The following is a 57671-nucleotide window of genomic DNA, read 5'->3' on the forward strand; positions in this document are numbered from 1 at the left end:
CTCTTCGTGTCGAGGACTCTGCAAATTCATGGCCGGAATTTACGGGGCTGGGTCACCCTCATTCGACCAGAAGTAATTCCGCCATGCCATCGAGCCGTGACTTTACATGTCGCCAGTTCGGAAGGTTCTTATCAAGCAGGTTGTAAAATCGTTTGCTGTGGTTGTGCTGCCTTAAATGACAAAGCTCGTGCAGCAGCACGTAGTCAATACAGTCGCGAGGGGCTCGGATTAGTCGAGGATTTATACAGATTAGGCCTGCTGGAGAACAGCTTCCCCACTGAGTTCGCATGACGCGGAGCTTTAAGCCTGGGGGACTATCGACCCATCCAAGGTTTGCCGAAATCTCACGAAGTCGCTTCTTGAAGTAGTCATCAGCTCGTAGCCGATACCATCGGGTCAACGTTTTTTTTATTTCACCAACCGTATTATTCTTAGTTGTCACTTGAAGTTGTCCGCCTTTGAGCTTGACGGCGCTCGGACAGGCGTCTTGTTGCAATGCTTTGAGGACGTAGCGCCTACCAAGATAAAAGTGGGTTTCTCCCGACCTGTATTCGCGCGGCAGCGCATGTAGCCTACCCTCCCTTTGGAGCTGCAGCTGCTTAGAGACCCAACGAACCCGCTTCCGCATCGCCGCAAAAATTTCTTCACCCGGCGTGTTCAAGGGCGTCTCAACTTTTACGCTTCCATAGGGGTACACATGAATACGCACCTTGCCGGAGATCTTTGGATTTTCGACGACGGAAAAAGAGATGCGCTCTCCGCCATATGTGATAGTTGATCCGGTCACAGTGTACCTCTTGCCAATCCTAACCGGGTCACAGCGATAACTTTTTCAAGAACGCTTTTCGCCGCTTCCAATCCGATCTGTTTAAACAGTTCTGGCAACACGCTCTTGCGGATCGCAGCTTCAATATTCTGCGGATTGAGTGAATGCTCCGCAACCGCGCTCATAACGTGGTGGTCAATCTTCAGACTTAGCTCGACCATATCTGTTGGCATGGCGCCATTTGATTGCGCCTGTTTCAAAATGCCAAAGTATGCGGAGGCGTGAGGATTGCTCGCTATCGTGCTCGGAATGTCGAGGCTGGTACGGTTTTCTAAGTCGTCTTCAACTTCCTTAAACAAAGCATATTGCTTGTAAGGGTGGTCGAAGAGAGCTTCGGCTTCACCGAGTGCTTGGCGTAGAAGTTCAGAAAAGTGGGCTTGGGCATAGGGGTCAACTGCCAGATCCTGCTCGATCGTCTTCTTCAATCGCGAGCGAATTATGTCGGTTTCGTTGCGAACCTTCTCTTCGTTCCAATCTTCTGGATTGAAGTTTGCGCCAAGTTCATTGACCAAATATGCACCATCGGATTCTGCTATATCCTCTCCAACTACGTGCTTATCTACAAGTCGTCTGATTTGTCCTTCATAGGCGCTGAAATCTACGGTTTCCTGAGCATCCTCTTTAGCCGTTCGGCGTATCTCGCTGAAGAACTTCAAGTCTTGTTTGTAGGTTTGCACCTGCCTTTCCGTCACTGAGGCATCGTCAAAAAATGATCGAGACCCAAGCGCTACTTTCAGACACATGCCGAAAGCAGTTAGTGCCTCATAAAAATCCTCACGTACTTTCTGTCGAACGTCGACCATTTCGCCCGATTCATCAGGCTCGAAATGAGGGATGAGCACCTGACGATACTGTTCACGATCGGCGCTGTTCTTCACGCTTGAAAAAATTCCGAGCAGCTCATCATGAAGCTTGGGCAGTCTTTTGTACTCAGTCGAAATGTCGGAATAGAGACCCTCGATGTCCTCGATTTCGAATCCACCTTGAGTGCGCTCTGCCAGATCTCTGTAGTCGGTGAGTGCCGTATCGAGTTCCTTGAGAATGCCTCGATAGTCGATGAGCAAGCCGTACCGCTTATGCTCGTGCAGGCGGTTCACACGAGCAATGGCTTGGATCAAGTTGTGCTGTTTCAGCGGTTTGTCGATATACAGGACGGAATTACGCGGTTCGTCAAACCCTGTGAGCAACTTGTCGGAGACAATAAGAATGTCTGGGTCGCCAGGCTCCGAAAAATCCTCAAGAATTTGACGTTCGTATTCGTCTTCATCGCCTTTGACGGTGTCGTTCCACCATTGCTGGAGTTCAGGCAGTTCATACTCGTCAACGGCTTCGTGGTCCTGCCGCGTATCGGGAGGGGAGATTACTACAGCACTTGTAACCAACCCGGTTGCGTCCAGCGCTCGCTTGTATCGAATGGCCGCAAGTCGTCCGTCGGCCGCGAGCTGACCCTTGAGGTCGCGCCCCAACGATTTGAAGTTGTCCTGAAAATGGGTAGCTATGTCCCAAGCGATCAATTCGATTCGATTTAGCGAACCGTATACTTGCCCCTTCTTGCCGTATTTCTTCTTTAAATCGGCGCGCTGATCATCTGTAAGGGCGGCGGTAATGCGCTCGAACCACTTATCGATCGCTGTTTCGTTGATATCGAGAACCGGCCTCCGCTCCTCATACAAGAGTGGCGTGACCGTCCCGTCCTCGACCGCTCGCTGCATGGTGTACGCATGCACAATCGGTCCGAACTTATTTTCGGTTTTATCATCTTTCAGCAGAGGCGTGCCCGTGAACGCAATAAAGGAAGCATTCGGCAAAGCTTTGCGCATGCGCTCATGGCTTTCACCGCCCTGGCTACGATGCCCCTCATCCACAAGCACGATCAAATCGGGACTGTCGTTGAAGCATTCGTGCGATCGAACGGCGCTTGCAAAGCGTTGGATCGTTGAGAAGAGAATTCTTTCCTGGCCCTTGCCTATGCGATTGGCGAGCTCTCTTCCGCTGCTGGCTGTTGCCTCGTCAGCTTTGGCCTTTCGCCCGATGGCTCCGCCAGATGCAAAAGTTCGCGACAATTGCTTTTCGAGGTCGACCCGATCTGTCACGACAACTATGCGCGCGTTGCTCAAATTCCGATGCAGCAACAGCGCCTTGCACAAAAGCACCATCGTAAAGCTTTTGCCTGAGCCGGTTGTGTGCCAAATGACGCCGCCTTCCCGGCTGCCATCAGGACGAAACTTCGAGATCTGTTCAATTAGCGCCTTTATCCCGAAGACCTGCTGATAGCGCGCCGCAATTTTTCCCGCTTTTCTGTCGAAAAAAGTAAAGAAACGGACGAACTCCAGAAGCCGTTCATGCGACAGGAGGCTAACCAATAGTCGGTCCTGGTCCGTGATCGCTTGTGGCCCCGCAAAGTACGTGGTCATCTGTTCCCGTACGCCTCGGTTCCGATCTTTAAGCAGATTTTGCGTATTGGCTGGCTGCGACCGATTTTTCAGATTGGAAAAGTGATCGTCAGTCAGCTCTTCTTCACGCCACCGTGCCCAAAATTTCTTCGCGGTTTTTGTCGTTGCGTAGCGTCCATCAGTACCACTTATCGACATTAGCAACTGACTGTATGCGAAGAGGTGCGGGATTTCTTCGTTCTTTTGATTGCGGATGGTTTGACTGATGCCCTCATCGATCATCGACTTGTTGGGATTACCGCTATCGGGGCGTTTTGCCTCGATCACCGCAAGCGGAAGCCCGTTTACAAAGCAGACAATGTCCGGACGCCGTGTGCTTGTGCCGTCGGTCCGCAGAACTTCAAACTCTTCAGTGACGGTGAACGTATTTTTCTCGGGATTGTCCCAATCAACAATCGCGATTGTGGGTGAATGAGACTTGCCATTGACGAACTCAGTTACCGTCACTCCGAAGAGGAGCTTATTGTAGATCGCCTCGCTTGCCGTCTGCAGCCCCTCCTGCATTTGTGGTGCAGAGAGGTCGCGAACGATCTGGTCGATTGCATTCGTTGAAAGCGGATAGGTTTCGCCTTTGTATTCGAACGTACGCGTTCGCAACACGTCGATGAGGATTTCTTTGAGAATAACGGCGTTGTTTCCGTCGCGCATTGCAAGGCAGTCGCCAGGGGATAGGTACTCCCAGCCCATCGCGGTCAGCACTCTCAAAGCAGGAATTTGTGCGGAGTAGATTTCAGCGGTGTTTGGGCGCGTCATGCGGGATCCGGTTCCGCCCCGTCTACCCGCTGAACTATTTCGTCTATCCAGCTCGTCTGCTGCTCGAACTGCCGCGTATCGCGATGAACCTGAATAATATGCACGCGGTCACGCGCAGACGTCGGAAGCCGCATTTTTTCTTCGAGTTCCTTTTTAAGCTGGTTTTCAGTTTGCCTCGACTTCGGCTTGATCCAAACAAATGTGCGGCCTTCATCTTCGATCAGCTGGCGAAACAGACCGTTGATGTGATTATCGTCGACGTTGAAGTTGTAACCGATGGCCACGACAACATCGGCCTGTTTCAACTTATCGAATAGCTCCACGTATCGTCTGGACATGCTTATGGAAGTAAGTGGCTTTACGCCGCTCTGAGTGAGCATGAAGGGGACATGAATTTGGTCTGTCGGCGGCACACCGTCAGCACAGGTGATTACGGTGTTCTTGTACGGATTATAGAAATCACGGACGCCACCGTTCAGATGATACACAAGTTCATCTGGAATACGGTCACCAGCGATGCGCTGAATCAGATTGTTGTAGTTGGCCGTACCAATTCCCGAAATTTCATGGCCCGCATCGAGTAGAGCCAGGAGATCATGATAATACCCGTCGGCTTCCGGCGCGAAGTTCGCATCGAGTTGTGACTGAATGTAACTGCGGGTGGTATTGAGAAAAATCACCATTTTGGTGAACTTCGCCCAGTCCTCTTTGGGCGAATATAGATACCGCCAATAATTATCTATCAGTGCCTGGTAGTCGAGAATCTCAGTGAATAGGAGCTCGAGGATTTCTCGCAATACCGCGAGGAAAATGTCGTGGACCGTTGCGTCATCTTCGAGTTCGCAAGCGGCGCCGGATTTCAGTAGCAGTTCTAGCGCTGTATTTCCGATCTTATCAAATTCGAGGCGGAACATGCCGCTGATGTCGTCAAAAATCGTGAGATCGTCTGGCGCTTCCGTAAAAATCTCCTGGTTCACTTTCTGAACCAGCTCCTGTCCATAAGCTCCGATCAGAAGTTGCAGGATTGAAGTCGCGTACTTTTCTATTTGAGCCGTGTCGCCCTCGCCTCTAACGAGATCGAGAACCGCCGAATAAAATTCTGACTCAAATAGTTTGAGATTGTTCGTCAGTGTTGGGTTGATCTTGATCGTCTGACTGTATGTGTGTTCGCCGAAAGTCCGGTTCGTGTGCTCCGCGAAAGCCTCGCTAACCCGCTCAACGGTAATGCCGCATTTTTCCACTGCTCGTTCGAACAAGTCGTCGAGGGCGTTCAGCCGCTCAGAGATTATGTGTCGTCTGTACTCAATAGAAGACTCAATCAGTGCGCGAAACTCAGTCTTTCCAAAGGCATGAATACGTTTTCTGAAAAAGCCTTCGGGCAACCAATTCGTCGCGTAGGGCGAAGTTCGATCAATATCGTCTTCTAAAATTGAGCGCAGAGCTTCCTTCTCTGCCGAATTGTCCTGGCGAAAGAGGTCAATTGCAAACTTGCCACCAAGGGGGAGCCCGTAAGAGACTTCAGCTCCTGCCCCGAAAAAAAATCCGAACTTCATGGGCGATACCCCTCTTCTCTCGCAATGCGCCCGAGAACGCCTTTCAGCAAAATGTCCATGTGGTGGTTTTCGGTGTAGTCGGCTGGCGCAACGAAATTCACGCGGCCGTCCGAGATCAGGCGATGGATCTTGTCCAAGGATCGTGCGTCACATTTCGGGTCATAGGCAGCGATCGAATGCCCCCCGTAGTGAGTCGTCATCTTCATCGCGGGAATGTCGGTATCGCCATCGCCGATGAAGATCATGCGGGAGAAGGGAATAGGGCGTTCGGCTTCGGGCATAAACCGATTGATCGCCTCATTGTCCCAGACATTGTCGATGCCTTTGTTGATGCGAAACAGGAACTGCGTCTTCGTTGTGTAATTGATCGCGAGGCTCGGCCACTCGGCCTGCCCGACTTCATTATAGATGTATCGCGAAGCCATGATCGCCTTGAAGTCTTTGGCGATGAGACTGCCTTCGATCATTTCCTGGGTGCCCGAGGAAATGATGTAGTGCTCCAGCTCCAGACCACGCTCCCGAGAAAATTTGTTCAACCGGTTGAACCAGGAATGATCGGCGAGGCCGTCGAAGAGTTGAGATGACGCGCCGTGTTTGGCGAGCTCGTCGCGCGTAACTTCCACGCCTTTCTCTTTGGCTTTGCGCAGCATAAGCTGCATGTAGACGAGGATTTCGTCTGCATCATACTGTTTGGTGAGGCGCTTTACTTCCTTCCAGAAATCGCCGCGCTCCATGTCGATGGCGGGCAGGAAGCTGTTTTCCTGAATATTGCCGCGCGCGAGCGTTCCGTCATAGTCGTAGATGAGCGCTGTTCGTTTCAGATCGGTCATGCCGCCATCTCCTTTGTGTTGACGCGCCGCTTTCCGGTGAGGAGTTGCTGCATCAGGGCGGCTTTTTCGGTTCTCAGGGTTTCGAGTTTTGCTCGTAGGAAATCTGTCTCGTGCGCTGCGCAGTCCAGAACCTGCGCAATCGCAGACTGCTCGCGAATGTCAGGTGTTTTGATGAGGATGCTTTGCAGTGTTGTCCGGGAAAGGCTTGGGACGCCAGACGCCTCGCTGAAGCGAGCCAGACTCATGGAGTTCAGTGCATGAAAGAGCCAGACGATGTCTGCGTGCTCGCTGGGCAAGACGAAAAAGGTTGTGTCTATTGCCCAAAATGGACCTCGTACAAATTGAGGCTTATCAATTGAGCCCTTCCGTCCAATGACGACGCTATCTTGCTTGCAAGTGAACTGATTGGTCCGGCCAACTTCCCCGCCCGTACCAATAATCGGATAGTAGCCGCCTTCGACAGCAATCCCTTTGGGTGACGTTCCATAGGTGATTTCGCCTAACTCCCCCAGCCGCACTTCGCGCCAATCCCCGTCAAACCCCGGCAGGCGTTTCTGGCCGGTGAGGAGTTGTTGCATGAGGGCTTTTTTCTGAGCTTCGCTGGCGGCGATGAGCTTTTCGGTTGTTTCGATTGCGTGGTCCCAGGTGCCAAGGATCTCCGCAATACGACGCTGTTCCTCGATCGGCGGAACCGGAATTTCCAGCTCCAAGAACTCCGATTGTCCAAGCGTCTTATTTCGACCAGCGCCGCCTGGCGATGCTAGGCCGAGAAGATGTTTGCCGAAGCTCGTGTTGAAAAAGTACACTAGGTAGTTGAGGTCAGCTTTTTCGGGCAGCGGTCGATACATTGGAAATCGGTGGGAGGCGATCTTTCCTACGTCGGCTTCAGTGGTGCGTCCAATCGCTTGCTCCCAAGCGAAGACGATGTTGACGATGAAACAATCTGGTTCGATCCAGAAGACTCGCTTGTTTCCAAGCGAAGTGCCAGTGACAGCTTCCTTGTCGAACAGCCCTCGACCATGAGAACGCACACCAATTTGGCGATAGAGAGTTTCCGGTTCGACAGAAACCGGGCGCGACACCTTTTCAACTAGTCTGGCAATCGCGATCCGAGGGAACTTGTAGAGTTTGATCATGAATATCCCAGCTCCTTGAGATATCCGTCCATCCGCTTTTCGAGTTCAGCCAATTCGGCCTTGAGCGTCTCGCGTTCGGCGCGCACGGCCATCAGATCAATCTCTGGCTCGGCTTCGAAGGTGTCGACGTAGCGCGGGATATTGAGATTGTAGTCGTTCGCCGCCATCTGTTCCTTCGAGACGAGAGCCGCGTACTTTTCAACGCCGTCCAGATCTCTCGCCTCGTAGGCGGCCATGATGGCCTTGAGATTATCTTCGCTGAGCTGGTTCTGGTTCTTGCCGGAGACGAAATCTCGGCTGGCATCGATGAAGAGCGTCGCCTCGTCGGATTTGCGCTTTCTGAGAACGAGGATCGCCGCCGGAATACCCGTGCCGTAGAAAAGCTTCTCGGGCAGGCCGATCACCGCATCGATCAGGTTCTCATCAACCAGCTTCTTGCGGATCTTGCCTTCGGCTGCGCCGCGAAAGAGGACGCCATGAGGAACGACCACGGCCATCCGCCCGGTCTTCGGTTTGAGCGTTTCGACCATATGAAGGATGAAGGCGTAGTCGCCTTTCGTGCGGGGCGGAATCCCTCGCCGGAAGCGACCAAATTTGTCATCTTCTGCCGTTCCGTGTCCCCATTTATCGAGGCTGAAGGGCGGATTGGCGACGACAATGTCGAAGTGCTTCAGCTTGTCGTCACCGTCCAGCAGTTTGGGATTACGGATTGTGTCTCCCCATTCGACTTTATGATTGTCCTCGCCGTGCAGAAACATGTTCATCTTGGCGAGCGCCCAGGTGGAGCCAATCGCCTCCTGACCGTACAGAGCATACTTCTTAGAGCCGTACCGCTTACTGATCAGCCGCCCACATTTCATGAGCAGCGAACCCGACCCGCAGGCCGGATCACATATTTCGTCGCCCTCCTTGGGATCTACCAACATCGCCATGAGCTGCGATACTTCAGGCGGCGTGTAGAACTCCCCAGCAGTCTTGCCGGCGCCGGCAGCGAATTGCTTGATCAGGAACTCGTACGCGTTGCCGATAATGTCGAGTTTGCCGATACGGCTGGGGCGGAGATTGAGCGCTGGCTTGTGGAAGTCTTCAAGCAGTTCACGCAGCAGCTCATTTTTCTGGGCTTCTTCGCCGAGCTTGTTCGAGTTGAAGCTGATGTCCTGGAATACGTCGCGCAGCTTGGAGATGTTGGCTTCTTCGATCGCGTGAAGGGCTTTGTCGATCCGCTCACCATTGCCGGGCTCATGCCGTCTTCGATGCAGCGTGTAGAAGTCCGCTCCTTCCGGAAGGGTGAAGCGCTCTGCTTTCATCATTTCGGTGATCAGCTCGGGCTCATCACCATACTGCTTCTGGTAGCTATCGTAGTGGTCCTGCCAGACATCGCTGATGTATTTGTGAAACAGCATTGTCAGGACGTAGTCTTTGTAGATCGAGGAATCGACGACGCCCCTAAAGGTATCGCAGGCGCCCCAGACGGCGGCGTTGATGTCGTCTTGTTTCACCTGATCGTTCATATCTTTTGCCTCTCTGCGACCTGGAGAAGGCCGAAAGCCAATGCATCCAGTTGTTGTTTTCGGTTTTCAATGAGTCGGCTCAAAAGCGCCCGCTCGTTGCGAGATAATCGCCATAGGTCCACTAGGGTCCGCTGTGCTTCGATGGGCGGAATTGCAAGGGGCATTTCTTCAAGGGCTTGCCGCCGGACATTGGGAATCGTTGTTCCAGTGGCTCGTTGAGCGAGATATTCTTGGCAGGGGCGTTGATTGATCTGCCATGCCAGATATTCGGGGAGCACTTTCTCCGGCTGCTTGGGGCTCACAACAAAGAATTGTGGCGCGCAGACTGCAGGGCCTGGCACGTTCGGCAGCGGATAGGCCAGCGTCCGTGTGCCGCGCGCAGAAAAGATGAGGTCGTTGCTTGTGAGCCAATGCGGCTCTCTTTTGGAGGGGAGAGACACTCTCGGCACCGCGGACCAATCGATGTCCGCATCGGTGTCGACGTGCTGAAGCTGCACAAAATGCACGCCACCATCGGGCAAAGTGCTGGCCGAGCCGCGGAGAGGGTACCCCGCCGAAACACGCGCAACTTGCCCCAACTGAAGAACTTTTGCATCATCCATGATGAAGCAAATAAGTGCTCAGCGCTGCGCTGTCAATAATAAAATTCGCATCATGATAAATGATGCAAAAACATGAATCTCTGTCACGCCTATCCCAAGAAAACGTGGGGCCGCCGATACTCACCAAGCGTAACATGCTTGCATAAGGGCCATTATGCGCAACCTTTCTCCAGACCGGCTTCCAACTCAGCCACGATGCGCTTCAAGCGATTATTGAGGTCTTCTCCATTCTCGCCGAAGTGTATTTCGCGATGAGCGGTAGGACTAATAGCAGCCACCCACCGCGGATGGTCCAGGCCACCATCAGATAATCTTTGGAGATGATGTACCTCCAAATAGGGCTGACCTCCTTTAGAACGAAACGGAGCTGGCTCCCCAGTCAGCTCGCAGCGTCCACCAGCTCTAGCCAGCACATATGACCGAATCTTTTCACTTCGTTTGCGAAGAAGCTGTCGTCCGAGCTTTGGGTCCGAGACGCCTTGCGCATCCACAGCTCGGTAGGCGGCCTGGCGCAACTCCCCGATCGGCAGCTTATTCAAGTCATTAGATTTCAGCTCTTGGGTGCTCTCGATAATGTCCGTGCGAACTAGAAAGAACTGGATCGCATTTCTCAGCATACCATCCGAGTCGGCGGTGCGGATTGTACGCCAACCCGCGCAAGCGAACTCGCCCATGAACTGAATGGGCTGTCGCTTGCCAAGCGCTCTAAAAAGCAAAATGGCTTTACCCTCGGCCGCGTGATCCCGGACGGCTTTGTTGCCCTTCACGAACTCCATGTCGCCGCGCTGACCTTCTCCCGTATACAGAAAAGTTTCATCATCTGGCATCCAACCGTCTTGGTAGCCGTGGTCTTCTCCCTCTTCGCCCGTAAAAAGGAAGATGAACGGAGCGTTCGCCGGCGTTGATATCCCACCCTGAGACTGGCCTCCGAAGACCGCATGTATTTCGGACCGCCGACTGTAGTTCTTATTCAACAAGAACGAATGACTCTCGACACGACGTGAAGGCGCCTCAATTTCAAACGGCACCGTTTCGCGGCTCCGCCGCTGTACGATTTCGAAGCCCAAATCGGACAGACGCTTGGCAACACTGCGCCCTCCAACAAAAGACCCGATTTCGGTTCCAGTTTGATGGAAATAAGCGCCAGCTAGAATTGCTTTTGAGGGGAGATCCTGGCCCTTATACCTCAGGAAGTAGTCTTTGGCGGGGCCTCGCTTGTACTTTCGCAAAAAGCGTTGTGGCGACGCTTGGTACTCGGCTATTGCGGCTATCACCGCACTCGGATCTGTTAACTGAGAAATGGTCATAGTTCTCGCAGTTGATGCAGAGGGCAGATTGCGAGCTAAGCTATCTGCTCTCGCCTGAAGCCAGGTGAAGTTGTTCTGAGGAATTCAACTGAACTGGGACGCCCCTATAAGTGGTCTCGCAGCGGCTGGGATTCCCTGTCACCATTCTATTGGCATCGAGCTGAGGCTCTTACGTGCTGCCCCTAATGACCACCACGAACGCGATTGCATAATCTGTGAGTGAGACGCGCATTCTCCGGGACCGTTCGACCGCCCCGCCAATAATGCTCGATGTGATCGATTTCGGCATCATCAACCGCGTGAATCTGCTGGGCGCAAATCGCGCAGGCTGAGTTCGCCTCAAATAACCTGTACTTCAGGTCTCGCGAGAAACTCCGACTCTCATTGCTGGGCGTCGTAATCAGCGGCTCGATGCGCTTTCGCCACGTTTCAGCCCGGTATCGAATGCGGTCTGTCTTGTCAGTTGTTCTGCCAATGTAATCCACGAACGTCTGATCGTTCGTCATCACGTCCAGGAACTCTTCGCGCACTGCATCGGCCACGGGCAGCACTTGGCGGCGCTCGAAGAAGGTGAAAACGTAGAGCACCGTATCCCACAGCGCGACATTGAATCGTCCACGGTTATCCCATCGACCGCGATCGCCAGCTTCCGCGGGCGGCGTGTATCTGCGGAACGCATTCTCACCAAAGACGTCCCACGCGATCTGAATCGCATTGCTGAACACCCGCCGCATCTCGTCAATTTGCTCTGGAGAGGCATGACGATACACCTGCATTTCATGGTTCATGAATTGCTTCATGGGCGAGCGAAAATGCAGATGTGTTTTCCGCCACATCGCAAAGAAGCGAAGCAAGAGCTGTCGATCCCACATCCTTTTGTCGGGTAACTCTTCGCCTCGGATCTTCAAAAGGACTGGGTGCTTCGAGAGCTCCTCGAGAAGGTCGTTATAGCTACCACGATAAATGCAGTTGCGGAGCTCCATGTCATTGAGGCGTTCTGCGCCGGAATTTAGCCGCTCGAACACCTCGAACTTGATGTCCTCGTGAGCCTCCTTCTGAATTTTGATGAGGCGCAAAGTGTAATCTTCGATTTGAATCTGATCGGCCGTGGACAGCTCTTGAAAGCTCTTGCCGCGCAAATCGTGTCGAACCTTCAGCTTTGACAGCTTGAATTTGTTCCCATCGGGGAACACGCCGTCGATAAACGACTTGATCGCAGTAAGCCGTTGTTGGCCATCAACCACTTCCCATGTGCCATCGGCCAATTCCGATACATATACGACTGGAAGAGGAATCCCCATCAAAATGGATTCTATCAGCAAGCTGGCTTTGCTGCGCGACCACACAAAATCCCGCTGGAAGTCAGGCTGAAGAACGAGCCGGCCCTTTCGCACTCTGGCGACCAATCCTTCGAGGCGTTCATCGAGCGTTTGAGTCAGAATCTTACGATCAGCGCTACCAAGATCGAGTTCATCATCATCGTCAGAATCCTCCAAGTTTGCATCGTACGCGTCAGATGGCAGTTCTTTGTCCGTATATTCAGTGTCCATTCTTCCCTCTTTATGCTGGCAGCTCATTCAGCCTCAACGACTCCACAATGGGTTGAGCGTCGACGCTCGCTCCTTTGACAGTTTCGGCTGCCGAATCCCCTCACACTGTAATATTTAATCCGATCACACGCACTGAGACCATCTTCAAGACGTCTCGCCCAATAGCTGAATGTGCTGGAGTGATAGCGTGAGAACTTTCACGGCCGAAGAAATCCGACCTGCAGCGCCGGCAAGCGATAAGCTAGCCGGCGCCTGGCGCCATGCAGTGTCAGAAGCTAAGGAACGGCGCCGAAATCATTCAAGCTCAGCGCATCGCCAAGTCGTCGAGAATTGAACGAGCTTGCTCGAGCGTGTCAGGTCTCAGAACAAGGAGCTCTGTACCCACAAACGCATCCATCGCATTCAAATTGCTGTTCCGGCCGTCAGGACCCGGGCCTTTGCGCCGAATGGTCCGATCTGCAAACTTTGTTTCGTTCTTGGAAGACGCTACGACATAGATGAGAGGGCGGTCAGGCCGCTTCTCCACCGCTACCTCCTGCCCGTTTGAGCATTTGTAGCGCAACATCTTTTTTGTGTGCCCTACCCTGTGCGCGGCGACTTTCGGATGCTTTTCCACAATGCGCAGAAACTGCTCGCAAAGCCCGGCGGGTTTATCCCCTGCGCCTTCGAAACGAGCTGGTTGCTCGTTTGCTATCATTCCATCAATGACGGCCTTTTCGAATACCCTCCAGTTCTTGGAGAGCGGAAGGTACTGGGGCAAATGAGGTGTGCTCACTCTCGCCGACGGATTTGCCCTCAGAAGGGAGAGCGCCTCCCAGTAGTCGATGATCGTCAGCTCACGATCGGCAAGCTGAATGTGATAACCATCTTCGTGGCGCTGTTCCGGAAGATAAGGCTCAGCGACGATATTCTTCGCTTCCGCGATCACTGGGACGAAGACGGGCTCCTCGATCGTTTCGGAAACCGCCGCAGCAATCGGCGCGGCAAAAACCCGGGACGGATAGAGAATATCGTATGGCCACTGCTTTCTCATCCATTCGTGCGCGGACTTATGCGCAAGCTTCCGATCGCCGACCCGCTCCAATGTCTTTGCTGAAATCAAGTTCTGGATTGTCTTGTAGGGTAGCTCCAGAAGGTCATTCGTCAGCGGCTCACTGTGGGGATGGCGAGCAAGGCTTGCCAGCGCCGCAAACTCATCGATCAATGGGTTACGGCCCATATCGAGATCCAGGCGGGCCGAAGCGGCCTTAGCAAAGAAACACATGAAAGGTTCGGTCTCTTCGCGCGCGACTGTGGCAACGAGAGCATTGGCCCAGCTGACGACCTCCTCAACAAAAGCCTGAATCTCTTCTGGCTCCCCCGAACCAATATCGACCACGCCGAGCATCGCGTACATTTTCAGGTTATAAGATTTGTACTGCAGCGGCACGCCATTGACCGACAGGACACCCAAGCGCGCAATGGCGCTAGCAGCCTCCCGATAAGATCCCTGCAAGCAAAATTCTTCTTCGAGATCGTCCGACGAACCAAAGTGCTTGGATCCATGAACTTGCTCGGCAGCTTTCTGCAGCATCGACCGAACTGGCGCCTCCCCCAGAAGCGCTTCTGTGCTTGCACAAATCCGGGCGAGCACTGAAGCGCATTCCTCTTCCAGGAGATCGTCGAAATGCTGATCGTGAAAATCATCAAAAATAATATCGTCATCAAAATTGTATGGCATGGAATATCCTTCGAAAATACTTGTTTAAAAATTACGGGATCCCTCTCCCGTGTTTTTGATGATTGCAAACTATGAGTATTTTGTCAACAGGATCCCGCTTAATTTATATTGGTAATTTTTCTCTGGCGGCCCTATCACTCGCTGACGCTCGTGCCTCCATCTTCCACAGCAATTCACTTGCTCAAGATTGTTCTTTATATGTTCCGGTGGTAGTTGAGCCCAATGGAAGAACTGCGAATGAGCCTTTACATCGCAATCCGCACAGCCCCCTTGAGAGTGCGGCGTCGACTGTCTCACAATCTACCAGTAGAGGGAGACATGGCGGCCGAAGAGCTCGTCAACATCATAACGGACGCTCTTAAATACTACCGCATCGAACGTGTTGAAGATGCAAAGCCGAGTTGGCCAACAATCCCCCGTGGCCATGGCAGTGGTCCCACGTGAACGCAGCTATGCGGCTCGCAGAGCAGCCCCAAAAGAGGTCAGGCGGCAATCGATATCACGTGGCATTCCTTTGTCTTGAGAACATCCAGGACGCGTTTGAGCGCAATCCGAGTTTGATGCCAACCCTGGCGCCCCGCCGGCTATTGCGGCAACTTTAGACAGATGACCGTACCCTCAAAGCAAATTCAAAAGCACATCTCTAGAGCGTACCCAGCCATCCCTCAGCATGACAAAGAGGTGATCGTTGCTGAAGCGGAGAACAGTTTTCGAGAGGGCCGCAAAGTGAGCTTACATGTCCGCAAGCTAGTTGAGCGTCATATTCTGGAACTGAGGACCAGCTTTCGGAAAGATCTAAAATCTGGCTTGCTCTGGGAGGAGGCTCGCCAACATCTCCAGCCACAAGTCGACGAGATTCTTTGCCGCTGGACGGGCAAATCCAGTCGACGGATATCGGGCCGCTCAGACCAAGAAATCCGGAACATACTCCTCGATCGCTACCCTCGCTGCCCGACCGAGCACATTCCCCACCTATTGAACCGTATGCGCTTGTCTGAAAAGGCGCCTAAGGCGCTTCATCTACGCATCGATGTGGCGGTGGAAAACTTCATCCGGCATATGTTTACCAGCTATGACATCTATCTTCGCACATACGGGGTCGAGCGAGATCTCGCACGCGAAATGGTTGATCATGAGGTTAGGGTAATTCTTGGAGATTGGGCTACCTCAGCGCTTGCCTCACCGGAGGAACCAGAACTTTCGATAGATGACTTCCTGCGAGACGTCGAAAGCCCGCATGGCAACAGTCTAGATTGAGGCAGCATTTCCAACTTCAGTCGTTGAACCTATCGGCGAAGCAAGGTGTAACCCGCACGTGCTCCAGACTTCCTATTACGATGCGCCAATCGGCAAGTTTCTCTCAACGCCAAGCGACGAGCTCCTCGGCGTCCTGTCTCGCGGCCACAGCTTTGACCTGAATGACCTTCAACGCGACGCGTGGCTGAGTCAGATTGACGTATTGAGGCGCGAGTTGAACGACCTGCAAACTGGCCATCTGTGGTTCGAATTCGCCATTCCGCGAATGGGCAAGCGAGCCGATGTCGTCCTCCTCTATCGGAACATCATCTTCGTCATTGAATTCAAAGTCGGCGCGGCGGAGTTTGACCGAAGCTCGATCGACCAGGTTCATGACTATGCGCTCGACCTCAAGAACTTCCACCAAGGGTCACACGAGGCTCTGATCGTGCCGGTGCTGATTGCAACTCGCGCTCGGCCTAGGTCTTCCCATTTCATCAACTACGCCAGGGACCGCGTCGCAGAGCCGGTCTGTCACAACGGAAGTGACCTACGGCGCTTCTTGGACGAGACTGCTGACGAGCTGGAAGGCTTGCCGGTAGACCCGGCTTCGTGGGCCGGCGCCGGCTATCTGCCGACGCCCACCATCGTCGAAGCCGCACAAGCCCTCTACCAGGACCATGCGGTCGAAGAGATTGCACGGTCCGATGCCGGGGCTCAAAACCTCAATACGACGACAAACTGCGTCCGCTCGATAATCCAAGAGGCTAAGGCGAAGCGGCAGAAAGCCATCTGCTTTGTCACGGGGGTGCCAGGCTCCGGCAAGACCCTGGCCGGGCTCAACATCGCGACAGAGAGCGCGCATCGGGAGGCTGACGAGCATGCCGTGTTCCTGTCCGGCAATGGACCGCTCGTCACGGTCCTCCGCGAGGCCCTAGCACGCGACCAGCGAGCCCGAACGGGGTGCAAGAAGCAGACAGCCGCTCGCGAAGTCGCAAGCTTCGTCCAGAACATTCATCACTTCCGCGATGACGCGCTCCGGTCCGAAAAGGCACCGGCAGAGCGCATTGTGATTTTCGACGAGGCGCAGCGCGCCTGGACACTGGATCAGGCCTCGAAGTTCATGCGGCAGAAGCGAGGACAATCGAACTTCGATCAGTCGGAGCCGGATTTCTTGATCGGCGTGATGGATAGGCACGAGGACTGGTGCGTCATCATTTGCCTGGTCGGTGGGGGACAAGAAATCAATACTGGCGAGGCCGGCCTGTCGGAGTGGATCAGCGCTCTGGAGAGCCACTATCCGGACTGGAAGGTCTACCTTTCCGACCGGCTCGCCGATCCGGACTATGGGATCGGCACGATCGCGGATGAATTGAGATCGGATGATCGCATCACCTGGCTGCACGACCTGCACCTTGCCGTGTCGATGCGCTCGTTCCGAGCCGAATCCTTGTCCACGTTCGTTTCGCACGTGCTGGAGAACCGGCCTGAGGAGGCGAGGAGAGCCTTCCAGGCGATCCGGGACAGGTATCCGATGGCAATCACCCGTCAGCTCGAGAACGCGCGTGCGTGGCTTCGAGAACGCGCCAGAGGCAGCGAGCGGTTCGGCTTCATGGCCTCCTCGGGCGCCTACCGCCTGCGGCCTACGGGCCTCAACGTGCGCGCCAAGGTCGATCCGGCGAACTGGTTCTTGAACGGCCCGCAAGATGTGCGGTCAGCCTACTACCTCGAAGAGGTCGCCACCGAATTCGACGTACAAGGTCTGGAGGTCGACTGGGCCGGTGTCTGCTGGGATGGCGACCTGCGCCGCGACAATGGCGCCTGGGCCTCCTTCGCCTTCAAGGGCACGGCCTGGCAGAACGTGAACGCGGCCGACCGCCAGCTCTACCTCAAAAACGCGTACCGCGTGATCCTCACCCGCGCTCGCCAGGGCATGATCATCTACGTACCGAAAGGCGACCCGGCAGACCCGACCCGCGATCCGGTCATGTACAACGAGATCGCCAGCTACCTGATGGATTGCGGCATTCCGCAGCTCAAGGAAGCTCGGTCGTTCATTGGTCCTTGCGGGCTCTAGTCACTAGGCCCAGGGCAAGATTTCCTCAGGTCCCACAATTCCACCGGTATCACGCTCTCCGGTCCAGAGGAGTAGCTGCACGAGCGCGTCGACTTGATCAAGATACGACCCGTTGGGGAATCCAGCGACCTCCTGTAAGAACTCATCCATCCAGGGGGCTCGCTCCGGCAGAAACACGTCGCCGGCTTCCATCCGATAACTCGCAGCCGTCGCCCTCTCGACTTTTCCAGACGTTGCCTTGATGGCAATCGGAGAGGGCACGCCCATCACCCAATTTTCTCTGAGCTGCGCCAGCGCAGCTTCGCCATTGGCGGCTTTCTCAACCAGGATGTCTTTAGCGTCGTACTGCCTCGCCTGTGAGACGATGCTCCGGACCTGATCGGGGAACAACATTTTCTTTCGAAACACATCTAACACCCAAACGCTCGGACCATCGACGAGTGCGGTCACGCAGGCGCAGTAATCGCCGTCAGCTCCGAAAGCGAGATCCCATGATTGCACGATGCGGGCTCGGGGTCCCGGCTTAGGCGCCTTCGCATAGCGCTGAAACCAGCTTGGCTTTAGCAGGTTGCCCGTCTCGAGCACGGGCTGCTGCTGATACTGGGCTTCGAAATCCCATGCTCCCATTTGCCGGCGCTGCTCTGCCAGCACATCCTCCGATAGCCGGTCTGGATGTAGCAGTTCCCCCTCGCTCCAGGTGCGTGTCTGGCCAAAGCCGACGGAAATTTCCTGCGTTTGCGTGGCGCGTGCCGGGAAGCAGAGATGCCGCCACCCGCCGGACTGGAGCAGGTGCCCTGATAAGTCGTCCTGGTGCAGACGCTGCTGCACGAGTACGATTGCGCCGGTCTGGGGATCGTTCAGCCGCGTACTGAGCGTGCTCGCGTACCAACTCTTCGTTGCCTCCCGCTTGTTAGCAGACTTAGCATCTTCCGGTTTTTGCGGGTCATCCAGGATAATCAGGTCCGCACCTCGACCTGTTATCACACCGCCATTCGTCGTCGTGTATCGCCCACCGCCCCTGGTCGTCGTGAGGTCGAATGTTTTACTGCTTCTCAGGCGCGTATTGGGAAACAGCCGCCGATAAAAATCCGACTCCATAAGAGTTTTGGCATCGCGGGCGAGTTGGCCCGCGATGTCTTCGCCGTACGAGACCACCATAGTCTCCGTCTCGGGTCGATGTCCGAGTATGAAGGCGACCCACGCCACTGAAATCGACAACGACTTCAGGGCGCGAGGCGGCATATTGATAGCCAGTCGTCTCGTCTGGCCCGCAGTCACACTTTCGAGTTCGGCAGAGAGCGCATCGATATGCCAGTTCCATGCGTACTCCCGGTCGGGGCGCACGATCGTGAAAGCCTTCGCGATAAACAATGGCAGGCTCTGGCGGAAAATGATGAGTGGTGAGGGCTCAATCGTCATCTTGATCCCCTTCCTCCAATTCCGCGGCGCGCCTACGCACGTACACGTCTATCAGCGACTGGTCGGCTGGCGACAAGGGCTGGCTGTCGCTGCGGTCGTCATCAGGCATGAGGCGGCTCATTTCTGCGATCACGAGCGCGATCGAACGCGGGTCGCCTGTGGCAGCCTTATTGGCCAGCGTCTTGAGCATCAGACCGAGTTTCGTTGATGTTTTGCGCTGACCATTTTCGGTGTACTCGACCTCCTGTGACAGCTCGGCGAGGAGTTCAGTCTTGTAATTGGGCGTGCCTTTCGGCCGCCCCTTCGGATTGCCGGACTGTCCCGGTTTGAAGCGGGTATGCTTGGGCGTTTTGCTATACCCGATTTCGTAATCGCCGTTCTTCTTACTCGTCATCATCATGCTCCAGGGTTGCGCGCTCGCGTTCGGTGAAATTCTCGCCGGTCGCCTCAAGGGTGGGTTCGATGCCGTAGGTGCCGCGGAATCGGCGCAACGCAACGTCGACATAGAGCGGATCAAGCTCGATCCCGTAAGCCACCCGACCGACGCGTTCGGCTGCCAGCAGAGTGGTTCCGGACCCGAGGAAGGGGTCTAGAACGATCTCCCCGCGCTGGGTCACGTCCAGTAAGGCGTCAGCAACCATACCGATCGGCTTGACGGTGGGATGGTAGGTGAGGTCCTTGCGGCGTGACTGCACGCCTGGATAGGCCCAGACGTTCGTCCGATTGCGGCCATGCCGGCCAAGTTCGACATTGTTTGTGTGGGCGCCATTGTGGGCCTTGTAGACGTAGATCAGCTCGTGCTGGGAGCGGTAGAGCGAGCCCATGCCGCCAACGCCCTTGTCCCAGACGATCACGTTCTTCAGCTCGGCGAAGACAGCCCGCCCGGCCAGGTCAAGATCGGTGCCGTGTCGCCAGTCCATGCAGATATAGACCATGGCGCCGTCAGCCATGTTCTCGGCGATACGATTGCAGGTCGTCATCAAGAATTCGCGGAACTCGTCCTCGGACATCTCTCCAGACGCCATGGCAAATTCGCGGTGCTTGATCTTGCCATTTCCCGACACGTGACCATCGACCGGCACATTGTAGGGCGGGTCGGTAAAGACTGCGTGGGCGACGTCGTCACCTAACAGAGCTTTGTAGGTCTCGACGGTGAGGGCATCGCCGCAGATGACGCGGTGCCTTCCCATGACCCAGACGTCGCCTTCGCGGGACACCGCCTTGGGCTGAGGCTCGGTCGGCGCCTCTTCCGCGGCTTGCGCAGTGTCCCCATAGACCAGCAGGTCGATTTCTGGGAGCTCAAAGCCGGTCAGGCTGAGATCGAAGTCGATGTTCGATAGCTCGATCAACTCGACTTTGAGGACTTCGCTGTCCCAGGTACTCCCCTCGGCAATTTTGTTGTCTGCGATGGCATAGGCGCGCAATTCCTCCGGACTAAGATGGTCAGCGATCAGGACCGGGACTTTCTTCAGCCCCAGTCGCCTGGCCGCTTCGAGACGGCCGCGACCAGCGACGAGATTGAAATCCTTATCCACCACCAAGGAGATGATGATGCCGAACTCCCGGATCGCTTTCGCCAGAATCTCCTGCTGGTGCTCCGGATGAATCTTGAGCGCGGGACCATCGTCCTTGATCAGGTCAATGTCGACATAGGTTATTGTTGGGGGTGGGCGTTCATTGGTGCCCGCGTCATTGGAAAACTGGTTCATTTCGACCTCCGCTGTAAAAACGAGGTCTCCCAACTATCAGCAATTTTCCGGCGACAGTTCCGAAAGTGTTGAGCTCATTCGGTCGGCTTAGTTTGTCTTTTTATCAGGCGCTCAAGTCCATTTTCGACCTTCGATGGCGTCAGGGCGTAGCGCCCGAACCGGTTTAGGTCGTCAAGTCCGGCAACTTTCGAGAATGCGATCACAAACTGAGCGAGTTGAGATCGCTTACGCATTGCGAGACCATTGGCAAGGTAGGCCGCGATCCGGGAATGTTTGATCTTCGGCGTTTCACCCGAGAGGCCGCGATGTAGGTCAAGATATGTCAGGGCGACGTGCTCAACGATCCAATGCGCAGTGGCGCTTTTACGCAGATAGGCCTTCACGAAGGGCAGGTCGTTTCGTGCGGCCAGTCGTGCCTTGTCGCGCAAGACGGGAATGAGCTCAGCCACCGCACGATGAACATCGCTCGCGCTGTAAGCCCAGATATCAAGACTCTCGTTCGGGATCGAAAAAGACCCGTCAGAGTCCAATATCATGAACTGGGTAAGCGCATCCGAAACCGAGGCCGACATCCCGATGCGGATGTCTTCGTCCGTTCTCTTGAGAGCCGCTTCAAGCTCTTTTCGGGTTTCCAAAATGGACGGTATATTTCGATCAAGATTTAGATATGCGTGCGCCTTATGCGCAACCCAGAGCAGATCTTCGGCATAGCCTGCTTCGGTTCTGTCTTCGTGGATCACTTCGGGGCGGAAAGACTGAACGAGCGGCAGAAACGTATCAGCGTCGAAATCGACATATGTCTCGACAAGACGCTCGGCAGGATAATCTTCGGTATCGGTCAGAGCATCGGTAATGTCGGGTTGAGGCAAATCGTAGGTGCTTATCTTCATTCGTTCAATTTAGTCGGACAAGACGGTGGCGAAACTGAAAAGAAAGGGTGCCCTTTTCATGTGACCTGCTGCAACACCCACTCTTGAAGCCCTGCATGCAAGACTTTTGATGCCAAATCCGCACCGCTCCAGACCTCGGTCGCTTCAGGCAGGACATTGCCTCCCTTGAAACTATGACACGCGAAGATCGCGCGCCGCGTCGGCCCCCTGTCGGGGATGGTGTCGAGGAATTGTTTCAGAGCCAACGCGTCCGCTTTGCTCTTGACCTGGAAGAAGCCACACACGCCAAGCGCCGGCAAGTCGGCGACGAAATCAACATCGGCCTGCGCGCCGCCCAGCGCCGAACGCCGGACCCAGCCGAGCCGCGCAGCCAAAAGATCGATCAGGATTTCGAAATCGGTTTCGTTCAGCTCTCGGATGAGTTGGTCGAGCTCGTTGACGAGTTCAATTTCGAGAGCACGGAAACGTTCCAGGCGCGGGTCTGTCTCACCATTGATCTTGCGAATGAGATAGTCACGCGCTGAGACGGAACATACAGTACGCCTATAGGCACGCGTTTGTAGCAGCGCGGTAGACAAGTCGGTGAGGTAGAGCGGGTTGCCAGCGACATTAGTAGAGCGCCAACCGCCAATAACAGCCCGCGCGAAGCCGGTTTCACTTTCCGGTGGACCCGGACGATGAACGTCGTCGTCAGCAAAGCCCCACCAAAGCCGTCCGTGGAAAAAAGTGATCCAGAGCGCATCCGGATCGGGATCGCAGAACTCCCGCAATTCACGGGTCGAATCTGACGCCGATGCTTTTGACGCGCCTTTGGCCAGCCAGTGGTTATGGACGCTTTCCCAGTTACTGCTGGTGACGACGTCAAACGGGATGTCCGGGTCCCCGAAATAAAGCTTATCTTCTTCGATGGCGCGTCCCGCCCAAGCGTTACCGGGGCCAAGCTTTATAAACCGCGCTTTCGTGGGCGCGATCGGCTGAATACTATTAGTCTCATCCATTCGTTCGACGAGCCATGCAAATCCCGCACAGTCAACGCAAAAATGAGACTTATCGGCTGTAGAACGATCGTCGTCAGGCGGCTCCATTCTCATGGATGGATATCCGCGTGCGAGTCGGAAAAAATCTACGGCGCCTTCGTCGAGCCCAGGGCTGGTCGCAAGAAGAGTTCGCCGACATCGCAGGATATCACCGAACCTATATTTCCGGCATCGAACGCGGCATCCGAAATCCGACGATTACTGTGATTGAAAACCTAGCTAAGTCGCTCAAGACCACCGCCTCAGAGCTTGTTGCAGAGCCCTAGGCGGCGCGAATTGTCCACTCGCTACGCTGGCGGCCGACTGCGCTTCACATTGCGTACGATCGCGCGCATCAGCGTCTCGACAGAACTATCCGGTCCAATCTGGTCCTGGAAAACATCAACGCCCATCACCGGAACCGTGGGTCGTAAATTCATCTCGATCGTGAGCTCAATCTGCTGAATTTCACGACGCATCAAAGCGATGGGTGCGCAATCAAAAATCGCGTCTAACCGGCACCTACGCAGATCAGTCCAGTCACGATCGGCATAAGCCTCCAGAACGCGCCGAACCAGAGCCTCGATCGCTTCATCATCGTCGATAGACACGCGCCATGGAATTGGCCGCCTGGACGTCGTAATCAGCGGCTCGAGCAGAGTTTCGGATGTATTCGACACGGCGGGCCTCCGTTGGCTTTGACGACAGTGCGCCCTTCCCGAGGAGCCGGCTTGTTCAAACGATCAGTAAGGACATCCCCACGGCAAAAGTATACCGCTTTGCGGGAAATTCCTCAACCTGTGAGGCAAATCCCTGTTTCTTTTTGAAAAAGCGACGGCTTGTCCGTCGCCGGCGTTATCGAGCTAACCGTAGTTCCGGTTGCCCCACAGGCTGTCAGGGCAGCGGAGCCCCCATACGCCTTTGGACTTCGACCGCGCTGAACGCTCCTCGCCCGCATACCGGCCTTTGCTGTAGCGTGGCCAGTCACGCCCCCAGCCCTCGCGAACCATATGGTCGCCAAGATCAACGCCGCCGACGGCGCAGGTCGCGATACTGCGATCATAGCGATCGGTCCCTGAGACGTCGCAGTGAACCGTCTGCCGGCCGATAAAATCCGACAGAGCAAGAGCGGCCTTCTGGTAGACATTGATGTTCCCGCAGCGCTTGCCGCGTTCTGGCGTATCATAGCCGCTGAGACGGATGCGCTCGCCATGGATTTCGATCGTGTCGCCATCGATCACGGACGCGACGCCGGCAATCGTGTTGCTGCGCTTCTCGGCCGAGGCGAGCTCAGAGCAAGCTGAGCAAGCCAGGCCGATGACGGTCGAGAGGGCGGCGGCTTTGACGAAGTTCATCATCGGACGTCTCACATGAGTTGGAGGCAACTAAAATGAGTTTCCAGGTGCGGCCTTAATCTCTGGTTACGAGCATGCCGCAAAACCGATCGAGTGGCGCGCTCTCATCCAAGCGGGCCCAGCCAGTTTGGATTCGAACGCCGATTGCATAATCCGTTTTATGAGTGCCCAGCTCAGCAACAAAGAATCCAAATTTTCCGAGCATTGGGCTGCGGATGTCGACCGCAGCCCTTTTCGCGCTCTACCCTACCGATCTGACGGTTCGTCAACCGATAAACTAAGGAGAATCTCCGGCTCAACGACATCCGATTCCGCTCGAAGATATGCGGTTCCTGGGCGTGTATCGAGCACGATCCACGCCGGCGCCCCCTCATGTACCAACCAGTATCGGCACGCTTCCTGATGTAGGTTCATGATCGCCTCGAGAATTGAGTGACTGAATCCATCGCCGCCTAGACGTTTGATCCTGCGATGAGGATCGGATTCATCGCGCTCCACCCAGGTGATTTGATATGTTTTCATTGTGCTTGGTCCTTTCAGAGCATGCCGAAGGGATGCCTGGTGCCAGGCGTGCACAAAAAGGGCTTCTCCCGTATCCTGACCGCCAGCAGCCCCGTCGGCGGTTAGAGAAAAAAACCGACGCATTCAGCTGTCGGCTCCCGCTCAGGTGGAGGGCTTTTCCTCTGAGGCGTCTACGGACGTGGTTGAGAATTGCACAAATTTTTCGCCCCTCAGGCGAATTCGATCGACACCTAAGAGGTATGCCAAGCACTGAGCTGACAAATGAGCCGCCCGGAGCTAGAGAGTGAAATGCCTTTCGATTTCGGTAGCCCGCACAGACCTGAGCCGGACAAGCCTGTGCGGCCGGACTTCCTTATTGATGGGTGGATGGGCTTTCTGGGACGCCTGCTTTTCGTCGTGGCCTTCCTAGGATTGCTTACCCTGGTGTTTCTGACCGCAACAGGACTTATTCCGGGCTGAAGCAATTATGCACGAGCCTTCGCAGAACGCTGGTTTTAGGCGTTGACGCGAGACGGCTCCAGCCGTATCACCCCGCCTTCCGAAACCGGATTGCCCAGGTGGCGGAATTGGTAGACGCGCACGGTTCAGGTCCGTGTGTCGCAAGACGTGGAGGTTCGAGTCCTCTCCTGGGCACCAGAATTTTCAAAAATTACTATAAAAACAGCAGCTTATGTGCCCCCGTGAGGGGCAGGCCACCCCTTGGCCCACCTTTTATATGCGAAATTATGTTCCGCTATGTGCATGGGTGACTCATCTGACGTGCGCGGTTACTCTCAACCTGCCTGGGTATTGTCGTAACCTAGGGCATCGCGATGCTCTTCATTCTTGGAGACATCGTGATGAGGATACTTTCAAAGCGCCAGGTGAGGGAGCTGGTTTTGTATTCACCGCAGCACATCGCCAGACTGGAGAAGGCAGGTAAATTCCCCAAGCGGGTACAGCTCGGCCCGAACAGGGTGGGATGGGTTGAGGATGAAGTGCTGGACTGGCTTCAGCAGCGACTGGAGAGCCGCGAAGCGCCTACCCGACACTCCTAGATGGGAGTATGTGAGCGGCCGGGTCTGCAGAACCCGGTCGCTCCAATTCCAAGATCAATCAACGCCGTCGATAAATGTTTCCACGAAGTCCTTGATCTTTGCGATCACACGGGAAGCGACTGTGCTGCGCTCGCGAAGTTTCGGCCGATGGTGCATGATCTTGATCACGTCATCACGGATCGGCGTGGTCTCGGTAAACAGATACTGACCGATCACTCGCTCAAGGCCTTCGCGATCAAGATCCTCTTCGGCGCTAAGGGTTTCGATCGCTTTCTGCTTCTCTTCGCTCCAGTAGGCCTCAAAGGCATCGCCCACATCGTCACCTTTAGGGATGTCAGGGAAGTGCTTCGAAATGAACTTCTCGATCAGCTCCTTCTTGCTGCGGAGCTGAGCTTCGGAATCGAGAATATCCATGATCGATTTGCGTTTCTTGGCCTGCTCGGACGGCTTGGCGTCCTTCATGCTCTGCAGCAAAGCCACGATATAGCTCACATTGATCTTATCGCGGCTGATCAGTTCGACTTCAAAATCGATGTCGTCGAGAATGGAGACTTTTTCCTTCTCTTTCTCGCTACGCACCTTGTCGTAGAGATCGAGATACTTGCTCCGGTAATCTGCAAAGGTCTGCTCATCGATCGGCAGATCGTCGAAGTCGAACTGCGTGAAGCAATCAAGAACATTCTTGATCCGAATGACCTCTCTGAAGGCCTGGGCAAAGCGCGCTTCGTCTTCTTCCGTCAGGAGGTCATCCACGCTTTCGACCGTGGGTGTCAGGGCCAATAGGTTGCTGACAGCGTCCTCAAACTTCGAGACGTAGTCTTCATACGGCGCGAGGATGATCTCTTCTCGGGCTTCCTTGTTCGCAAACAGCTCGATGGCCTTGTCAGTGGCAAGCTTCAGGTTTCGGAAGCAAACAACATTCCCTTGCGACTTCTTGCTGCCCATCGTGCGATTGGTTCGGGAATAGGCTTGCAGCAATCCGTGATGCTGCAGGTTCTTGTCGACGTAGATTGTGTTCAGGGGCTTCGAGTCGAAGCCTGTCAGGAACATGTTCACCACAAGCAGAATATCGACCTCCCGCTTTTTGACCCGCTTCCCGATGTCTTTGTAGTAGCTGTAAAACTTGTCCGTTGAGTAATTCGTGCCGAACATCGAATTGTAATCGTCGATGTACTCGTCGAGCTTCTCCCGGCTGTGCTTGTTCACCGGCTTGGTGCCGTCTGGCATGATGTCTTCGTCCATGCCGTCCGCGTCAGCGTCCTCTTCGTTCGCCTGATACGAAAAGATGGTCGCGATCTTGAGGTTGTGCTCACCGGCAGCCTTCTTCGCCTTGAACAGCTCGTAATAGGCTATGAGCGTCTTCACATTCGAGACGCACATGATCGCGGTAAAATCGCGTGCATGGGTTTTGCGGTCATGATTGGCGATAATGTAGTCAGCGATCTTTTCGAGCCGCTCTGGGGCTTCCATGACCTCGCGTGTGTCGATCGCTTCGACCTCGATGTCCTCGACATGATCCTTGCGCTTCAGCGTGCGGATGTATTCGACTGAGAATTTCAGGACGTTTTCGTCGCGGATCGCATCCGTGATGACGTATTTGTGCAGACACTCTTCGAAAAGATCCTTGGTGGTGCGTTTGCCAAGAGCGTTCTTCGCAGCGTTGTCAGCGAAGATCGGTGTGCCCGTAAAGCCGAACATCTGGACGTCGTCGAAATACTGCGTGATCCGCCTGTGCGTCTCACCAAACTGGCTGCGATGGCACTCATCGAAGATGAACACCATGCGCTTGTCCTTGAGCGCGTCCATTTTGGGCAAGTGGCGAGGATTGCTGATCGCCGTGTTCAGCTTCTGCAGGGTTGTGACGATGAGCGGCGTGTCGTCCGCAAACTGCCGAACGAGCTGAGCCGTGTTGTTGGTCGCGTCGACGCTGCCTTCCTGGAAGGCATTGAATTCCTTAATCGTCTGGAAGTCGAGATCCTTGCGATCGACCACGAAAACCACTTTCTGTACGTGCGGGCTCTGGGTCAGAATCTGCGCGGTCTTGAAGGAAGTTAGGGTCTTGCCCGAGCCCGTGGTGTGCCAGATATAGCCGTTTTTCTTAGTGTTCGCGACGCGTTCCACGATCGCCTCAACGGCATAGAACTGGTAAGGGCGAAGCGCCATCAACAGCTGATCGCTTTCATTGAGCACGATGTATTTCGTGATCATTTTTGAGAGCTGGCACTTTTCGAGAAACACCTCCGCGAAAGCCGCGAGTGAACTGATCTTCTTGTTGTCGATATCCGTCCAGTAGAAGGTCTGCTTGAAGTCCCGCCGGTTCACGGGATTGTTTGCATAGTATTTCGTGTTCACGCCATTGGAGATCACGAACATCTGGATGAACTGAAAGAGCCCGTGGCCAGACGTGAATGAGTGCCGGTGATAGCGATTGGTCTGGTTGAAGGCCTCCTTCATTTCCAGGCCGCGCCGCTTCAGCTCAATCTGGACGAGCGGTAGACCATTCACGAGCAGAGTCACGTCGTAGCGATTGGTGTATTTTCCGATCATTGTGACCTGGTGCGTCACCTGATACTGGTTTTTGCACCACTGGATCTGATTGATCAGCTCAATGTAACCGGTCGTGCCGTCGTCACGGGTAAAATCAACCTTATCGCGGAGGATCTTGGCCTTCTCGAAGATGTTTCCCCGAGAGAGCTTATTCAGCACCTGTTTGAATTCGGCGTCCGACAGCGTTGTACTGTTGTGAGCTTCCAGTTGGCCTTTCAGATTGGCGACTAGCGCAGCTTCATCCGGGATCGATATTTTTTGCCAGCCTAGGGTTTGAAGTTGTTCCACCAAGGCATTTTCTAGCTGTTGTTCAGTTTGAGTGGTCATAAATCTATACAAACATGCTTTGAAGAAGGCCTTGTTTGAAGGTGACTGCGAAACTCAATTCGCTGTCCGCTAACTCCAGTCTTCTTTGAATTGCGTTTAGGAATTCAACAATCGCCAAGCGCTCAGGTTTGGAGGGAATTGACACTGGCAAACCAAAAAAGTCGTCGATTGCCATATTGAGCAATCCGTGATTTCGAGCTCCTTCTTGAGTAATACGAGCAAGCTCACGATTGAGTATCTGACTTTCAAACAACCATTCTAGAAAATTCGACATTTCGGAATTGGCCGCTGAGAAGCAAATATAAAGTGTAGACACCACACCGGATTCGTACTCATTGAGACGCTTTATTGCGCCGAGCGGATATCCTCTAGAATAGCTCTTGTTGTAGGCAAATTCACCACGCAGAAGTCTGTAGTAGCCCGACAAGTCCTTAGCCGAAACGGAATGATTAAAGTAATCCATTTGACTTACGAGACCGCTCTGTGCCGATATCGTAAGCACATTGTCGTCGCTGCAATCGTTTTTTCTACGAACACGACAAACCAGGTCAGAAAGCCTTTTCTTTTCCCAGGCTGGAAATTCTTTTCCTGACTGATCTTTCAGCCTCAGCTCTTGCCTGAACATGTTTTGCAAGCAGCTCTTCTTGTACAGCTCAATCAGCTCTCGCTGCCGTCGTGCTAGATTAATCTTATCGTCTATAACACGCAGAAAAGAAGAAATTTTTTCCTGCTCACCCCTGCTCGTTGTGGGGATTGAAAAGCGCTCTACGTCTGACAGATTCAAGCCCGGTTGAGCAGCGCCTTTTATGTATTTCCGGACTTCACGTGAACCAAGTGGCGACTTTAACGCCTGTTCTATGAAACCAGGCACAGCCTTGCTTTTATCGATTGAAATTCTTGCGGTAGTCTGTGTGATGTTGGCTCCGGCCAACCATTCAGGAACTACCGCGACTGTCCCGGTATTAGCACCAACGATGGTCATCAGCAGATCACCAGGCGCAAGTTTCGAGCGCTTGTAAGGCGCGTCCACTTCTTTTGTGACCATTTTTATTTGGTCGATAGGAGCCCATCCTGATGAGTAATCTCCCCCTCGAACCAACGGGATGCCGTCATCGACAAACTTGCCAGGTTGAACGATCCCGTACGTAATTTTTCGGTCTTGCTCGACAAGATCTTTCAAATGTGACTTCGACCACGGTTCCGAAAAGTTCGGAAACCGCAGAACGGGAGCATCAGGAGTTTTAGTAGTAGCTTTTGACATAAATTTAGAACGGACTAGAAATGCCGAGCTCCCTACAAAAAGCGCGGATTTTCTCGTCTGCTTCAGATATGTTGTGCTCTAGAGCTCTAAGCTCGTTAGTCACTTGATTGAGATCCACTAGATCGGGCTCTTCAAAAGTCTCAACGTATCTGGGAATATTCAGGTTAAAGTCGTTCGCCCTAATTTCTTCGAGTAACGCTGGATGTGCGTATTTTTCGATCGGGGAGCGGGCCGAATAAGCCGATATGATTCTCTCAACCTGTTTATCTGTCAGTACGTTCTGAGTGCCGACTTTTTCAAACTCAGCGCTCGCATCAATAAACAGTATATTATCATCATGAACCCGACACTTCTTAAGCACGAGTATGCAAGCGGGAATGCTGGTTCCGTAAAATAGATTTTGGGGAAGACCGATGACGGCATCTAAGTAGTTAAGATCGTCTACAATGTGCTGTCGGATTCTACCTTCTGCACCGCTTCTGAAGAGTGCACCGTGCGGCAAAACAATGGCTGCAGTTCCGTTGTCCGACAACTGGTAGATCATGTGCTGTACAAACGCAAAGTCGGCCTTCGAACTGGGCGCGAGAGAGCCGTACTGGGCAAAGCGATCATCCGTTTCGTTGAGCGGATTATCTTTACCTTTCCATTTTGCGGAGAATGGCGGATTGGCGACAACCGCTTCGAACCGCTCGTCTAGATGCTGTGGCTCTTCGAGCGTATCTTCCTGGCGAATATCGAAACGCGAGAAATGTACGTCGTGCAGGATCATGTTCATCCGCGCGAGATTGTAGGTGGTGCGATTGAGCTCCTGGCCGTAAAATGCGCCGACTTCAGCTTCCTTCGCGATCCGCAAAAGAAGGGAGCCAGAGCCACAGGCCGGATCATAGGCCGATTTGATCTTTTTCTTATCGAGTGTGACCAGTTTGGCGAGAATTCTGGACACTTGTTGAGGCGTGTAGAACTCGCCGGCCTTCTTGCCCGCGCCCGATGCAAACTGCGCGATCAGGTACTCATAGGCGTCGCCCAACACGTCAGCGTTCCCGCTTTCAAGCTTGAAGTCGATGACATCGAGGTGGGAGAGCACCTTCGCGATCAGCTTGTTGCGTGCCTCGACTGTGCGGCCGAGTTTTGTGCTGGAGAGGTCGAGGTCCTCAAAGAGCTTGTTGAAGTCGTCCTCGCTCTCTGTGCCCATAGTCGACTGTTCGATCGCATTGAGGATCGACTGCAGGTCTTCGAGGATGAAGTTGTCTTCGCCTTCCGTGTCGGCATTGCCGCGCTTAGCGACAGCCCGGAAAAGCTCATTCGGACGCAGGAAGTAGCCAAGCTTTTCGAGCGACTCTTCGCGGATCGCTTCGATGTCCTCTTCGTCAGTGAGCTTTGCATAGTCACTGATCTCTTCGGTCTCCAGGAGCCGGTTCGCGAAGATGAGCTGCTTTTCCGAGAGGTATTTGTAGAAGATGAAGCCAAGGATGTAGTCGCGGAATTCATCCGCATCCATCTTGCCTCTAAGTTCGTTCGCAATCTTCCAAAGCTGCTGTTCTAACCGCTTTTTTTCTTCTTCTGACATGGATTGATTCTAGCACGTTGGGTCGGATATTTCCGGTTGAAGCCTAAAGTGGGAGTAGCGGGATTCACGCGCCAGACAAGCTTCCGCAGCGGATGGGGAAGCGAGTCGGAATCTGTATCCCCATGGGTGGCGGGCCTCCTATCCCTGTCCATAAAGCAGCATTCTTTCTCACCAGACCTCATCAATTGGTGCTGCGCTGGTGTGACTTCACTTCTCTCCTGAGAAGTGAAAGCGCCTCCGACATGCCTCCTGGATCGGGAATCGGCTTGTCGGAGGCGCTTTCACAGTTTCTCCTTAAGGTGTAATAAAGAATGGGGAGGGGGATGAAATGAAACTTCTGTTTAGTCGTGAGCAAACAGCCCATGCCGTGGGCCGTGTGACGTTCAAGCTCTGGGGAAAGATCGAGCTGGACGAACAGGAACAGGCTTTGATGAAACGCTATCGTTTCGATGACTCGATCCTGATCGCGGAGGATCAACCAAACCTGATCAGGAATAGTGGTCTTCTTGGTGCCTTGGCGGGACTCGTAGCCCTGGTGCTCTTCAACGCCATGATGCCGATGGATTTAGCCTTCCTGCTGGCGATTGGCGCTTTCGGTGGCGTCGCGTACTGGTTCTATAATGAGAAGCGCGAAACGATCTATGTACGCGATCTGCTGCATGGTCGCCATTTCGCCTGCAAGACCGTGATCGCCCTCGCCAAGAAGGAAGCCTGGCTACAATCCGTCGTCGCGTTTCTGCGGCAGGTCATGGAGAGCGCCAAGCATTGGGATGGCCAGGAAATCATCGCCATTGAAGCGCTGCCAAAGGAAGAGGCTCGCCAGCTCATTCTCAAAGCCGGTTAAATGCCACTCCACACCGGAGCCCGCTTTCACAGCTTCCTGCACGGTCTGCTTCGGTCGAAGGACAGGGCCGAAACCTACAGCCTGTTTTGCGAAGTCGTCGAGCGCTATGAATCAAGCGGGCTCGATCAACCCGAGGCACGCCAAGCGTTCATCGATAGAGTCGATGTCAGTGTGCGAGAGGATCTGGGACTTCTAGCCGATAGCCCGATTGCTCGCGCTGTTGCCCGGTTCATCAACCGGCTGTTCGACTTTGAGCAGCTTTTCCTTGTTCCAGCGCTGGATTGGGAAGAGAAGCGGTCGACAACCGACTGGTGGATCATTCGAGATGATCTGCTGCGGCAAAAAATGCTGCTGCATGATGTGTCCGAGACGGAAGCTGTCCTGAATGAATTGCTGACGGACCTTCTGAAACCGCTCGCGAAGGGCGCGGCGGCCGATCAGACATCAGACGCCGGAACCTCAGATATCGAACTCAAATGCCAGCCGCTTGAGAGCACATCGAGCGTGGCGGTTGCCGTCGAGCAGATGCTCGTGGCTCTGCTGCCCGAAAACGAAAATGCCCAAGCGCTATTCCCGAGGCTGACCGGTCAGCTGGCTGCGAACCTGGAGCGCGCGTCGAGCAAGAACCCGCTCGAAGGCCAGACCTCGTCCCGTTCGGGTCACACGCTACCGACACGTTCACGCCTCTCAACCGCTTTGGAAATTGTCCGGGCCTATCTCGGCAGCACGCCTGCCGAAGATCTGTTCGCTATGGAGGCCACCCTCCGAATTCCCGAATGGGTGCGCTTCGAGCACATGCACATGCTGGGCGGCACCGGCCACGGCAAAAGCCAAGCGCTGCAGTATCTGATCGGTCAGGATCTTGAGGCTGTCGCAGCGGGCAAGCGATCTGTTGTGGTGCTCGATAGCCAGGGCGACCTTATTCAGAATATTGCGGGTCTGCAGGTCTTCGGGCCGGGCGGCGAGCTTGAAGACCGGCTGGTCCTGATCGACCCAAGCGATGTTGAATGGCCGGTCGCCCTCAACCTCTTCGATGTCGGCCAGGAGCGTCTAAACAGCTATGAGGCGCTCGAACGCGAACGGCTCACCAACTCGATCCTCGAACTCTATGAGTTCGTCCTTGGATCGCTGCTGTCTGCAGAAATGACGCAAAAGCAGAATGTCATTTTCCGCTATGTCACGCGCCTCATGCTGCATATCCCCGATGCGACGATCCACACGCTGCGTGATCTGATGGAGCCCGGCAGTGAGACGAAATTTGCGACTTATATCGCCAAGCTCCCGCAAACCGCCCGCCGCTTCTTCGAAACGGAATTTTCGTCTCGTGAGTTCGAACAGACGAAAAAGCAGGTTATGCGGCGTTTGTGGGGGATACTGGAAAACCAGACCTTCGAGCGGATGTTCTCGCACCCGAAATCGAAGCTCGACCTCTTTGCGGAAATGAACGCCGGCAAGGTCATCCTGATCAATACGGCGAAGGATCTGCTCAAGGAACAGGGAACCGAGATATTCGGGCGCTTCTTCATCGCGATGATCGCGCAAGCCGCGCAGGAGCGCGCCACGCTCGCTGCCAGGAAAAGAACCCCGACTTTTGTCTACATCGACGAGGCGGCGGACTATTTCGATCGCAATATGGCGATCATTCTGGCGCAGGCCCGCAAATACAAGGTGGGGATGATCCTCGCGCACCAATATCTCGGCCAGCTCGATCATCGTTTGCAGGAAGCTTTTGGCGCCAATACGTCGATCAAGTTTGCAGGCGGTGTGTCATCTAAGGATGCGCGGGCGCTCGCGCCGATGCTTCAGTGCAGCGCGGAACAGATTGAAAGCCAGCCAAAGGGCAGCTTCGCCGCCTCTGTTCGCGGCGTGACGGCTGCCCCTGTCGCCGCCCACATCCCTTTCGGGTTTCTTGAAGCGAAGGCGCAGATGTCGGCCGCTGATCGCGCCGGGCTGCGTGACCGAATGCGGTCACGCTATGCTGTCCACTATTCGGACCTCGATGAAACCGAACAGGCGCGTGAACCGGATTCGGGTGACGAAACCGATCATGACGCTGGCGATGATGACCCATCCGGATCGGTCGATCTGACGCCAGGATCAAACTGGTGAGGGAAAGGCGAGAGGCTAGCGGTCGCCGCGACCGGCGCAAGCCGGTCTCGACCGGCAAGCGGATTAGGCTGACAGACCGCGACCGACGCTGGCTGCGCCTGCTCGCCGATCACGGGCCACTGCCGACATCGTTTCTGCTCGAATTTGCCAAAGGCCTGGGCGTGAGCGAGAAGCGGGCGCGTGAGCGCCTGACGGACCTTTTCAATGAAGAAGAGACGGCCCATGGCGGGGCCTATCTCACGCGGCCGCCGCAGCAATTCCATACGCTCGACAGCCGCTACAATCAGCTGGTCTATGATCTGAGTGAAGCAGGCAAGGCAGCGCTCAAGGAGACCGATGATCTGCCGCCGTCTCCGTCTTTGTCCGGGCCGTGGCTACATCGCTTCATGACCAGCGCCATTACCGCTTCAATCCGACTGGCTGCCGAGCGCCGGGCTGATCTTACCTACATCCCTGAGCAAGCTATTCTGCGACGCGCGAATGCCACGATCGATGTCTCGCTTGAATGGCCTGAGGCGAACGGGCGTGCTTTGCAAAAGGTCACTCTCCGCCCAGACGCGATCTTCGGGCTCGAATACCATACAAAAAAAGGAAGCCGGTTTCGCTTTTTTGCCCTTGAAGCCGATCGCGCCACGGAACCGCTTACCTCGTCCAACTTCAATCGCAAAAGCGCGGTGAAGCAATTTGGGTTGTACCGCGCCTATATCGAGACTGGCGTTTACAGACAGCATTTGCGGCTGACGTCGCCAATGATCGTGCTCAATGTGTCGAGCGACCCGAAACGAACAGACAGACTGCTCGCCCTGGCCGAAGCAAAGCTCGGAGGCGTAAACTATCAGCTTTTCCAATCGTGGGAGGCGTTTGCGCCGCCCTTCCGGCCACCGGAGCCCAATCTCGATCTGCTGGAAGGAAACTGGCAGAGGGCTGGGTTTAGTTCTCTCCATCTCGATCATCCGTAGGCTTGTCCATGCCAGCGGCCAATCGGAGGGCTGGACTTTCGAGGATGAGGTGAGCCAGCGTGAGTGCATCAAACAGGATCATGGCGCGATCCTCTGATTCATAGAACCTTGGCTTCCGGGGGAGCCGATAGGCAATGTCAGGATAGATCTGCGCCAGGTGCGATGCCTGCTCGAACCGCGTTCGTCCCTCTCTGTCCATCGCCACGGACACGTCATGAACGCAGTGATGGGAGGCAACGAGCGCAAAGGTTTTCGTGATCTCTATTGCACGTTTGCCTTTTCGCGTCTCGGCTGGAAGCCGTTCCGTCACCACGACGTCCGGCTTCATCATCTTGATCCAGTTTTGAAAAACTTCGGACGCATCGTTCGGGCTCTTGAAGCCTTTGCGAGACAGGTCGAATTGCACGAGTTCGTGGCCGACGAAGAACACGTATCCGATCCTGCCCGTCGCGGCGCTCACTGCCAGAAGCCTAAGCCCCGTCATGAGCGTTCTGCTTATCCTTTAGCAGGCGGCGCAGACGCTCCAGAGTGCGGTGACGATTAGTGGTTGCCGCGTTGATACGCTTGAGCTGTGGCAAGCTGTTGAGGCGCGGGCCAAGCGCTTCAGACAGGACGGTCAGCTCTTCGGCAAAATAGCTGTCGAAACGACGGTTCAGAATGATGGCTAAGGCGCACAGTTCATGCGCCGAGGGTGCCTTTTCACCCGTCTCCAGTTCGGAAATTCGCGACTGTTGTATTCCGAGGAGATGAGCGCAATCGGCTTGGGTGAGTCCGGCTCTGCGTCGTGCCAGGCGCAGGTCGAACGCAAATTGCGTGGTCATATTTTGTGATTATTGGCTAATACGTTGAGAGTGTAGTCGGGCAACGAAAATGTCTCTAGACGGCCCCATATGGCGATTGACCATATCTGTTGTCGCGACATCAAAAAACCACCTGAGCGATATCCGCCAGCGCCGGAAGGGTGGAACCCTTCCGAGGTGTCGCATACCGCCCTGGTGGTGGTGTCAGAGTGGATGTCTCTATGGTGTCTTGAAGATCAGGATATCGAACAGTGAGATCAGGAGGCAAGACGTCCCGGTATGCCGGCCAATGCATGGAGACGCTTGAGCCCTAGATTTTAACGCGCTGCGCCCGATCGATGTCTTGACGGCGTCGTGACCGCATGGCGTGCTTTCTGAATCAAGCGGCCCTTCGTCTGAAGGGCCGCTTGCTCAATACTCATCCGCCAACATGATCGTCAGCGCCCGATGCGTTACCTCTGGGTCGGCCGGATCAGGTGATCCGGTCGTGATTGATCGATCATAATAATCAATCTTGAAGAAGACCCGCTGGCCCTCGACATCGAGTGCGCCGAAATCGTGCTCATTCCACGGATCATTGTCCGCATCGAAAGCTTCGAAGTCGCGCACTGCGATGAGGATCTTTATGACACTCAGTTCGCCAAGCGCTTGTATGCCACTGGTAAGCGCAATTGAGCCGCGGCCTTCGCCGTGAACCCGAAATTGGTCATTGAGCGCGCGTATGCGGGCGGTGTGATTTTGATCGGTTGTAGACATCCTGACTCCTCTTCGCCGGGTGCCGCCGAAACCGTTTCAGCAGCACCCTGCGAAGGTGGAGAAGCAGGGAAGGAACAGATCCACCTTAAGAATAAAATGCCTGAAAGAGCCGCCAATACGGCCCGATATCGGTATTTCGGATATTGGCGATAGCGGGCCGTCTGGCGAAAATTCCCTGCGCATAGGAGAGTAAGCTCACCTATGAAGCCAGAGAGTTTCTCAAGTCTGGGTGTAGCGCATCGGCGCTATAGCGATCTGCCGTTCGGAATTCGCCAAGCCGATCGTCTTTTCCATACCTACGTGATCGGACAGACGGGAACCGGGAAATCCACACTGCTCGCCAATCTCGCTTTGCAGGATGCCAAGGCAGGCCGGGGCTTCTGCCTGATCGAGCCCCATGGCGATTTGGCGAGTGATCTTTCAAATCGCACCGGCTTCGATCAAATCTACTGGGACGTGGCCGACGCGACATCACCGTTCGGATACAATCCGCTCGCGCGCGTCTCTGAGCCTCTTCGCCCCCTCGTCGCTTCCGGCCTGATCGAGACGCTGAAGCGGCAATGGGCTGACGCCTGGGGTGCTCGGATGGAGCATCTCCTGCGCTACGCGCTTCTGGCCTTGCTTGCGATGCCGAAAGCCGATCTACGCGATGTCCTGCAGCTCTTCATCGACAAAAGCTTCCGCAATCAGGTGATCACCCGCGTCGAAGACCCGCAAGTCTTGCAATTCTGGAAGCAGGAGTTTCCGGCTATGAACTACAAGACGGCGATCGACGGGGTCGCGCCGATCGCAAACAAGCTTGGAGCCTTTCTGGCCCATCCGGTCGTGCGGCAGGCTCTGTGCGAGCCAGAGACACCGTTACGCTTCCGCCGGCTCATGGACGATCAGAGTCAGGTCATCATCAACCTTTCCAAGGGCCGTCTCGGCGCAGATACCGCAAATGTCGTGGGCGGTTTGGTCGTCTCCAGTCTCCTGCATGCCGCATTCTCACGGTACGATCAGCCCGCTGAATCCAGAACGCCATTCTTCCTTTATATCGACGAGTTTCACGCCTTCTCGACATCGGCTTTGACCAGCATGCTCGCGGAGGTCCGAAAATATGGATTGGGTCTGGTATTGGCCCATCAGCATATTGGCCAGGTGGATGATGAGCTGTTTGAAGCGATTGTCGGAAACGTAGGGACGCAGATTATCTTCCGGGTCGGGGCGAGGGATGCGAGCCTTCTGGTGCGTCAATTCGAAGATCTTGAAGCGCGGGATCTAATGAACCTCCCGAACCACGAGGTCTACATGAAGCTCATGGTAGATGGTGTTCGGTCCAAAGGCTTCAGCGCCACGATGAGTCCGCCGTTGCGATAGACGGCGATGTCGGGCCGTCTAGCTTGGAATTACGCTTCGCCTAAAATGATCACATGACCGATGAGCAACTAGAAAAATACTTCGAAATCTGCCGTCGCGTATATGAGCAGAAGCTCCAGGACGGGACATGGCCGTGGGCAACAGATTCGCCAAAATCTGGAGATTTGGTAGAGTCGGAAGATACCACTGACGGCGTATGAAAACCTGTTTCGGCTATGTCAGAGTGTCGACCGTCAAGCAGGGCGATGGCGTGTCGCTAGAGGCGCAGAAAGAAGCGATCCTGGGCTTTGCGAGTCGCAACAATATCACCGTGTCGCGATGGTTCGATGAAAAGGTGACGGCGGCCAAGCGGGGACGACCGGTTTTCAATCGAATGGTGTCAGAACTGAAGCGTCACAAAGCTGATGGCGTGATCTTTCACAAGATCGACAGGTCTGCTCGAAACTTTGCAGACTGGGCCAGAATTGGCGATCTGGCCGAGGCAGGGATCGATATTCATTTCGCGACCGAGAGCCTCGACTTCCGATCAAGAGGAGGCCGCCTGACGGCTGACATACAGGCCGTCATCGCGGCGGACTATATTCGCAATCTCCGAGAAGAAACGATCAAGGGAATCGAAGGACGCCTCAAACAAGGGCTTTATCCGTTCAAGGCGCCGATCGGATATCTCGACAATGGGCGCGGTCGCCCGAAAACCATCGATCCCGTAAAGGGGCATCTGGTTCGTCAGCTCTTCGAGCTTTATGCGAGTGGCCAGTATTCGCTCTACTCACTCACCGATGAAGCGGCTCGCATCGGGCTTCGCAATAATTGGGGAAGACCGCTCGCAAAGACCGGCATCGAGAAGATCCTGAGAAATCCCTTCTATGTCGGCTTGATGACCGTGCCTTCGAGCGGGCGAACCTATAAAGGCGTGCACGAGCCGCTCGTTTCCGTCTCTCTTTTTGATGACGTTACGGCCGTTCGTGAGGGGCGAGACAACAAGAAATCCACCAAACACAATCACGTCTTTCGGGGCCTGTTTCGCTGCGCGCTTTGCGATGGCGCAATGATCCCAGAGAGACAGAAGGGAAAGGTCTATTATCGCTGCCATGAGCGAAACTGCGCGACAAAGACGATCCGCGAAGACCGCCTGGAAGCTGAGCTAGTTCAGTCGCTTAAGCGCGTGAAGCTTAGCGAAACGGAGGCCGACAAACTCAAGGCGTTATTTCAGGATTGGCTGGATCGAAAACGAGTGGAGGACGACACCGACCGTGCCGAGTTCGAGTTGATGAAGATCCAGGAGCGTCTGTCCCGTTTAACGGACATGCTGATCGACGGCGTGATCGATGAGGAGGCGTTTCAGAAAAAGCGCGCAGCGATCATGTTGGATGAACAGCGTTGGCAGGAGATAGCAGCTCGCAAGGCCGATAATGACCGAAATATCGCCGTGCTCGATAAATTCCTCGAACGCGCAAAAAGCCTTGTTTCGCTTTATCAAATGGCTGATCCGGCCATGAAGCGCGAACTTGCGGTTTTTGCCACCTCGAACCGCGCGGTGTCGCCAGGAACCGTCGAGATAGAGCCCTCAATTGAGTTTGCTGGCGCGCGCAAAGCGCTCGAAACGCAAGATGTGACCTTTATAGACCCACTTCTCGAACTCAGGCCAATGAAAAGGCGCCTAACGAAAGCTGATGGCCAGCAAGAGGCGGCGTAGGAGATCTTTGCATTACAGTCCTCCCAGTCTGACATACTGCCGGGCTCTAGCTATGCAGACGTTATTCCTAATTGCGTAGCATTCGACATAGTGTTCACCGATGTATTTGCTATTTTCGGGATCATTTCGCGTTGAGTGATCGGTGATCTCACCACGGGGATCACGGCAATCATCATCGTTTTTCACCTTCCACTTATACAGCTGAGCCCCAGGAACATCTTCTCGATGTCTGAAGCTGATTTTTCGATCCACAGAGATCCGTCCAATGACGTCCAGTAAGAAGCCGCGAAAGCCACCGGTTCGAGGTAGAACTTCCGCTCTTATGCGAAGGTTCTCTTCAGTAAGGACTGGAATTCCGAGATCGAACAAAAACTTCTCAGACACGGGTCTCTCATACAGTTCGCCGCTAAATATACTCTCAATCGGAGTCGAAGGAGCAATTTCTTCAAGACTTTTGAGAACGTAGTCCTTCGCGTGAGAAATTTTCCGCCGTTCAGAGTGGGAAAGATCAGCGATGTATTGGTCGATGAATATGCTGGGATCGGCTCGATCAGGAATTCGAGGATCACGAACGTAATCTTCAATGGTGCGAAAAAATTCGAAGATGATGTCGAAAAGGGATAGTCCTCTGTTTGCTGAAAGGATTCTCGTTACGATCTGCTCTAGATGGAATGACTTTAATGGGAAATTATCGTCATTCAGTTTTTGGTTTTGTTTCCATCGTTTGACGATTTTTGCGGCTTTCCGAAAATCATCGTTATCGTCGTTCAATCTCTGAGCGGCGGATATGTATCCTCTCGGGTCTGAGCGGATCCAATAACTACTCGGATCGCCGAAATCATCTTTGTTGGCACCGCCGGGAATATAGCGACGCTCTCTACGGGGGTGCTTTGCTGTTTCGGGGACAACGTACATCGGATCGCCGAACTCGTTTTGTCCAGTAGAGAAGGCTGGCACGACATCTATAGAAAACACATCTTCACCATCGTCAGTGAAGCTAATTGTTACCGAGTGTGCCTGGAGCGATATCGATATCGTGAAGTCAGTGGGGTTCTCAAAGTTGTCGGTTAGTAGATCTTTGAGATCGTCTAGCACCTCGAAGGGAGAAACGGCGCCTTGCCAGGCACCGATGATGTGCAGCACATCTAGGTCATGTACTGGTGTAATGGCAGTGAATCTCGGGAAGGAGCCGATCTGGAGACAGTTACCTTCACCCAGAGCCGCCTTAATTGATGCGTATAGATTTGTGACAAGGTCACGCTCATTTTGACGTGGAGTCAGATTCGATCGCGCATAATCTCTTAGAGCTGAATTGATCTCATCCTTTGTCATATTGGATCGTCATCATTGAAGTAAGGACGTCGTTCATTAGACGTCCTCGGAAGTTGCAGAGGGTGATATGCTTTCGTCTTTCCAGCTCATTCAGAAATTCGCCTGGGATAGCTCCGTCACGGTGAGGAGCATAAATTATTAAAGCGGCATGCTCGCTGCGATTGCGGACAATTTCGTCTATGTATCCCTGAGCGTCTCTCCAGTAGACAAGAACAACATTTGCCTTGCGGGCATTTTCGACGTCATTTTCTCCTGCGATCTCAATTCTCTTGCGATTGAACAAACGGGAATCGTTTATCAGCCTCTGGAGCTCGGAAGCCATGTCATTATCAGCAAAAATAATGATCCGTTTTTGCCACAAACTGTATCCGAGCCGAATCAATACGGGTATCAGGCCTCGAATTGTTGCGTATATCGCATAAAAGATAACAACTAGGGAAACGATCGTGACCGCCGTGCTCACAATCGTCCAAGTCGTTTCAAGATGTTGCATAGCGGTATTTTAACATCCCAATAGCCTTGTCGCCGAAACTTAGTCATGGTGTAATTTCAGAAACATATCAAGAACGCAGTGGGTCGCCTGTTACCATCTGGATTACTGGAATTCAGCTTTGGGAGTCAGCTAGTTCTCTTAACTACCCTCAAACTCTAGGGGTGAATTTCCATCTCGGGATTTTCATCCTGGGGGATAAGTCCCTTTATCTCGTCCCATATCGCCATCAGGCATTTTTGGCGTTGGTAATCAGTTGTCTTGGGTTCAAATTTATACTCAATTGTTGTCCAGCCGTTGCATGACGCATGGAGTCTGCCGCCGCCTTCGCCACTCCCCCATCGGTTAAAGCTCACTTTCTGTGGTTCTGGGTCGAGTTCCGTCTGAACAAGTGCGTCGCGAAGTCTACGAGCACCTTCATAAGTGCGGGTCCAAATCCAAATAGAGCTCATTTTCCTTTTGGCGGGCAATGCTACGGTCCTCCTTCTTTTCTAAAAGCACTGAATTCAGCTTACTACGTCGCAGTTTGCAAGTCGTCGCTGATGGCAATAATCAACCGATAGTGGAATAATGGAATCATGAGGGTAGCACGCATAAAAATAGAGAACTTTCGCGGGATCAGTTCAGCGGACATCCTGCTGTCCGCTCATTCGGTTCTCATCGGAGATAACAATACCGGAAAGACGACAGTGCTGGAGGCTCTGGATCTTGCACTTGGCCCAGATCGGCTCAATCGATTTCCTCCAATCGATGAACACGATTTCTTTTGCGGCCAGTACACAGCTGCGCCTGTGTCAGCGTCCAACGATGGGGCGGTAACGACAGCAACGGAAGGCGAGTCTGCAGAGGCGGAGCCAGCGGTCGAAGAGGCCGAGCGAGCCGATGAGGCGCGGGGTAATGCGCCGCAGATCACAATTGAGGCGACCGTTATTGAACTTTCCGATGAGCAGCGGCGGCGATTCAAGGACCATCTCGAATTCTGGGACACAGAAACCTGCACGCTTTACGACACACCTTCACCGGAAGGTGTTGATGCCGATCAAATTGTTGAAGCTCTAAGAGTATCGTTCGTCGGCAAATACGTCGAAGAAGAAGACGATTTTGAAGGACGAACCTATTTCAGTCGCAGCCTGGAAGAGAGTGACCGGCCAGACTTGTTTACAAAGCGGGACAAGCAGCTTTGTGGATTCTTGTATCTAAGAAATATCCGAACAGGCTCGCGAGCGCTGACGCTTGAGCGTGGCAGTCTTCTGGATGTGATCCTTCGCCTTAAAGAGATCCGTCCGAGAATGTGGGAAGACACGATAGAGGCCTTGAGCAGCCACGCTGTCGCATCTGACCCTTCAATAGGGCTGAGCGATGTTCTTTCGAGCGTAGATGAAGCACTCAAGAAATATGTTCCTAGAGAATGGGGAGCGGCTCCTCGGCTTAAGGTGTCAAATCTCACTCGAGAACATCTCAGAAAAGTCATCACAGCATTCGTTTCAACCGGGAGCGGTGAGCATGCGGCACCATTCTACAGGCAAGGGGCCGGTACGATTAACATGCTCGTCCTCGCCCTGTTGTCGTTGATCGCTGAGGGTAAAAATGAAGTGGTCTTTGCGATGGAGGAGCCTGAGACGGCAATTCCTCCCTATGCTCAGAAACGGATAGTCCATGAAATCCGTAAGCTATCATCGCAAGCGATTTTTACGTCCCATTCGCCTTATGTCCTGGAAGAGTTCGAACTGGACGAGACGGTGGTACTGAATCGGTCCGAAGACTGCACGCTGACGCATTCGTCGCCTGTCTTGCCCACAAATCTAAAGCTGAAGAGATACCGTCAGGACTTCCGAACGCGCTTTTGCGAGGGACTGCTCGCACGACGGATACTAGTGGCGGAAGGCAGCACTGAAACAGACGCGTTTCCAGTCGTTTGTAGGCGACTGTCGGAGCTTGACCCAGCGCGCTACTCTTCACTGGAAGCGCTTGGCGTGGCAGTCGTGAATGCAGGTGGTGAAGACAACATTCCCGGCTTGGCGAAAATGTACGCGGCTTTGGACAAGCGTGTTTTCGCTTTGTGTGATCATCAAGATTCGACGAAGGAGGCATTAATCGAGTCCGAAGTCGAAAAACTCTTCATGCACCCGGAGCACAGCTTCGAAGCATTAGTCATTCAAGGTACAACTACCGAGGCGCTTGAGAGGTTTGCCGACATGATCGACTGGCCGCCACACCTCGCGGCAAAGCATCCGGACCCCAAAGACGATCCACAAAAGGCGGTAGGAGAATATTTTGCTTGGTCCAAAGGAAACTGGGGAGCCGCTGAATTTCTGGCACAATGCGATGAAGCTGAAGTTCCCGAGTGGCTTCGCAGCACTGCTCTAAGCCTTCTAGAGCTGTGTGCGCCTACTCCGGAAGAACCAGAAGGGGATGCGGGAGATGATAAGTTAGAAAGCTCGGAGGCTAAGACTGCAGAAGGTGGCGATGAAACTGTCTAAAGAACAGCAGGCAGTGATGGGGGCTCCCGGACATGTGCTTGTTAAGGGCGGTCCGGGATCTGGAAAAACAACGATTTCAATTCTGAGGGCTGCTCGTGTCGCTGCCGAAAAATTGCAATCAGAACAGAGAGTTCTCTTCCTGAGCTTCGCACGGGCCACAGTTTCGAGAGTGATTGAGGCTATCGATGAGGAAGCCGCCATAGCATCCGAACAAAAGAAGCGCATAGAAGTGGAAACTTATCACTCCTTTTTTTGGTCGATCATCAAAGCTCACGGGTATCTCATCGGACTACCCCGCAAGCTCAATCTTCTGACGCCTTCGAATGAGGCGATTGCATTAGCTGGAGTGAGAAGTGATTTCCCATCTAGAGGACTGTCTCCGGCACAGAAGACCGCGAAAGCAGCTGCCGAAAGTGCCAAGCGGCGACAGTTGGCCTTCGATAAAGGGCTAATATGTTTCGATCTCTTTGCCTCTTTAGTTCACGATCTCTTGTCTCGAAGTGAGCGTCTTACGGCGCTCGTATGCTCCCGTTATCCGTACATAATTCTAGATGAGTTTCAGGATACAAATCTCTCTCAGTGGGAAGTAGTTCAGGATCTCGGCGCGAAAGCGACGATCTTGGCCCTGGCGGATCCGGAGCAACGAATTTTTGAATGGTTGGGGGCCGATCCCGCGCGGCTTCAGCAATTCGATGACAGGTTCAGTCCTCTGAACGTCGATCTGGGGAAGGCAAACCACAGAAGCGTTGACACGGAACTTACGCAGTTCGGCGATCATGTCCTGACAGGTAAGTTTAATGAGAATTACAAAGGTTTGGATCTAGAATTATACCCTAGCAACAAAAATCAGGCCCTTGGCAAACTTGTTTCCGTCACGCTCCGGTCGATTGACCGGCTGAAGAAGTCGAAGCCCGATGGATGGTCAATCGCAGTGCTTGTGCCGACCAAAGCGATGACACGCTTAGTCTCCGACAGTTTTCGAAGTCCGCCGACAACCATGCCCGCCATAAATCACCGGGCGGTTGTTGAGATTGAGGGTGCAATTCTGGCGGCCGAAATCATAGCGTTTTGTCTTGAACAGGCGCCTACGGGGCTGTTGGCCTTGGGAAGTAAGATAGAGGCATTCTATCGTGGGAAAGGAGGAGACAGTCCAACTAAAAGAGATTTGGGCACCGCGTCCAAGTTCGAGAAGCACCGATTGGCATTCGAACAGCTGGGCAATGACCTGTCCCGTTTGGATAAGAGGAATTCATTCCATGCTCTGAGTAAAATTTACGCCAGCATTTTGCAAGTTTCGTTGCAAGGTGACCCGTATGCGGATTGGATCTCGGTGCGTGACCTGCTGGAAGGGTCGGGCGTATCAGCACTCGAAGAAATTGCGGCAGAAGCAAAAAACCTTCGTTTATTGGAAAGGGGTGGAGAACTACGGCAGGCACTTGCCCAAGATTGGCGAGAAAATGGCTCCTATCTGAATGCCCTGTCAGCGGTCGAGAATTCGTTTGTCCAAGATCACTTCGCCATGACGTCGAAGCCGGAAGCAGGCGTTGTAATTATGAATATGCACAAGGCGAAGGGAAAGCAGTTCGATGAGGTGATCCTCTTTGACGGTTGGGAAAGACACCGAAATCGGATTGTGCGCCAGAATAAGAGGGAAAACCTTAGTTCGCAGGTTCGGCAAAATTTTAGAGTGAGCGTCACCAGGGCCAAATCACGCACGACAATCTTGACGCCGCAGAGAGACAAGTGCGTGGTCATCAACTAGTGACGCCACTCCTCAGGAAAGCAGCCCATTCATTCAGAAGAGCGCGCCTTTTGGCGAGCCGGTCAGATCGCTGATACGCTCGTTCGACAGAAGAGCCCACAACGTGGCCCAGGACGCCTTCTTTGGTCTCCCAATCCGCGTCAGTCTCATTCTCGGCCCAGGTCCTGAAAGTCGCGCGAAAGCCATGTGGTCGAGCAATCATCTCCTCACGCTTCATGAATGCAGCCATTGCGGCGTCTGACAGCGCGCGGTCGCGCGCGGAAGGGAAAAGAAGTTTCTTTGATCCGAGAGCTTTGGCCTGCTCGACAATGTGCAAGGCTTCGTCGGTTAGCGGGATGCGGTGTTCGCGTCCCGTCTTCGTTCGTTCTGGCGTGAGCACCCAAACGTCATCTTCGATTTCTTCAAATGTGGCGAAGCGGACTTCGCTCGTTCTGGCGACAGTCACAATGAGGAAGCGCAAAGCTAGCGCGGCCACAAACGTGCGCTCGCAGAGATCCTGATAAAAGGCTGGCGCATCTTTGTATGGAAGAGAAGGAATGTGCTGGACTTCGTGCCGGCGCTTTCCGAGTAGCGCACGCATTTTCATCGTCGCTTGCAGATCGACATCGAGCCCGAGCGCAGCGCCATGCTTCAAAGTGAGATTGACCCGGTTCATGGCCTTACGAGCAGCATCGGGCTTTGTATGCCAGATCGGCTCAAAAACCGTCTTTAATACGTGCTGATCGACATCCTCGATCGGCATGGAGCCGATCTTCGGGATGACATGCACATTTAGTGGTGACATCCAGCGGCCCGCCTTGCCGTCTCCCTTCAGCTCAGCCTGACGAGCTTTGAAGCAATCATCGATCGCTTCTTTCACTGTAAGCTTCTTCGGTTTGTATCGTTCTTTGGCTCGCGCTTCGATCGGGTCGAGTCCGTCGCGAACATCACGGCGCGCGTCGGCGGCGCGAGTTCTCGCTTCGGCAATCGAAACGTCTGGCCAGCGACCGAGCCCCATTTCGCGCCGTTTCCCGGCGATCGTGAGCCTGACGATCCACTTGCCGCGCGACTGATCAGATTTGCATAGCCATAAACCCTCGCCATCGGCATATTTGCCGGACCCGAGGTTCTTTGCCTCCATGAAAGTGAGCGCATGCCGCTTCATACAGACCACCTTATAGCCCACCTTTCGGTACGTGCAACTATGTTCAGTGGTGGTATTTCTGGTGGTACCGAGCATCGGGAAAGCTCAATGAAGACAGACTATTAGGTTGACTCATGAGCAGTTATGTTCAGCGCACGGGATGCCTCTCCTGGGCACCAGCAATCCTGCAACGCTAAACGCCCGTCGGCCAGCGGTTTCCCTCAAACCTCACGATTGGCAGATTCGCAAACTTGCGATTGTGGATTTCGTGTCCCGAAGATAAGGTATTTTATCTAGTCCAAAGCGCGGCTGGGGAGACGGACGCTTGGAGTTTATTTGCAAACTCGACACCCCGAGGCTTCTATTGTCATTGACGGCAGCATGGATGCTTACCCTGATCCTCGCAGCCTGTCAGTCCGCTCCGTCTACTCTCACCGACACGACGTATCTTCTCGATAGTTCTGAAGCGTCTAAACTCGATGCGCGCGGCATCGTTTCGACGCGAGTTTACGACCCCAAAGGTCGTATGCGGTCACATCGCGATCTTGAAAGTTTGCTGGATGTAGAAGGCCGCAAACAATGTAGAGGTCCATCTTACGTGGCAGGGACAAAGTATCGGCGATACGTACGAAGCGATTATCGCGGCGAACCTCTACCTGCGACTTTATTCGTGGATTATCGATGTCCGGTTCTTTCCGACATCGACATCATCAAGCGCTCCACAGGCCTTCATCGTATCGCCAAACTTGAAAAGGATCGCCGGTTTTTCGACGTACATGTCAAACGGCTTTCCACAGCTCTAGATGAGGTTGACGAGACCTTTAAGGCCTTTCTGGAGACGGAGTACTATTTTATTTCAAATGAGTTTTCCGACGACGAAGGGCGCGGATTTTTCGCAAAAAAAATGCGCGGTCGGAACTCCCTCTCAATTGTTCCTGAAAACCGATTTCAAAAACTCGCTGTGTTTATACGGGCCATCTCGTCAGGCGAGTCTGAGATTGTTTTCCAACATTATGTCTATTGGGAAGCGGGCGCCACGAGCTTCGACGACTCAATTGATGCCGCTGACTACTACGGCTTGTACCCAGCCGACCGGTACTGGTCTCACCGGCGCGCTAACGAATTGATGTCGCGATTTGAGAAGTACCTCGCTAAGCGCCGTTGATAGCCAAAATGTCCGCAGACCTTCGAATAGCGATTTCAGTTTAAGCCAAGAAACTGTTCGATACTCAGCGCTCTGTGTAGCTCATTTATGCGCTCTTCGGTTACGCATCCTTTGTTGGACTGGCGTAAAATTTCGGTGGCTCCTCCGCACTCGTCGATAGCGTAAGCCGCTGCGAGAACTTGGCTCAGGTCAGCTAAAAGTGCCTCACGTCTCGACGGCTTCAACCGGCAAGACCCATCTTCAGGATACCTGGAGATACTTGTAGTAACGCACATCGTGGCCACCGTAATGGGAGTCAAAATCGCCGAAGCCGAATTCCGAAGCCATACATCTGCGCTTAACTCCCTATTTTGCTTAAGAAAATTGAGACTATACGTTACCTCTGCATACTGAGCATAACAGGCCATCGGTGCGTGGGGATCCTCTGGCCAATTTGAGTCAACAGGATCGAAGTGAGGGTCCAGAAAGTCGTAAGGGTCATCTATCGCTGGCAGGAACGTATCGCAGGCGTACGCATCGGCGCCAAATTTCGCATAACAAAGATCGTGAAATTTACAGACCAGGTCGATATCGTCCTTGGCAGAAATTGCCTGTATTCGGTCAAAGTTGTTCGCGTCAAATTCGGCGAATGGTCTGCCTTCGCCGCAAAAGTTTCCATAGGCGTACAACTTGCCGGGCTCTGCGTTCACAGATGGAGACATACAAATGTTGGTCTGGTTCCCCTCTTTATCTTTATGAACGCAACTCGTTGTTAGAGTGAGCGAAAGCAGTAATAGCCCTGCAAATAGCCCCCTATTATCCATGGTGCGTGGCACGTACACGCGCCCCCCAAATCAAGCCAACCACACCCAAAATTGCGGCTGCAGCATAAATGAGCGGTAGCAGCGAGGAGATCCAGCCGGCGCTAAAAACCGCCGATAAACTCTCGCGCCCAAGCTGATCGATCTCAGCCGTTTTGGTGAGAGCTAGAAGATCGGCAACGTACTGATAATTGTCCTGCTGAGCTCGAAAGTTGATAAAGCAAAAAGAAAGATAAGCGCAGATTAAGGGCCACAAAATGAGATGTGGCACCTTTTGCTTGGGTGCAATAATTACGAGTCCGATTAGTGCCAGATGAACCGTCACGAAGAAGTTCCAAGTCTCTGCAATAAGCATGCGGTTTTCGGTCAGAATTTCGTGCAGCCGCAAAAGATCCATCATGCTACCCCCCTTTTTTTCAACCCAGAAAGTATAAGAGCTGCGAGAGCGGGAATTGTCCAGAAAAAGGTCGGCTCCGTTCTTGTTCAATCCCGCAATTGCGATTGCATAATCGCTGAATATGGGAAGTGCAGTAGCCCGAGCTGCATTACCTTTGCTGTTGTCTTTACCACACAATCATCTTCCGCTTTTGAGCGAGAACAAGAACAGCTGAGGACGTCGTTGCGCCAAGTCCAGGCCTGTCAGATCATTTCCGCCCCTTCGCAGGGCAGTCTAGAATCGCGCCTTAATACCCACGCCCCACTTGAGGGGCTCATTTGTTGCGCCATTCGGGAAGGTACCTAGCTGGGTTACTTGGGTGACATAGCGCGCATCGGTGAGGTTCCGGCCGAAGAGTGAATATGTGACACGGTCGTCAGGTGACGTGAGGCTTGCGCGGAGCCCGTACTCGACAAAGCCGTCCCCGCGAAAAGTGTTGTTGCCCTGATTGACTTCGAGGAAGTAGACCTCCGACTGCGCCCTGACGTCACCGCGGATAGAAAGCGTGCCCCATCGCAGCAGCCGCCTGGAATACTCTGCCGCCAGATAGGCCTGCCAGTCGGGGGCGCGGCTGAGCCGGTTACCCACGATGGGCTGGAGCTCTAGTGCGACGGGCGCCCCGATAAGAAAAAGCTGGTCGGCAGGTACGGCCGGCAAGCGGCCGCCGGTGAAGTCGGCATCGAGGAAGGCGAGACTGCCATCGAGCTTCAGGCTCTCGAACGGCCGCGCCGCAAATTCGAGCTCTGCGCCGCGCACCTTTGCGGTGGCGGCGTTTTGGATATCGACCCCGCCTGTCGAGACGCCGATGCGCACCTGCAAGTTTGAATAATCATAATGAAAGGCTGAGGCGTTGATGCGAAGCTGGCCGCGCAGCCATTCCGACTTGACGCCCAGCTCATAGGCCTCGATCGTTTCGGGCTGGAAGGCGGGCGTCAGGCCGAAGGAATTGAAGCCCCCGGATTTGAACCCCTGCGAATTACTTCCATAGAGCAGCAGGCTGTCACTCGCCTGATATTCAAGCACGATGCGCGGTGAGAGATTCTCGAAAGACGCGTCGTCAGCGAAGAGGGTCTCAGGCTGCGCGCCGGGCGGGAATGGGGTACCAGCCGGCAGGGTCAGACCGACGAGCGGCCCGGCAGCAGAAATGGCCGGTATCGTCCCCCCGTTCAGCACCGACAGCGCGAAGGCATTGTTGAAGGATTTCGATTCATCGGTGTATCGCAGCCCGCCCGTAACGGCCCAATGATCATTGAGCCGATAGGTCACGTCGACAAAGGCCGACCAGGAATCGAGCTGATTGAATGCATTGAACTCCGCCCGCGTGCCGAGGCCGAAGAGGCCAGAGACATTGTCGACGATGAAGGGGTTGAGCGCATTGTCTTCGTGGATGAAGAAGACGCCGCCAATCCATGAGAGCGGGTCGGGCCCGTCTGCTGCAAGGCGCAGCTCCTGGGTGAACTGTTCGTTTTCCGAACGGCCCTGATTACGGAAAAGATCAGCGCCCGTGCCGTCTGAATCCTGGGCGCCGCGGAAATTATAGGCGCGATAGGCGGTGATCGCTGTGAGCTCAGCCCAGCCGAGATCATAAGTGCCGGTGAGGCTCGCTGTGACGGCATCTGAGCGGAGAAAGTTCGCACCGTCATAGCTGAATTTGTTCGCTTCGATGATGGACTGAAGACGAGGTCGCACCAGCAGAGGATTGCCGGGACCGCTAAACAGATCGGACAGCTGAAGCGTGGCGGGAACGGCGTCGCGCTCCTGAAACTCGAGGCTGGCGATCAGCTTCAGTCTGTCGCTTGCCTGCAGCTGCAACTTGCCGCGCAGTGTGAGGTCTTCGGAGCCTCCCGCGCGCTGACCTGTGACTGTGTTGGTCCCAAAGCCTGCGCGATCAGAATATCCGACAGCGAGCCGGCCAAGCAGTGTCTCTCCTGCGATCGGCCCGGAGAGCGCGCCAGCGAGGCGGTACTCACCGAGATCTGTATAGGACGCCTCGACATAGGAAGAGAGCTCCGGCGTCGGATCTGCCGTTGAGACGAGGATGGCGCCTGCTGTTGCGTTTCGCCCGAACAGAGTGCCTTGCGGGCCGCGGACAATCTGGACGTTCTCGATGTCGACAAGGTCAGATGTGGAGAAGCTGAGGCGCGCGAGGTAGACATCGTCGACATAGACACTGACAGGCTCGTCGGCGAACAGGTTGGCACCGCCGTTGACACCGCCGACACCGCGAATGCTGAGCGGCGCTGCGCCGTAATTGACTGAATTAGTCGCGACGAGGCCTGGCACGGCGGCTGTCAGATCCTGAAGGGTCCGTATGTTATTGTCGTCGAGGAAATCCTTGTCAGCCGTCGTGATCGAGGATGGCACGCGTTGCTGGTCTTCCGGCTTTCGTTCGACGTCGACGATTATGGTGTCCAGCGCGAGGGCTGTGTCTATTGGCGCCTCTCCGGTTTGCGCATTGGCGTCTGCCGGCCCGGCCAGATAGCAGAGCAGACATAGGGTAGCAGTCGCCGCGAGATCTGCCTGTTGCGTTCCGCGCACGGCTTCCTCAGGCCCTGACCAACTTCAAAGCCGAGCTAGGCTGGCTGAGGTCGAGCAACTTATCAAGAATGGCGTAGATCTTCGCCCGGTGCGGCGAGTTCGACGACCATTTGCGCATCTCGTCGACAAAGCGAAAAGAGATGTCCTGATCGCCAAAACTCCTCGCCTCCTCGATTGAAGCTTTGGCGTCTTCATAACGCCCGAGCCCGCAAAGCGCCCAGGCGAGCGAGCACCGGGGCTGATAGTAATTGGGCGTACGGATGATGGCATCCAGGCAAGCGGGCTCTGCGGCTTCATAATCGAGAAGGAACAGGTGCGCGGTGCAGCGATAGGTCGCCCACAGCCCAAACCTCGGATGGTGCGGGGCGCGCCGTTCGGAAGTTCGAATCAGGTCAAGGCCAGACGCATCGGCGTGCCTGAGGCATTGCTGCCATCCCAGAACCGCAGCCGCATGGGCACCGTTCGGGTCGAGCTTCACAACGCGGTCGAGATATCCAATAGCCATATCGGGGTCGTGGAACATGGTGCTGACGATGCCTGCGGCTGTCAGGATGTCGGTGTCGTTCGGCTGGCTGGTTAGCGCCTCGCTCACAAGATTCTTGGCACGCTGCCGTGTTGCCTCTTCATCATCGGTCCATTTGCTGACGACATTCTGGCTGAGCTGGACGGCGAGCTCAGCCTTGATCAGCGGATTGTCCGGCTCGATCGCGAGGGCATCGACGAGTAGCTGCTCGATCTGCTTTGCGGTGGCTGGCCCGTAATTGGTCCGCAAATTCTTGGCATGCTGAACACGTTCGTAGGCGCCCAGCGAGAACTCCCGGAAGGAGAGCAGGTCGGACCGATGCGACGCCTTTACCTTGGTCGACACGGCCGTGGAGATGTCGAGGACGATCTCGTCCTGCAACGCATAGAAGCGCCTCATACTGGACGTGTATTTCTTGGCCCAGACCAGCCGCTCTGACGCGGCATCGATCAGTTCAACGCGAAGGGTGATTTCATCGTCCCGGACTGAAACCGTGGTGCTGACGAGATATCGCACGCGCAGTGCCTGCGCGATTTCGCCGCCCGAAATGAAATTCTGCGCGAGGTAAGCGGTTGAGCTCGGCGCGGCAACCTCGAGCGCAGCAGACCGCGACAGGAAGTCCGACAGGTCACGGGTAAGGCCGTCGCACAGCAGATTGTGAGACTGAGCGTCTCCGATTTCCGTCACTGGCAGTACGCAGATCGAAAACGGCGACAGGTCTTGCGGGAGCGCCTGCGCCCTCACAAGCTGATCGGGCTTGGCTGCGCTGTCGGTTTTGACGACGGCTTCTCGGTCAACATGGGCGGACAGGCAGTAGCCCTGCTTGGGTACGGTCTTGATCAGGCCCTGGATCTTGTGCGTGTCGGCAAAGGACTTGCGCAGCAAGTAAGCGAGCCGCGTCAGGCTCTCGTCGCCGCCATCGGCCTGTGGCCAGATACGATCAATCAGCTCGGCACGCGTCCAGGTCTGATGAGGCCGCTCGGCAAGTACCTGCAGCATGGCCATGACCTTCGGTTCAACCTCGCAGACACCGTGCTGGCTCTGTATTTTCAGGGCTGCCGGCTCGATCAGGCATGACCTGATCATCAAGCGGTCGAACGACAGCGAGCCGCCAGATTCCTGCTTTGTCGTCAAAGTCTACTGACCTCCAGAAGCGAATGCGAATGGTAAGCCTAGCATGAATTTTCTCAATTTTTTCCACCCCATCATTTTTCCATCAGGATTCCGATTGTTTTCCAAGCTATCGCAAATCATTGGCCCTTTTCTCGGATCCGCGCCTCAGAATGCGCGATGCGAGATAATGCAAGCGCTTCAGGAGGAAAACCAGAGTGGCACGTACAACTATAAAAAACCGCGGTATCAACGTCCTTGTTCCGGCTCTGACCGCCGCCAGTCTTGCCGCCGTTCTTTTCCCCGCTAGTGCCGAGGAAATTAAGCCCGGAGATGAAATCGAGATTTCCTACACTGAAAAGACTGAAGGCAACGGTGGCAATGCCTGGGTCAATGAGGCGATGAGCACTGTCAGGCGCGGCGAGATTGACAAGGTTGAGGTATGCGCCGGCCGTTACGTCAATTCTCTGACGTTCTACTATAATGGCAAACGCGGCACCCAGTTCGGCGGCCCCGGTGGGGATTGCGAGTTTTTCGAAGTGGATAAGACTAGCTTCATCAGCGAAGTGGTCGTGTGGCGGGGCGACTGGATCAATGCCATCCAATTCGTGCTCGCAAACGGAACCACATCGAACCAATTCGGAGACAAGGCGGGTGGGGCGCGCGTTGTCGTACAGGATCCAAATGCCGGCGCACTCAGGCAGGTGAACGGCAAATCCGGCGCCTACGTCAACCAGGTCGAGCTGATGTTCGGCCTGCCCTACTATGTCGACGACATCGACATCCAAGTCGACAAGCCGATCAAGGAAATGCGGTTCAGCAAGCCCAAGCAGATCGACGTCAATATCGGGAACAATTGCGGCAACCTTGCGGGCGAAGCCCGGTTCAACAACCAGTTCACGAAGGAAGCCACACAGTCGCACTCCTTCACATTCAGCAACACGACAGGCGTGGCATTGAAGACCGAGTTCAAGGTCGGCGCCCCGGTGATCGCGGAAGGCAAGGTCGAAGTCTCGGCCAGCACCGAATTCACCTTCAGCACGACAGACAGCGCCTCGGAAACGAATAGCGTGAGCCGGTCCTATAACTACCCGGTGCCCGCAGGCCGCAGGGTCGACGCCGCCTTTATGGTCAAGGAAGCCGTGGTGCAACTGCCGTTCACGTACAAACTTTATCACTACAGGAACGGAGACAAGCGCAACCGCGTGCTGCCGGCCAAGACCTATACCGGCGTCTATGACGGTGTTCTGGTCGCATCGGCAGAAACGAAACTGTATGAAGTGGACTGCAGAACCGGCCAGCGCGTTCAGGATATTGAAAGCCCCGAACAGATCGCGACGGCGCTCGCGCCCCCGCCGGTCGCTGCACCGCCGGCAGCAGTTCATGTCGCTGAAAATACCACGCCGCCTGCGGCCGTCAGCCTTCCCACCGGCGCGCCCGCCACCTCAACTCCCGCCTCGGCCATCACGCCGCAGACCGTGAGCAGCGTCTCGACGCCCGAAGGCATCGTCTTCGCGAGCACGGACAGCAACACCTGGCAGGAATTCTCAACCGAGGGCGAGGCACGCTTCACCTACGAGGTCATCGACCGCAATGAGGACTGCGTCTACCTGCTCGATGTCAACCGCGGGATCATGATCGTTCTGAACCTTGCAACGGACCAGGTCGAATACGCGCCGAGCGTCGATGAGACGCCATTCGTAATCTACGACATCGCAAGCAAATCCTGAGCATCAGGACGACCTTCTGGTCCAGGGGGCAAAGTCTGCAAGGGTGAGTCCAAGGTCATCATTACCCATCAGGGCTGTTACGTTGCTGAAACTGATGTGAATGCTCCGGTTATCGGTGGAACCACCACTGTGCTTTTGGGAGAGTGCCTAGCCTTGGACAAGAGATTTTTTTACTCCAATGCCCGTGTAAAGATCTACTCGCACACCGGGCTTGTATGGGATCCCAAGACGCTCTTCCTTGATTTCAGATTGGTAGATTTGGCGCCCGCCGGCCAATGCGTCGAATATGTCATCAGCGGAACAACGCTTGATCCCAAGTTCGAGAAGAAATTGTACGGATGTACGTTTGGTGGCTAGGTGCAAAGGCTTTCTTTCCATACATCAACGGTGTTGGTCGGCACCGGGGTTTCCTGGCGTAGGCGGCCCACCGACGACACAACATCCGCTCTCGGGATTTAACTGTCAGGAGCCTGTCGCCACTGTGGCGGCGGTCTGCCCTTCTTGCATCACGTCGCCCTCAGCAATGTTCAGCGCGGTGACGACCCCACTAGCAGGGGCAGTATAAGGCACCTCCATTTTCATCACTTCCATGATGAAGAGTTCCTGACCGTCAGCGACAGTGTCACCCTGCTTCACTAGCACCTTCCAAACGGTTCCGCCGGTTTCGAGTTCGATCTTGTGTTCAGACATAGGGTCCCGTTCGTGCTTAAGGTCTCAATGAGAATGTGCGCGGGCCAAGCAGGTGCGGCAGCTGCCCCTGAACCCTGTCCAGCCAGCGGCAAAGCATAGGCCTGGTCTCGCGGGGATCGATGAGTTCGTGAACCGCAAGCGCCTCGCTTCTTGGAAACGGTGACTGGCGAGCCGCCAGCATCTCCTCAAGCTCTTGTCGCTTGGCATCGGGATCCTCAGCGGCGGCGATCTCTCTACGATACGCAACTGCGACGCCGCCTTCGACCGGTAGCGGTCCGCTTTCGGCGGAGGGCCAGGCGAGGACATACGGCTCAGGTCCATAATGGGCGGCCTGAGCGACGCCAAAACTCCTGCGGACCATGACCGACGCCCATGGCACCGTGGTCATAGCGGCTGTGATCACGGTCCGGGCGCCATGGCGGATGGTTGCTTCCTGTTCGGCTTTCGAGCCGATCATGAAGCCGGGCTCGTCGACAAAAGCCACGATCGGGATGTGGAAGGTCTCGCAAAGCTCGATGAAGCGCTGTGCCTTCTGGGCGCCATCGGCTGTCATTGAGCCAGCCAAATGCCGACCGTCATTGGCCCAGACCCCAACGACATGACCGTTCAGCCGGGCAAGGCCTGTGATCTGGCTGCGTCCATAGCCCTTTCCCATTTCGAAAAAGCTGTCGTGGTCGAGAATGAGGGAGAGTACGCGCCGCATATCAAACGCCCTGCGCCGCTCCCGCGGGACGATATCAAGCAGCGCCTCTTCTTGCCGATCGACAGGGTCATCACAGCCAACGACGGGCGCGAGTTCCCATACATTGTTCGGCATATAGGACAGGAAGCGGCGGATCTGGGCAAGTGCTTCTGTCTCGTCTTCGGCGGCGTTGTCGACGGCGCCGTTGCGGGTATGGATTTGCACGCCACCAAGCTCATCCTTGGTTAGCTTCTCGCCCATTGCACGCTCAACGACGGCCGGCCCGGCCACCAGCAGCTGGGCGGTAGATTTCGACATGACCGAAAAATGTGACGAGACAAGCCGCGCTGCCGGCAAGCCGGCTACTGCCCCAAGTGCGGCTGATGCCACGGGGAGTGTGCCAAGCGTCTGGCCGACCGATTTAAACCGTGACGGAGAGAAGACGGGCCCCGGCAAGCTCGGTCCGCCGGAGCCGCCGACGCTACCGCCTGCGCCTTCATGCAGGCGCACCAGAGGCATTTTGTATTGGAGCGCCAAATCTTCAGCATAGACCGATTTACGAAGGCCGGCCGGAGACGGCGAGCCGCCTTTCAGGGTAAAGTCCTCGCCGCCGACGACGATCTGGCGTCCATCGACATTTGCGAAACCGAGCACAAAATTGGCCGGCTTAAATTCCAGGAACTCACCATTTTCACCGCGCTCTGAGGCGCCCGCGGCTTTTCCTATTTCCTCGAAACTGCCCTCGTCGATCAGGGCTGCGATACGCTCGCGAATAGTCAGGCGGCCCTTATCATGCTGGCGCTGAATGTCCGCCTCGCCACCCTGCAATATGGCTCGCTCGCGGCGGCGCCTGATTTCATCGACTTCTGATTTCCAGCTCATGGTCGCGACATTCGCCCTTGGCTGCAAAGAAGTCAAAAACCGTCGCCGGCCTAATGTAAGGCGCCATAGTTTCTCAGCTTCGCCCTTGGACGCGTAAGAGAACGAAGTTCGCTTTTGAGATTTAGCAGCCTCGTCGATGGCATAATCACCAGTTATGAGAAGCCCCCCCTGCCCCGGCTTGACCCAGCCAGCGCTGGACCA

At 54.7% G+C, this 57671-nt stretch carries 46 protein-coding genes and 1 tRNA gene; 15 read left to right on the plus strand and 32 right to left on the minus strand.

The genetic code is table 11. The annotated features are described in order from the left end of the window. Positions 1–58: 58 nt before the first annotated feature. The 10 genes from Q1K29_RS09830 to Q1K29_RS09875 form a co-directional block, all read right to left on the minus strand. The gene (locus Q1K29_RS09830; protein ID WP_300394079.1) at positions 59–787 is read right to left on the minus strand and encodes a SprT family zinc-dependent metalloprotease; all 729 of its coding nucleotides are present in this window, start codon (positions 785–787) and stop codon (positions 59–61) included. Beyond that, positions 784–4032, minus strand: a complete 3249-nt coding sequence (locus Q1K29_RS09835; RefSeq protein ID WP_300394082.1) for a type I restriction endonuclease subunit R — start codon at positions 4030–4032, stop codon at positions 784–786. The genes Q1K29_RS09830 and Q1K29_RS09835 overlap by 4 nt, the downstream gene beginning before the upstream one ends. Next, positions 4029–5585: a hypothetical protein gene (locus Q1K29_RS09840; RefSeq protein ID WP_300394085.1), complete on the minus strand. Its 1557-nt coding sequence runs from the start codon at positions 5583–5585 to the stop codon at positions 4029–4031. Before Q1K29_RS09840 ends, Q1K29_RS09835 begins: the two co-directional genes overlap by 4 nt. Further along, entirely contained in the window at positions 5582–6415 is an 834-nt protein-coding gene (locus Q1K29_RS09845; protein WP_300394088.1) for an HAD family hydrolase, read from the minus strand. The genes Q1K29_RS09840 and Q1K29_RS09845 overlap by 4 nt, the downstream gene beginning before the upstream one ends. Next, positions 6412–7551 carry a restriction endonuclease subunit S gene (locus Q1K29_RS09850; RefSeq protein WP_300394091.1) on the minus strand — a complete coding sequence of 380 codons (1140 nt, stop codon included), beginning with the start codon at positions 7549–7551 and terminating at the stop codon, positions 6412–6414. Before Q1K29_RS09850 ends, Q1K29_RS09845 begins: the two co-directional genes overlap by 4 nt. Then, a complete protein-coding gene (locus Q1K29_RS09855; protein WP_300394094.1) occupies positions 7548–9062 on the minus strand; it encodes a type I restriction-modification system subunit M in 1515 nt (504 codons plus the stop codon). Before Q1K29_RS09855 ends, Q1K29_RS09850 begins: the two co-directional genes overlap by 4 nt. Then, positions 9059–9664, minus strand: a complete 606-nt coding sequence (locus Q1K29_RS09860; protein ID WP_300394097.1) for a restriction endonuclease subunit S — start codon at positions 9662–9664, stop codon at positions 9059–9061. Before Q1K29_RS09860 ends, Q1K29_RS09855 begins: the two co-directional genes overlap by 4 nt. A gap of 152 nt (positions 9665–9816) precedes the next feature. After that, positions 9817–10971, minus strand: coding sequence for an HNH endonuclease signature motif containing protein (locus Q1K29_RS09865; protein ID WP_300394100.1), 1155 nt, complete (start codon positions 10969–10971; stop codon positions 9817–9819). Positions 10972–11153: 182 nt separating this feature from the next. Then, a complete protein-coding gene (locus tag Q1K29_RS09870; protein WP_300394103.1) occupies positions 11154–12521 on the minus strand; it encodes a DUF262 domain-containing protein in 1368 nt (455 codons plus the stop codon). Positions 12522–12825: 304 nt separating this feature from the next. Next, positions 12826–14241 (minus strand): hypothetical protein, encoded by a 1416-nt coding sequence (locus tag Q1K29_RS09875; RefSeq protein ID WP_300394105.1) that lies wholly within the window; start codon positions 14239–14241, stop codon positions 12826–12828. 606 nt (positions 14242–14847) lie between these two features. Between Q1K29_RS09875 and Q1K29_RS09880 the strand changes: the two genes are divergently transcribed. Then, on the plus strand, positions 14848–15498 hold the full coding sequence (locus Q1K29_RS09880) for a DUF2293 domain-containing protein (protein ID WP_300394108.1): 651 nt from the start codon (positions 14848–14850) through the stop codon (positions 15496–15498). Positions 15499–15556: 58 nt separating this feature from the next. Further along, on the plus strand, positions 15557–17554 hold the full coding sequence (locus Q1K29_RS09885) for a DUF2075 domain-containing protein (RefSeq protein ID WP_300394111.1): 1998 nt from the start codon (positions 15557–15559) through the stop codon (positions 17552–17554). 3 nt (positions 17555–17557) lie between these two features. On the opposite strand, the gene terL is transcribed toward Q1K29_RS09885, so the two are convergent. The 5 genes from terL to Q1K29_RS09910 all read right to left on the minus strand — a co-directional run bounded on the left by terL (position 17558) and on the right by Q1K29_RS09910 (position 22663). Continuing rightward, on the minus strand, positions 17558–18973 hold the full coding sequence (terL, locus tag Q1K29_RS09890) for a phage terminase large subunit (protein WP_300394114.1): 1416 nt from the start codon (positions 18971–18973) through the stop codon (positions 17558–17560). Further along, the gene (locus Q1K29_RS09895; protein ID WP_300394117.1) at positions 18963–19367 is read right to left on the minus strand and encodes a DUF5681 domain-containing protein; all 405 of its coding nucleotides are present in this window, start codon (positions 19365–19367) and stop codon (positions 18963–18965) included. The genes terL and Q1K29_RS09895 overlap by 11 nt, the downstream gene beginning before the upstream one ends. Then, entirely contained in the window at positions 19357–20682 is a 1326-nt protein-coding gene (locus Q1K29_RS09900) for a DNA methyltransferase (RefSeq protein ID WP_300394120.1), read from the minus strand. Before Q1K29_RS09900 ends, Q1K29_RS09895 begins: the two co-directional genes overlap by 11 nt. A gap of 74 nt (positions 20683–20756) precedes the next feature. Further along, a complete protein-coding gene (locus Q1K29_RS09905; protein WP_300394122.1) occupies positions 20757–21572 on the minus strand; it encodes a hypothetical protein in 816 nt (271 codons plus the stop codon). Positions 21573–21628: 56 nt separating this feature from the next. Continuing rightward, positions 21629–22663 carry a hypothetical protein gene (locus tag Q1K29_RS09910; protein ID WP_300394124.1) on the minus strand — a complete coding sequence of 345 codons (1035 nt, stop codon included), beginning with the start codon at positions 22661–22663 and terminating at the stop codon, positions 21629–21631. 2 nt (positions 22664–22665) lie between these two features. Between Q1K29_RS09910 and Q1K29_RS09915 the strand changes: the two genes are divergently transcribed. After that, positions 22666–22875 carry a helix-turn-helix transcriptional regulator gene (locus Q1K29_RS09915; RefSeq protein ID WP_300394126.1) on the plus strand — a complete coding sequence of 70 codons (210 nt, stop codon included), beginning with the start codon at positions 22666–22668 and terminating at the stop codon, positions 22873–22875. 21 nt (positions 22876–22896) lie between these two features. Here Q1K29_RS09915 and Q1K29_RS09920 read toward each other — a convergent pair whose 3' ends face one another. Both Q1K29_RS09920 and Q1K29_RS09925 read right to left on the minus strand, forming a co-directional pair. Further along, positions 22897–23268, minus strand: coding sequence for a hypothetical protein (locus tag Q1K29_RS09920; RefSeq protein ID WP_300394129.1), 372 nt, complete (start codon positions 23266–23268; stop codon positions 22897–22899). Positions 23269–23451: 183 nt separating this feature from the next. Then, positions 23452–23946: a thermonuclease family protein gene (locus tag Q1K29_RS09925; RefSeq protein WP_300394132.1), complete on the minus strand. Its 495-nt coding sequence runs from the start codon at positions 23944–23946 to the stop codon at positions 23452–23454. Between the two features lie 780 nt (positions 23947–24726). Between Q1K29_RS09925 and Q1K29_RS09930 the strand changes: the two genes are divergently transcribed. From Q1K29_RS09930 to Q1K29_RS09940, 3 genes are all read left to right on the plus strand, one after another. Then, a complete protein-coding gene (locus Q1K29_RS09930; protein ID WP_300394135.1) occupies positions 24727–24924 on the plus strand; it encodes a hypothetical protein in 198 nt (65 codons plus the stop codon). A gap of 92 nt (positions 24925–25016) precedes the next feature. Beyond that, positions 25017–25101: transfer RNA gene (locus Q1K29_RS09935), tRNA-Leu, on the plus strand. Between the two features lie 203 nt (positions 25102–25304). After that, positions 25305–25502, plus strand: a complete 198-nt coding sequence (locus Q1K29_RS09940; RefSeq protein WP_366524201.1) for an AlpA family phage regulatory protein — start codon at positions 25305–25307, stop codon at positions 25500–25502. Positions 25503–25556: 54 nt separating this feature from the next. Here Q1K29_RS09940 and Q1K29_RS09945 read toward each other — a convergent pair whose 3' ends face one another. The 3 genes from Q1K29_RS09945 to Q1K29_RS09955 are packed head-to-tail and all read right to left on the minus strand — an operon-like array spanning position 25557 to position 31204. Further along, entirely contained in the window at positions 25557–28376 is a 2820-nt protein-coding gene (locus Q1K29_RS09945; RefSeq protein WP_300394139.1) for a type I restriction endonuclease subunit R, read from the minus strand. Between the two features lie 4 nt (positions 28377–28380). Then, on the minus strand, positions 28381–29637 hold the full coding sequence (locus Q1K29_RS09950) for a restriction endonuclease subunit S (protein WP_300394141.1): 1257 nt from the start codon (positions 29635–29637) through the stop codon (positions 28381–28383). A 4-nt stretch (positions 29638–29641) separates the two neighbouring features. Beyond that, positions 29642–31204 (minus strand): type I restriction-modification system subunit M, encoded by a 1563-nt coding sequence (locus tag Q1K29_RS09955; protein WP_300394144.1) that lies wholly within the window; start codon positions 31202–31204, stop codon positions 29642–29644. Positions 31205–31532: 328 nt separating this feature from the next. Between Q1K29_RS09955 and Q1K29_RS09960 the strand changes: the two genes are divergently transcribed. Genes Q1K29_RS09960 through Q1K29_RS09970 form a run of 3 tightly spaced genes read left to right on the plus strand, consistent with a single transcriptional unit; the run spans position 31533 to position 35116 of the window. Next, positions 31533–32048 carry a hypothetical protein gene (locus Q1K29_RS09960; protein ID WP_300394146.1) on the plus strand — a complete coding sequence of 172 codons (516 nt, stop codon included), beginning with the start codon at positions 31533–31535 and terminating at the stop codon, positions 32046–32048. Continuing rightward, the gene (locus Q1K29_RS09965; protein WP_300394148.1) at positions 32049–34157 is read left to right on the plus strand and encodes a type IV secretion system DNA-binding domain-containing protein; all 2109 of its coding nucleotides are present in this window, start codon (positions 32049–32051) and stop codon (positions 34155–34157) included. After that, a complete protein-coding gene (locus tag Q1K29_RS09970) occupies positions 34154–35116 on the plus strand; it encodes a replication-relaxation family protein (protein ID WP_300394151.1) in 963 nt (320 codons plus the stop codon). Before Q1K29_RS09965 ends, Q1K29_RS09970 begins: the two co-directional genes overlap by 4 nt. On the opposite strand, the gene Q1K29_RS09975 is transcribed toward Q1K29_RS09970, so the two are convergent. The 3 genes from Q1K29_RS09975 to Q1K29_RS09985 form a co-directional block, all read right to left on the minus strand. Continuing rightward, positions 35088–35600, minus strand: coding sequence for a hypothetical protein (locus Q1K29_RS09975; RefSeq protein ID WP_300394154.1), 513 nt, complete (start codon positions 35598–35600; stop codon positions 35088–35090). The genes Q1K29_RS09970 and Q1K29_RS09975 overlap by 29 nt on opposite strands. Next, the gene (locus Q1K29_RS09980) at positions 35587–35937 is read right to left on the minus strand and encodes a helix-turn-helix transcriptional regulator (RefSeq protein ID WP_300394157.1); all 351 of its coding nucleotides are present in this window, start codon (positions 35935–35937) and stop codon (positions 35587–35589) included. Before Q1K29_RS09980 ends, Q1K29_RS09975 begins: the two co-directional genes overlap by 14 nt. 390 nt (positions 35938–36327) lie before the next feature. Continuing rightward, on the minus strand, positions 36328–36672 hold the full coding sequence (locus Q1K29_RS09985; RefSeq protein ID WP_300394160.1) for a DUF3768 domain-containing protein: 345 nt from the start codon (positions 36670–36672) through the stop codon (positions 36328–36330). 201 nt (positions 36673–36873) lie between these two features. Between Q1K29_RS09985 and Q1K29_RS09990 the strand changes: the two genes are divergently transcribed. Beyond that, positions 36874–38031, plus strand: a complete 1158-nt coding sequence (locus Q1K29_RS09990; RefSeq protein ID WP_300394163.1) for a type IV secretion system DNA-binding domain-containing protein — start codon at positions 36874–36876, stop codon at positions 38029–38031. 196 nt (positions 38032–38227) lie between these two features. Next, positions 38228–39727: a recombinase family protein gene (locus tag Q1K29_RS09995; protein ID WP_300394166.1), complete on the plus strand. Its 1500-nt coding sequence runs from the start codon at positions 38228–38230 to the stop codon at positions 39725–39727. A 12-nt stretch (positions 39728–39739) separates the two neighbouring features. Here the strand turns inward: Q1K29_RS09995 and Q1K29_RS10000 are convergent, their stop codons facing one another. Both Q1K29_RS10000 and Q1K29_RS10005 read right to left on the minus strand, forming a co-directional pair. Continuing rightward, complete coding sequence (locus Q1K29_RS10000) at positions 39740–41059, minus strand: hypothetical protein (protein ID WP_300394169.1); 1320 nt, start codon at positions 41057–41059, stop codon at positions 39740–39742. After that, entirely contained in the window at positions 41046–41552 is a 507-nt protein-coding gene (locus Q1K29_RS10005; protein ID WP_300394172.1) for a hypothetical protein, read from the minus strand. The genes Q1K29_RS10000 and Q1K29_RS10005 overlap by 14 nt, the downstream gene beginning before the upstream one ends. A 575-nt stretch (positions 41553–42127) precedes the next feature. Here Q1K29_RS10005 and Q1K29_RS10010 point away from each other — a divergent pair. Together Q1K29_RS10010 and Q1K29_RS10015 are read left to right on the plus strand one after the other, a co-directional pair. Continuing rightward, positions 42128–44029, plus strand: a complete 1902-nt coding sequence (locus tag Q1K29_RS10010; RefSeq protein WP_300394174.1) for an AAA family ATPase — start codon at positions 42128–42130, stop codon at positions 44027–44029. Continuing rightward, positions 44016–45791: an ATP-dependent helicase gene (locus Q1K29_RS10015; RefSeq protein ID WP_300394177.1), complete on the plus strand. Its 1776-nt coding sequence runs from the start codon at positions 44016–44018 to the stop codon at positions 45789–45791. The genes Q1K29_RS10010 and Q1K29_RS10015 overlap by 14 nt, the downstream gene beginning before the upstream one ends. Here the strand turns inward: Q1K29_RS10015 and Q1K29_RS10020 are convergent. Next, complete coding sequence (locus tag Q1K29_RS10020) at positions 45784–47010, minus strand: site-specific integrase (protein WP_300394180.1); 1227 nt, start codon at positions 47008–47010, stop codon at positions 45784–45786. The genes Q1K29_RS10015 and Q1K29_RS10020 overlap by 8 nt on opposite strands. 289 nt (positions 47011–47299) lie before the next feature. Between Q1K29_RS10020 and Q1K29_RS10025 the strand changes: the two genes are divergently transcribed. Next, positions 47300–48079 (plus strand): hypothetical protein, encoded by a 780-nt coding sequence (locus Q1K29_RS10025; RefSeq protein WP_300394183.1) that lies wholly within the window; start codon positions 47300–47302, stop codon positions 48077–48079. A gap of 35 nt (positions 48080–48114) precedes the next feature. Here the strand turns inward: Q1K29_RS10025 and Q1K29_RS10030 are convergent, their stop codons facing one another. The 4 genes from Q1K29_RS10030 to Q1K29_RS10045 form a co-directional block, all read right to left on the minus strand. Further along, positions 48115–48894: a hypothetical protein gene (locus Q1K29_RS10030; protein ID WP_300394186.1), complete on the minus strand. Its 780-nt coding sequence runs from the start codon at positions 48892–48894 to the stop codon at positions 48115–48117. Then, the gene (locus tag Q1K29_RS10035) at positions 48875–49279 is read right to left on the minus strand and encodes a hypothetical protein (protein ID WP_300394188.1); all 405 of its coding nucleotides are present in this window, start codon (positions 49277–49279) and stop codon (positions 48875–48877) included. The genes Q1K29_RS10030 and Q1K29_RS10035 overlap by 20 nt, the downstream gene beginning before the upstream one ends. Before the next feature lie 270 nt (positions 49280–49549). Beyond that, complete coding sequence (locus Q1K29_RS10040) at positions 49550–51853, minus strand: TonB-dependent receptor (protein ID WP_300394191.1); 2304 nt, start codon at positions 51851–51853, stop codon at positions 49550–49552. A gap of 7 nt (positions 51854–51860) precedes the next feature. Further along, positions 51861–53510: a winged helix-turn-helix domain-containing protein gene (locus tag Q1K29_RS10045; RefSeq protein WP_300394194.1), complete on the minus strand. Its 1650-nt coding sequence runs from the start codon at positions 53508–53510 to the stop codon at positions 51861–51863. Between the two features lie 194 nt (positions 53511–53704). Between Q1K29_RS10045 and Q1K29_RS10050 the strand changes: the two genes are divergently transcribed. Next, complete coding sequence (locus tag Q1K29_RS10050; protein WP_300394197.1) at positions 53705–55216, plus strand: ETX/MTX2 family pore-forming toxin; 1512 nt, start codon at positions 53705–53707, stop codon at positions 55214–55216. A 462-nt stretch (positions 55217–55678) separates the two neighbouring features. Here the strand turns inward: Q1K29_RS10050 and Q1K29_RS10055 are convergent, their stop codons facing one another. After that, positions 55679–55906 (minus strand): acetyl-CoA carboxylase biotin carboxyl carrier protein subunit, encoded by a 228-nt coding sequence (locus Q1K29_RS10055; protein WP_300394200.1) that lies wholly within the window; start codon positions 55904–55906, stop codon positions 55679–55681. 16 nt (positions 55907–55922) lie between these two features. Continuing rightward, entirely contained in the window at positions 55923–57470 is a 1548-nt protein-coding gene (locus Q1K29_RS10060; protein ID WP_300394202.1) for a carboxyl transferase domain-containing protein, read from the minus strand. Positions 57471–57671: the final 201 nt, after the last annotated feature.

The sequence above is a fragment of the Henriciella sp. genome, from assembly GCF_029937755.1.
Classification (GTDB): domain Bacteria; phylum Pseudomonadota; class Alphaproteobacteria; order Caulobacterales; family Hyphomonadaceae; genus Henriciella.

Coding starts and splice junctions, on each gene's coding strand:
- Q1K29_RS10025 (WP_300394183.1), top strand. CDS start 47,300: ATGCTTACCCTGATCCTCGCAGCCTGTCAGTCCGCTCCGTCTACTCTC.
- Q1K29_RS09865 (WP_300394100.1), bottom strand. CDS start 10,971: ATGACCATTTCTCAGTTAACAGATCCGAGTGCGGTGATAGCCGCAATA.
- Q1K29_RS09900 (WP_300394120.1), bottom strand. CDS start 20,682: ATGAACCAGTTTTCCAATGACGCGGGCACCAATGAACGCCCACCCCCA.
- Q1K29_RS09835 (WP_300394082.1), bottom strand. CDS start 4,032: ATGACGCGCCCAAACACCGCTGAAATCTACTCCGCACAAATTCCTGCT.
- Q1K29_RS10010 (WP_300394174.1), top strand. CDS start 42,128: ATGAGGGTAGCACGCATAAAAATAGAGAACTTTCGCGGGATCAGTTCA.
- Q1K29_RS09975 (WP_300394154.1), bottom strand. CDS start 35,600: ATGACGGGGCTTAGGCTTCTGGCAGTGAGCGCCGCGACGGGCAGGATC.
- Q1K29_RS10055 (WP_300394200.1), bottom strand. CDS start 55,906: ATGTCTGAACACAAGATCGAACTCGAAACCGGCGGAACCGTTTGGAAG.
- Q1K29_RS09955 (WP_300394144.1), bottom strand. CDS start 31,204: ATGTCAGAAGAAGAAAAAAAGCGGTTAGAACAGCAGCTTTGGAAGATT.
- Q1K29_RS09965 (WP_300394148.1), top strand. CDS start 32,049: ATGCCACTCCACACCGGAGCCCGCTTTCACAGCTTCCTGCACGGTCTG.
- Q1K29_RS10000 (WP_300394169.1), bottom strand. CDS start 41,059: ATGACAAAGGATGAGATCAATTCAGCTCTAAGAGATTATGCGCGATCG.
- Q1K29_RS09860 (WP_300394097.1), bottom strand. CDS start 9,664: ATGGATGATGCAAAAGTTCTTCAGTTGGGGCAAGTTGCGCGTGTTTCG.
- Q1K29_RS09995 (WP_300394166.1), top strand. CDS start 38,228: ATGAAAACCTGTTTCGGCTATGTCAGAGTGTCGACCGTCAAGCAGGGC.
- Q1K29_RS09895 (WP_300394117.1), bottom strand. CDS start 19,367: ATGACGAGTAAGAAGAACGGCGATTACGAAATCGGGTATAGCAAAACG.
- Q1K29_RS10005 (WP_300394172.1), bottom strand. CDS start 41,552: ATGCAACATCTTGAAACGACTTGGACGATTGTGAGCACGGCGGTCACG.
- Q1K29_RS09870 (WP_300394103.1), bottom strand. CDS start 12,521: ATGGACACTGAATATACGGACAAAGAACTGCCATCTGACGCGTACGAT.
- Q1K29_RS10015 (WP_300394177.1), top strand. CDS start 44,016: ATGAAACTGTCTAAAGAACAGCAGGCAGTGATGGGGGCTCCCGGACAT.
- Q1K29_RS09910 (WP_300394124.1), bottom strand. CDS start 22,663: ATGAGAATGGAGCCGCCTGACGACGATCGTTCTACAGCCGATAAGTCT.
- Q1K29_RS09930 (WP_300394135.1), top strand. CDS start 24,727: ATGAGCCGCCCGGAGCTAGAGAGTGAAATGCCTTTCGATTTCGGTAGC.
- Q1K29_RS09905 (WP_300394122.1), bottom strand. CDS start 21,572: ATGAAGATAAGCACCTACGATTTGCCTCAACCCGACATTACCGATGCT.
- Q1K29_RS10035 (WP_300394188.1), bottom strand. CDS start 49,279: ATGATGGATCTTTTGCGGCTGCACGAAATTCTGACCGAAAACCGCATG.
- Q1K29_RS09880 (WP_300394108.1), top strand. CDS start 14,848: ATGACCGTACCCTCAAAGCAAATTCAAAAGCACATCTCTAGAGCGTAC.
- Q1K29_RS09845 (WP_300394088.1), bottom strand. CDS start 6,415: ATGACCGATCTGAAACGAACAGCGCTCATCTACGACTATGACGGAACG.
- Q1K29_RS09925 (WP_300394132.1), bottom strand. CDS start 23,946: ATGATGAACTTCGTCAAAGCCGCCGCCCTCTCGACCGTCATCGGCCTG.
- Q1K29_RS09950 (WP_300394141.1), bottom strand. CDS start 29,637: ATGTCAAAAGCTACTACTAAAACTCCTGATGCTCCCGTTCTGCGGTTT.
- Q1K29_RS09940 (WP_366524201.1), top strand. CDS start 25,305: ATGAGGATACTTTCAAAGCGCCAGGTGAGGGAGCTGGTTTTGTATTCA.
- Q1K29_RS10060 (WP_300394202.1), bottom strand. CDS start 57,470: ATGAGCTGGAAATCAGAAGTCGATGAAATCAGGCGCCGCCGCGAGCGA.
- Q1K29_RS10020 (WP_300394180.1), bottom strand. CDS start 47,010: ATGCTCGGTACCACCAGAAATACCACCACTGAACATAGTTGCACGTAC.
- Q1K29_RS09960 (WP_300394146.1), top strand. CDS start 31,533: ATGAAACTTCTGTTTAGTCGTGAGCAAACAGCCCATGCCGTGGGCCGT.
- Q1K29_RS09840 (WP_300394085.1), bottom strand. CDS start 5,585: ATGAAGTTCGGATTTTTTTTCGGGGCAGGAGCTGAAGTCTCTTACGGG.
- Q1K29_RS09980 (WP_300394157.1), bottom strand. CDS start 35,937: ATGACCACGCAATTTGCGTTCGACCTGCGCCTGGCACGACGCAGAGCC.
- Q1K29_RS09850 (WP_300394091.1), bottom strand. CDS start 7,551: ATGATCAAACTCTACAAGTTCCCTCGGATCGCGATTGCCAGACTAGTT.
- Q1K29_RS09945 (WP_300394139.1), bottom strand. CDS start 28,376: ATGACCACTCAAACTGAACAACAGCTAGAAAATGCCTTGGTGGAACAA.
- Q1K29_RS09855 (WP_300394094.1), bottom strand. CDS start 9,062: ATGAACGATCAGGTGAAACAAGACGACATCAACGCCGCCGTCTGGGGC.
- terL (WP_300394114.1), bottom strand. CDS start 18,973: ATGACGATTGAGCCCTCACCACTCATCATTTTCCGCCAGAGCCTGCCA.
- Q1K29_RS09915 (WP_300394126.1), top strand. CDS start 22,666: ATGGATATCCGCGTGCGAGTCGGAAAAAATCTACGGCGCCTTCGTCGA.
- Q1K29_RS09985 (WP_300394160.1), bottom strand. CDS start 36,672: ATGTCTACAACCGATCAAAATCACACCGCCCGCATACGCGCGCTCAAT.
- Q1K29_RS09990 (WP_300394163.1), top strand. CDS start 36,874: ATGAAGCCAGAGAGTTTCTCAAGTCTGGGTGTAGCGCATCGGCGCTAT.
- Q1K29_RS09875 (WP_300394105.1), bottom strand. CDS start 14,241: ATGCCATACAATTTTGATGACGATATTATTTTTGATGATTTTCACGAT.